Origin of the sequence: Granulicatella sp. 20925_1_28 (assembly GCF_041433575.1) — a bacterium.
Taxonomy (GTDB): domain Bacteria; phylum Bacillota; class Bacilli; order Lactobacillales; family Aerococcaceae; genus Granulicatella.
In genome coordinates this window covers 173,014-217,195 of record NZ_JAPWBS010000002.1, presented here as the reverse complement: position 1 = coordinate 217,195, position 44,182 = coordinate 173,014, and the positions used below count along the sequence as shown (strand labels likewise).

The following is a 44,182-nucleotide window of genomic DNA, read 5'->3' as shown; positions in this document are numbered from 1 at the left end:
ATAAGGCTGCGGTTTTTTTGTTGAAGATGCAAAAAATAAAACTGTAGCATATATGTTACATTTCAAATTTTAAAATTAAAAGTAAAATATAAACGTTGAAATGATGCGGTTTTTAGCGGCTATTCAACATTCCCGTTTTAGGTCGATTGCACAAATTCGGAATAGTACAGTAAAAATTCTGAGAAAAAATCAGAAAAAATTTTTCAGTCACGCCCAACTTCAAATTGCCGAAAAGTCTAAGAAACCCCGGTAGGATGCACTTTCTAACACCTTGCACAGGTTCCGTCAAAATGAGTGGCGCAACACTTTTTTTCATTTTTTTATAAAAGTAGAAAGTAAATACGCACATTTTTTCGAGTTCTATAGTAATAGTAATGGGGAATAGTATTAAATGCGAGGGAGAAAGACAGAAACACCCTAGATACATTATTGTATCTAGGATGTTTCGTTTTCTTTCCCCCACAAAGTTGAATAGGGATGAGCAAGCTGTTTACAGTGCAGCTCATACCATTCAACCACTGTGCTTAGCAGGAGTTGGAAATTTATTTCTTACTCCTGCTTTGAGGCTTTAAAGGAGAGAGCCCAAGGGGCTCGAACCGGTACCCCATTACCGTTACTATGAAGAAACCCGAAAAAGAAAAGTGCGTATTTACTTACAAATACTTCGGCACTTTTTGCTATTTTGTGGTATCCTATGTAAAGAGAAAATGAAAGAAAGTAGTAGCGCCATGAAGAAAATTATCGTCATAAACACCGGTGGTACGATTGCAATGAGTGAAGACCGCTCAACCGGTAACGTAACCCCAACAAGCACCAACCCATTAACAAACTCCGACACAATTTTTGCCCCAATCGCAAGTGTCGTCGTAGAGGATCTATTTAACCTTCCGTCTCCACATATGACGGAGGAAAAAATGTGGGAAGTTCAAAAGCGAATCCTAAAAGCGCAACAAGAAGGTTTTGACGGAGCGGTGGTGACTCACGGTACCGATACATTAGAAGAAACAGCGTATTTCCTAGAGTTAACAACAGATGGAAAATTCCCGATCGTTTTAACGGGAGCGATGCGTTCAAGCAATGAAATCGGAGCGGACGGGTTAGCGAACTTACGCAGTGCCATTATTACGGTAACGAGTCCAGAGAGTGTAGATAAAGGCGTTCTTGTCGTGATGAACGATGAAGTCCATGCGGCAACGTATGTGACAAAGACACATACAACGAACGTAGCGACTTTCCAAACACCAACTTTTGGGCCGCTTGGATTAGTATCAAAGAGTGAAGTGATTTACTTCCAAAAATTCTTACATCATGAATACTATCCGATTCAAGAACTCGTGGACAAGGTATACTTATTAAAAGCATATGCTGGAATGGATTCGATGTTATTTGATGCCATTGCTGATTCGGATGCGAATGGATTAGTCATCGAAGCTCTTGGAGCAGGTAACTTACCGCCAACGACGCTTCCTGGGTTACAACGTTGCTTGGATAAAGGAATTCCAGTCGTGCTTGTATCCCGTGCATTTAACGGTGTTACCTATGATGTATATAATTATCTTGGTGGAGGCAAACAGCTTCATGAAGCAGGAGTGATTTTCACAACAGGGCTTAGCGGACAAAAGGCTCGTGTGAAATTATCGGTGTTATTAAGCGCTCATGCAAACAGAGAAACAATCATTAGAGCATTTCAAGTATAGGAAAGAGGAATAGATATGGTTAGAAAAATTGGACGAGTGGTTCGACAATATGAAGGAAAACCGATTATTTATGGCATGCCACTAGAAGAGCTAACAGCTTGGTTTGAAGCAAAAGGCGAAAAGAAATTCAGAGCAGGACAATTATGGGACTGGCTTTACCGCAAACGTGTGACTAGTTTTGAAGAAATGACAAACTTGCCAAAATCACTGATTGAACAGTTACAAGAAGAGTTCACATTCCCAGTGTTAAATGAACGTATCAAACAACAATCAACAGACGGAACACGTAAATTCCTCTTTGAATTAGCAGACGGCCTCTTAATCGAAACGGTATTAATGCCACAAGAATACGGCTTATCCATCTGTGTAACGACACAAGTGGGATGTAATATTGGATGTACTTTCTGTGCCAGCGGAATTATCGCAAAACAACGTGACCTTGTTGCTGGGGAAATCGTAGCGCAAGTCATGCACGTGCAACGTACTTTAGACGAAGTGTCTCCTGGGGACCGTGTCAGCCATATCGTAGTCATGGGGATTGGGGAACCATTCGATAACTATGATAACGTGATTAAATTCTTGAAAGTGGTCAACTCTGATAAAGGTCTTGGAATCGGGGCTCGTCATATCACTGTATCTACAAGTGGTTTGGCTCCAAAGATTCGCGAGTTCGCAGACGAAGGACTACAAGTCAACCTTGCATTGTCACTCCATGCGCCAGATAACGATACACGTTCTCGTATCATGCGTATCAACCGTAAATATCCAATCGAAGTCGTGATGGATGCAATCAATGAATATATCGCTAAAACCAATCGTCGTGTAACCTTCGAGTACATCATGCTTGATCACGTGAATGACTCTGTGGAACAGGCGCAACAATTGGCCGACCTTCTTGCGGATAAGAAACGTCTTTCATATGTCAACTTAATTCCATATAACAAAGTTCGTGAACATGACCAATACGAACGTAGTGGAAAAGAACGCGTAGTAGCCTTCTACGATGTGTTGAAGAAAAACCACATCAACTGTGTCGTTCGTAAAGAATTCGGACATGATATCGAAGCAGCCTGCGGACAATTACGTTCAAGCCAAATGAAACGTGACCGTGCTGAAAAAACAAAAGCATAATAAAATAGATCTACCACACTTCAGAATAGAGGTGTGGTTTTTTGTGTGCAAAAATCTAACAAAAGTCGATATTTTTATAGGATTTTGAATGAAATCTACAAAAGAACTCTATTTTCTAAAAGAAAATTTGCTATAATATTAATAAAGGAATCGGTAACAAAAACGGTTAAATTAAGATACAACTACGGGAAGGAGTCGAACGAATGTTAGAAGTTCATATTCAGAATTTTTCATATGGAAAAAAAGAGATTCTAAATCAGATTGACTTAGAGCTTCCATCATCTCAAATTATTGGACTAGTAGCACCAAATGGTGTAGGAAAATCTACGCTTATCCAAATACTATCTGGCCACTTAAGAAATAACGGTATTTCGGTGAGTTATCACGGAAAGAATTATACGACTGATACATTATTTATGAGACAGCATATCGTGAAAATGCCTGATCAATCTGAATTATACGATGAATTAAATGGAATCGAGCATTTGAATTTCTATGCTTCGATGTGGAAAGTAGCTTCTGGAACTGTTCAAGCCGTGGTCGAGCAGTTAAAAATGGGAGACTATATTCATCAAAAAGTGGGTGGGTATTCACTAGGGATGCGGCAACGTCTTTGTTTTGCATTAGTGCTGGTTACAAAAGCAGACTATATGCTTGTGGATGAAGTGATGAACGGGTTAGATCCGGATAATGTGGAATTGATTTCTAAAGTGTTGAGACAGTTACGAAATGAAGGAAAAACAATCGTGATGGCCTCTCATTTACTGAACAATCTTGATTCGATTGCCGACAAGATTTATTTTATGAAAGAGAAAAGAATCGCATTGGAATATTCACCGCAAAAAGAAGACGTTGATACACTACAATTGACCTTTATTTCCGAAGAGCATTTCGAAAAGTTTGTAGAGCAATTTTCAAGAGAAGTAGACATGGTGAATCCTGAAGGAAGACAGCTTAGCATTCACCTTACGGATGGTGAGCTTCCAAAAGAAAAATGGAATTGGATACTAGAAAACATCCATCAATGTAGTGAAATTAAGATTGGATCAAAAGGTTGCTACGCACTTTATAAAGAACTGTACGGATAGTACAATCGAAAGTTAAAAAAGAGAGGAGAAGATAGCATGAAAACACAATTACTGTTGATTGTTCGAAATCGATTAATGAAAATTCAGTTCATCGGTTGTATATTGCTAATGGTTGTTTTTCTTGTGATGAATTTTCAACAAAAATCTTCTCTCAATGAACTTTTGAATAGCTCTTTAAATCAAGGAGATAAAATTCATTTGATACTCATCAATGAATATGAAGAGGAAGCGAAGAACAGAAGTTTAACAGAAACAGAGGAAAAATGGTTAGAGGATTCTGTTGCTTATCATCGTTCAGTAACAGCGTTTCAAAACCAAGATTATAAAACTTATATACAAGAACAGATTCATTTTTGGGAGTTGCGACTTGAATTAAGAGATAAAGAACAATCGCCCCTTCCGATTTATAATACAATTGGATTTAATCCTAGTAAGCAGGAACAGTTAGAGTATAAGAATGTTAAACAATATTTAATGGAGTTTCGTTCTTTAGAGGCGCAGGGGAGTTATCAATTAGACGATATTTTACAAATGATCAATCGAATTTTTTGGATGGAATGGACAAAATATAATGAACCGATGGTGTATTGGTTACCAGTTCTATTTTCAATCTTGCTACTATTTATCAGTCCTATACTTTTAGACGATTGGAAGCATCGTAGTATGTTAGCTGTGAAGCCGATTCGTCAGTGGAAATATTTATTACAAAAAATCAGTAGTTACTGGTTGGTAAATATGGCCCTAGTAATTCTTGTGTTGTTTGGTGTTTTTCTAGTACAGAGTTTATCTTTTGGCTGGGACAACCTCACTACGCCGTTTGTTGTATTTCGTGGGGAAGAGGAGGCCCTCATGCTTCCGTTACAATTTATAGGACTCGCGTTACTCTTTGCAGCGTGTGTGCTCCTATTCTTAATCAATCTTGTCGCATGGTGTAATCAGTTGAGTAGAAATAAGATGGTAGGGTTCATCGTAGGGTTGATGGTTATTTGGGCAGAACCTATCCTCCGTTCCATGAAGATTTATCCTTCTTTTGCAGACAAGTTGCCACTGTACTATGTGAACTTTGGCTCTGTAATCCAAGGAATGAAAGATGATTTTTACGCGGCGGGTACGTTTACGATTTCAAACGGATGTGCCAGTTTACTTGTAGGAGCGTTCGTATTCTTCTTATTCACAGTTGGAACTTCATGCTGGCAAGAGCGTCAGAGACGAGGAGGTTCGGTATGAGTAGATGGGTTCAATTAGATAGAATGCATTTAAAGAAAAGAGGATTTTTCTATAAGATACCGCTTATTATTTTAGTAGTTGCGGCGCTTGTCATGGGATATCATCACGTTACAGGAAAACCGGCCTTAAGAGATGTGATTGAACGACAATTTGCTCAGATAGATGATCTGAAAGATTCGTTTGAGAATCAAGTGACGATTGATGAAGATACAAAGAAAGAGATGAATACTACTTTCCAGGCGCTTTACCAAACCTATGCACAAGAAAATGGGATTTATACAGTGAAGGGGAAAACGGAACGCTTGATTCCGATTTATGAAAAGCGGTTGGAATTGGTTGAGTCTCTTCTAGGACGTGGGTCACATGAATGGACGGATTCGTTAGAGAGTCCTATGCAAATTAAAGCTAAACTCCAATTATTCCATTATTTAGTTGGAAAAGAGATATCCTACCAAACCTATTACCAGTATGGTGATTTTATACAGACGATTTTCCAACTTCTTGGTTACGGAATCCTTGTTTTCCTTTTCCTTGTACAAGTTGGGGGATATTTAGAAAGAAAACAACGACACCGAACGCTACTAGAAGTAGTGCCGATTTCTAATAAAGAAGAATTATTGACAGAAACGGTTTATTCTTTGAAATACTTTTATGTTTTTCCTAGTCTGCTGGTGATTCTGCCTGTAGTGGCATATGGAATCCTAATTCAAGAGAATATTTTTCTGTTTCCTGTATCGTATGTGACTAATGGGGAAACAATCTTTATTTCAGCAACTCAAGGAATCCTGATAGCGATTGGATATCCATTGTTAGCAATTATTGGATTGTTCATTGCACAGATGCTACTCTTTTTCTTAATTAAAGATACGATGGTATCGGCAATTGCCCTCTTTATCCTCGGATATTTGAGTATTGGAGGGTATTCGTTAGGGTCTATTTTATCGATTAGTGTGTTACCAGCTCTACAGCAGGGAGTCCCGCTTGTGATAGGAGCTTTTGTAGGAGTGGTCTTCTCCATTGTGTTCATTGGCATAAGACTAAAAATTGTAAGGAAGTGAGAATTTGAAAAATTCTCACTTTTCTTTTGTTTTCCGCCAAAAGTCCTATATACATTGGATTAAGACAGTGTTACACTATGAGCATAGTCAGATTTTGAAGTGGAGCGAGTATATATGAAGGTTGTTTTTCAGAAATTTAAAAAAGAAGTGTTCATCATGATTACGTTGCTCACCCTTATTGCAGGTGCAGAGCTTGTATCCAGTATCGTGAATGCGCAGACTTTAGATACTTTAGTGAACATGGATATTCATAATTTCTTTTATAAGGCTATTTGTTTAGTTGTTATTTTTGCATTTTATTTATTGTTTACCTATATGCTGATTCGCTATCAAGCCTACTTTAATCAAAAGGTAGCGACATGGTTAAGGGACCGTATTAGTCATTCTATTGAAGCGACGTCTTATGGACGCTTTTATGAAAAGAATAGTCAAACGTACATCTCGTGGTTTACAAGTGACTTGGAACAGATTAAAGGGAATGCGATTAATCCAACCTTTGAAGTTATTGGAGGAATTATTTCTGCGGTCATTTCTGCGGTAGCATTGTTTATGTATCATTGGTCTATCGTTTTACTAGCGGCTATCTGTATTGTCATCATGGCCGTGTTGCCGGCTTTATTCTCAGCAGAACTGACAGAAAAAACCATCAAAGTGTCAGAAGCCAATGAAAAATTCTCAAAATCCATTTCGGATTTATTGAGCGGATATGATACCCTATTTGTTTTTCGGAAGCTAGCGTATTTAAAAGAAAAAATTCATGAAAAATCGGTTGAAGTAGGAGATACGCATCGCGATTTTAGTAAGTCGATGGCCAAAGTTGCCGTTAGTGGTGGGATTGGGAATGTCTTTAGCCAAATTTCAGTATTCATCTTAACGGGATACTTAGCTTATATTGGCGAAGTGAGTATCGGGAGTATTCTAGCAGCAATGGCATTAAGTAGTACCATCTTCAACGTGCTTGGAAATATTAGTCAAAAGATTGGATCGATTAAGAGTGCTGACTCATTATTTAACAAATATGAGCAATTAGAACCAGCAACCCTTGTAGAGGAAGCACCAGAAGAGGAACCGCTCACTCTTATTGAAGTGAAGGATGTTTCATTTAACTACGGAGAAAAAGTGATTTTAAATCATGTGTCTCTTGGATTTAATGAAGGACAAAAATACGCGATTACTGGCGAAAGTGGAACAGGGAAATCAACGCTGTTAAATATTATCGCTGCTAAATTAACGGAGTATTTAGGAAAAGTGAAATTCGCTGGAGTCGATGTGAAGAAACAATCCTATAATGAGTTATATCGTCAAATGGTCTATATCGCTCAAAAACCACATATCTTCACGACAACGATTCGCGAAAACGTAACGCTCACTGAAACGTATACGGATGAAGAAGTGTGGGCGTCTCTTGAAAAAGTGGGCCTCGCGACAATTGTACGAAACTTGCCGCAGGGATTAGATACGGTCTTAGGCGATGGTGATTCAAATCTATCTGGCGGGCAGTTGCAACGCATTGCCTTTGCACGTGGATTGATGAAACAACCAAAAGTCTTCTTGCTCGATGAAGTCAGCTCCAATTTAGATGAAAAGACAACCATTGAGGTGTTGAAACCAATCTTAGAAGATAAAAGCGTGACCGTTCTATGGGTAACGCACCATCTTCCCGAAGCATTGAAAGAAAATATCGATCAAACGATTCAAATGAGTGAATTATAAGCATCTACTAAAACTAAAAAGAGACTTTCTACGAACTGTAGAAGTCTCTTTTTTTGCTTGCTTTATGGAAAGTTAATCTCCCCCGCGAACATTGATAATTTCAAATAATTCATATGAGTTCAAAGCGACATTATGCTTTAGGGCATTTGAAGCAATTACTGCCATTATAACCCCAGTAATAATTATAGTTGCGACCAAAAATTTTCGCATCAGAAACTTCCTCCTTTCATATTCCTTATATTGAATTGTAACTTTTTGGAATTTATAATAGATATAAATCACAGTATTGTTGGAATGAGGCAGAATAGAAATGGAAAATAATGGGTATTTCATTAAGAAATTACGATTGTCTAAGAATCTTACACAATCGCAACTTGCAGAAGGTATTCTATCGAAGAATTTTTTATCTCGATATGAAAGAGGGGAAAGTCAAGTTAATGATTCAACATTCCTTCGATTACTAGAACGAATGAATATTTATTTTAGTGAGTTTGAGGAGTTGTTTCAAGGAGAGAATAGTCAGAAAGAATTTTTGAATGAAGTCATCAAAGCAAAAAAAGAAAATGATGCTTATTTATGGGAAGTATTAAAAAAACGCGAAGAAGAGGCGTTCGAAAAAAATAAGAATATAAGGCATTTACATAACAAAATTCTTATGGAAGCATTTCTTGCAGAGATGGACGGACAAATGTTATCGAAAATATCAAAACGTCAGATTTTAAACTACTTATTCGATATTGAGAATTGGGGTTTATATGAAATTGAGCTTTTTGGGAATTTCACAATATTCTTTTCTCCCGAAGAAAACCATCAATTTGTTCATTTGTTGAGAAAGAAAAAGAATCACTTTTCTTCAGAAAGAAGATATATCGAAATTGCATCGAAATTATTATTAAATATTTTATTGAAAGATATTCTTCTAGGCTCTAAATATGGGGATGATATTTTAAAAGAAATTGAGCAATTATTAAATAGAGAAGGGTTTTATTCGGAAAAAATGTCTGCACAATTTTTCAAAGGGATATTAATGATTCAGCGAAATCAAAAAGCGGATGGAGAAAAGTTATGCCTTAAATCTATTCAATTCTTCTATGATTTTGAAGAAAATCATAAAGGAAAGCTATATCGACAATTTTTATCTGAACAGTTAAATCACAAGTAACACGATATGATTACTTTTTATGACAAAAGTGATGAGAGAATTATACTGAATTTGTTCGAACGAATCTATTTGAATGGAGAAGAATAATGGTTGAGATTGCACGAAAATTCAAAAAAGAAATTATAGCTTGTTTATTCTTATATATAATTATAGAAGGATTGAACTTGTCGACCAATTTAATGAATACAAAATTAGTTAATAATTTAGTACAATCTGATTTTGAACATTTTTTTCAAAATGGCCTTATATTAATTACGATATTTGTATTCTTCTTGTTATTTCAATATGGAATGATTCGTTACAAGGCATTTGTTACACAGAGAATTGCCACGTATTTACGAAACCGAATTGCGTTAGCTATTTCTAAAACGAGTTATGAGGATTTTTATAGTAAAAATAGCCAGAAATATATTTCTTGGTTTACCAGTGATATCGATCAAATTGAGAAAAAAGGAATCTCCATTGGGTTAGAATTTATCGCAGGGATGATTTCTGTAGTATTATCGATGATTGCGTTGGCGTGTTTTCATTGGTCACTTATTGTAGCCACATTAGTCTTGATTGTTTGTCTCTCCTACTTACCAAAGTTGTTTATGAAAGAGCTATCTAGCAAAACAGAAGAAGTAGCAATATCGAATGAAGAATTTTCAAAAACAGTTTCAGATTTGCTTAGTGGATATGAAACCTTATTTGTTTTTAGAAAGTTCAATTATTTCTTGGAAAAAATCAATAATCAATCCACTCAGTTAGGAGACACTCATTGCCGCTATAGCCAGACTCTAGCAAAAGTGGCAATTGCTGGTGGAGTAGGAAATGTGATAAGTCAAGTGTCTATTTTTCTGCTAACAGGATATCTAATCTTGCAATCAGAAATGAGTGTAGGTAGCATTGTGACTACAACGGCCTTAGCTTCAACCATTTTCAATATGATAGCCAATATTAGTCAATACGTTGCTATGATTCAAAGTACAGAGCCGTTGTTAAATCGTTTCAAGGAATTAAAGGAAGCAGAAGTAAAAGAGTCTTCTAATTCAAAAGAGAAACAAGGAACAATTATTTCGATTAAAAATCTTTCGTTTTCGTATCAGAGCCAGCCTATCCTACACGATATATCATTAACCGTTACCGAAAATAAAAAATATGTTTTATTAGGTGAAAGTGGTAGTGGTAAATCGACATTAATGAATCTAATCAGTGGCAAATTAAGTGGTTATAATGGTGAAATTATTGTAGATGGAATTAATGTGAGTTCTGCATCGCCTGAAATCTTGTACGAAAAAATTTGTTATATTAGCCAGAAACCTCATCTCTTTAGTGCGACTATTCGTGAGAATTTATGTTTCGATAAGCCCGTTGAGGATGAGAAGCTCTTTACAGTCTTAGAACGAGTTGGATTAAAAGATACGGTTCTGGCATTACCGAATCAGTTGGATACAGTTATCGGAGACAAAAATACAGATCTATCCGGCGGTCAGTTGCAACGCATTGCCTTTGCACGCGGGTTGATGAAACAACCAAAAGTCTTCTTGCTGGATGAAGTTAGCTCCAACTTAGACGAAAAGACAACCATTGAGGTGTTGAGACCAATCTTAGAAGATAAGAGCGTGACAGTGCTATGGGTAACGCACCATCTTCCTGAAGCATTAAAAGAAAATATCAATCAAACGATTCAAATGAGTGAATTAAATCAAACAGCTTAACGAATGTTTAGTGACCTTCCTATGGACGAATAGGGAGGTCTTTTTTGATGTGTCGAATGCATGAAAAAGTGCGATTTGATAGGTTTTTGCCTCAAAAAGGAACGAAAAACAGTGTAATAAATGAAGAAAGTATGACCGAGAATGTAAGAAAATTCTACGAACGTGTTACAGAATGGTGTCAAATGTTACGAAAACATATGTTCTTGTCATCTTTTTGTCATAATAACATCAGAAAAAGTCAAAAAAATTAAGTGACCTTAACAAACCGCATAAAATCAACATTTTGAGTTTTTCCTGTGCTAAAATAATTAGCATCAATTAAGTTCGCAACCCAAAAAATCCAAGCGAACGAGGTTTTTGACTTTAGAAAAAGTCGGAAATCGGAAAGGAAAATATGAAACCAATCAAGAAACAATTCATGATGGTGACAGCATCACTTGCTTTATTTAGTTTTGCAGGATTTTCAGCAACAACAGCAAGTGCAAACGAAGTAGAATGGACAGCACGTACTGTAGAACAAGTAAAACAAGATGTTAAAACAGACGATAAAGGTGTACAAGAGTACACAATTAAATGGGGAGACACATTATCAGTAATTTCTGAAGCAACTGGTGCATCATTAGATACATTAGTTCAAGTGAACGAAATTCAAGATGCAAACCTTATTTACCCAGGTACAGTGTTACGTTTCTCAGCGGACCAAAAAGAAGTAACCGTTGATAACGGAACAGAACAACACTCATACCGTGTTCAAAACAACAACGAAGTGAAAGAAGTAGAAACAACTGAAGCGACAACACAAGCAGCAGAAACTACACAAGCAGCAGAAACTACTCAAGCTGCTCAAGCAACAGAGGCAACTCAAACAACTCAAGCTGCTGCAGCTTCATCAAGCCAAGGTGGTTACTACTTAACAGTTGAAGCAACAGCGTACTCATATAACGAAGCTGGTTTATCAAACTACACAGCTGATGGAACAAACCTTGTTAGTGAACCAAACGTGATTGCGGTTGACCCAAGCGTTATTCCATTAGGATCATATGTTGAAATTCCAGGTTATGGAGTATTCCGTGCTGCAGATACAGGTGGCGCAATCTACGGAAATAGAATTGACGTTCACTTAGTAAACTTATCAGACGTTTATAACTTCGGACGTCGTACAATCACAATTCGTGTATTACAATAATCACACTATTTTTTGAACTAAACTTAACTTAACGAAGAGTCAGGCATTCGTCCTGGCTCTTTTTTGTTTTCAGAAAGTTAAGAAAAGGTAAGAGAATGCTAGAAAAATAGGCAAGTGCTTAAAACTGTGGTATATTAATAACATCGATTAAAAAGAAAACCGATTGGAGAGGGAATTTTATGAAGAAAAAATTCGTAGGAGCATTAGCGCTTGCATCAACTTTAGCATTAGCGGCTTGCTCAAATGGCTCAGCAGAAAACGTTGCAACTACTAAATACGGTAACGTTACAAAAGATGAATTTGTGACAGCAATGAAAGATTCTGTTGGAGAACAAACATTACAACGTTTAGTATTAACGAAAGTATTAGAAGGATCTATTGAGGATGCAAAATCTCTTAAAACAGCTGCAGATGAAGAAGTAGCTAAATTAGTAGCTCAATACGGTGGCGAACCTAAATTATTAGCGGCTTTACAACAAAGCGGAATCACTTCTGTAGACGCATATCGTCAAACACTTTACTTAAACAAATTAATGACAGAAGCGGTTAAAAAAGCTGCGAACTTCTCAGAAGAAGACATCAAAGCATACTATGATGCGTGGGAACCACAAATTACAGTTCAACATATCTTAATTGCTGCTAAATCTGATGCATCTGACGAAGAAAAAGCAGCTGCTAAAACAAAAGCAGAAGAATTAATCCAACAATTAAAAGATGGTGCTGACTTTGCGGAATTAGCTAAAGCAAACTCTGCAGATACTGGTACTGCTGCAAAAGGTGGTCAAATTGGACCATTCAAACGTTCAGACATGGTAACTGAATTCTCAACAGCAGCTTATGACTTGAAGAACGCTGGAGATATCACTGAAACTCCGGTTCAAACTCAATTTGGATACCACATCATTAAGTTAGTATCTAAAGAAGAGAAGAAACCATTTGATGAAATGAAAGAACAAATGGAAAAAGAAATGTTAGATGCGAAATTAAAAGATTCTGCATACTTACACCAAACAATGGTAGATTTAGTGAAAGCTGCTGACGTGAAAATCACAGATGAAAGCTTACAAAACGCTTTGAAGAATTTCTTACAAGCAGCTGATACAGAAACAACAACAACTGCTGCTAAATAAGACTGTTTTAACCTCTGCACAAACTTTCGTGTGGAGGTTTTCTTTATGCTAGAGTCAGTTTGGTGGTTTTGTTTCTATTTCGAAAACAAATGTCTATAAATAGAAGAGTTTTGTTGACATCGAAAAGAATGGGCGTATAATGGAATACATAACGCATAGAGATGGAGAGTACTCATCGGGGCACTGAGTAGAGAGCTTAGGGTTGGTGGAACTAAGTAGTGACGAAATGAGGAAGATGGCCATTGAGCGGACTTTCTGAGCAGTTGTAAGGGAAGTACGGGGCGCCCGTTATAGCGGTACGATTTCAACGCAGAGACGTGGAATCGGGTGAGGTTTATCTAGTGATGGATAAACGAATAAAGGTGGTAACACGGTATTTTTGAAATGATCGTCCTTTGTCCTATTTGGGCAAAGGATTTTTTTATTGTGTTCGACAGTTTAAGGAGGAATGTTTCAAATCAATTTACAACCAACACAACAATTTTTTAAAATCGGAGGAAAAACAAAATGAAAATTAAACACTTATTTTTAACAGCCGTTGCAGCAATCACTTTAGCAGCGTGCGGAAACCAAAGTTCACAACAATCTAGTGAGGCTTCAAAAGCAACTGAAGCGCCAGCGCAAACAGTTAAAGTTGCCGTAGTAGGTAGCGCAGCACACGAAATCTGGGATTACGTAGCTGAAAAAGCGAAAAAAGAAAACATCAACATCGAAGTTGTAGAAATGAACGACTACGTATTACCAAATACAGCGCTTGAAGAAGGTTCTGTTCAAATGAACGCATTCCAACACCGTGCCTACTTAGCACAATGGAATAAAGATAAAGGGACTGATTTAAAAGAAATCGGAACAACATTTATCGTGCCATTATATTATTTCTCAACAAAATATAAATCATTAAAAGATTTACCAGAAAATGCAAAAGTATTAGTACCAAAAGAAGTAGCGATTCAAGGTCGTGCTTTAGTAGCATTAGAAACAGAAGGATTAATTACATTAAAAGAAGGCGTTGGAACAAAAGCTTCATTAGCGGACATCACAAGCAACCCTCGTAACTTAGAAATCATTGAAGCAGAATCAGCACAAGCACCACGCCTATTACAAGACGTTGACGCAGCTTCCATCAATGGTTCTATGGCTCAAGATGCTGGTTTGAAAATCGAAGACAACATCTTCTCAGATGCAAACCACTTAGATACAATTCCTAAAGATCGTTATAACATCATTGTTGTTAAAGCAGCAGATGCTGACAACCCAACATACAAAAAAATCGTTGAATTATATCAATCAGACGATGTAGCGAAAAAAATGGATGAAATCGCACCAGGACAATACTTCCCAGTGTGGAATTCAGATAAATAATCCCTTTAGACGTCAGAGTACAATGGTGCTCTGGCGTTTTTGTTTGGAATAGGAGCAGATTCTGATTGCGTGTAGTATAATGAAAGTGAAAGTTCGAACGTTGGAGGAAGAACAATGAAGACATGGATAAAACTAGCGTTGCTGTCGGTAGTAGCTGTTATGCTTGCAGCATGCGGAGAAAAGGAAAAAATCCCTCTACCATATGCGTTGCAGTCAGATAGGATTTGGATGGATGTGCATCACGGAGAGAAAACAGAGTTAGATCCACATAACACGGTGACGGCGGTCTATCATTTTGATGGAAAAGGAAACGTGCTTGCCTATACAGGATTGGATTTGGACCTCGGGGATTTAGGAGGGAAAAATGAAAAACAAATTTTAGAACTAGCCCAAAAACAATTTGAACGAAATTTCTATCGCCATAAACAACAACTTCGAGAAAAATTGGAAGTCCAATTAGAGGCGCTGAGAAAGGAAGGTAATAAAGTATCGTTGGAGGGAAATTCTAAGGAAGCCCGAGAAAAATTGAAAAAGATAGATGAAAAAATTAAAGATTTACGAGAACAATTCAATGCTGTAGATTTCGCAGAATACGAAAGCCCAAAGCCTTCGCCAGTCAGCTACTCCTTTGGGAAATACGACGAAGACAAGTATAACAAAAATAAAACACAGTTGATTGTAAGTTTTGAGGTGCAAGAACTTGCTAAAGAGTCCATGGAGTATATGAATGTAAGAATTCAAAAAAATTTGAGAGAAGGGTTCTTTGGTTCAAATGCAGGAGAAGTCAAAGGTTCTTATTATGTAGGGCTCTCAGAAGCAGGGCTAGAAGAGGATGAACCTGGGGATTATCATGACTTTATGACACCGGTGGAAAAAGATCGTAAAGGAATCAAAATAATAGAAGAATAACTAAAAGAAAAAGGAGTGGCGAACGTCACTTCTTTTTTGTTGCTATTATTCGTGTTTAGAAACAGAATCGTTCATCTGACAATCTTGAAATAAAATAAAGTTAAATAAAACGAACGAAAATAAATTTAATGAACTAAAATGTACGTGTTTATATTGTAAAATAAAAATAGTTCTAGTATACTTAAGTCGTCAAATAAACCAATAAAAAGGAGTTATCATTCCAATGGATAAGTTTTTTAAACTGAAAGAGAACGGCACGAACGTTTCAACGGAGTTTTTGGCTGGGTTAACGACATTCTTCGCGATGTCATACATCATTTTTGTCAATCCGAACATTCTTAGTAAAACAGGGATGCCATTCCAAGCAGTCTTCTTATCAACGATTATTGCAACAGTTGTCAGCACATTAGTGATGGGTCTTTTCGCAAACGTTCCTTACGCATTAGCACCAGGGATGGGGTTAAACGCGTTCTTTACATTTACAGTTGTATTCGGCCTTGGATTCACTTGGCAAGAAGCATTAGCAATGGTATTCATTTGTGGTTTATTCAATATTTTTATTACTGTAACAAAAGTTCGGAAGATGATTATTAAAGCCATTCCGGTCAGTATGCAACATGCTATCGGGGGCGGGATTGGAATTTTCATCGCATATATCGGTTTAAAAAATGCTAACCTATTAGAATTCCTTTCTGATTCAAAAACGATCACTCAAGTCAATGGTGCTGCGTATAATGTAGCTACAGAAGCGTACAAAGGCGGCGTGTTCAGCGTGAATTCAAATGGTGGAATCGTTCCATCTCTTGTAAACTTCACATCTCCAGGAGCCCTTCTTGCAGTGATTGGTTTAGTCATTACTGTAGTCTTATTATTGAAAAAAGTTCGTGGAGCTATCTTGCTTGGGATTGTTTTAACAACACTTTTAGCGATTCCAATGGGGATTGTCGATTTATCAAAAGTAAGCTTTGAAAGTAACTCTCTTGGAGCAGCGTTCAACGACTTAGGCACAACATTCTTGGCCGCTTTTGGTTCAGAAGGAATCGTGAAACTCTTCTCTGACCCAGCGCGCTTACCATTAGTGTTCATGACGATTTTCGCATTTAGCTTATCGGATACATTTGACACTCTTGGAACATTTATCGGTACAGGTCGTAAAACAGGAATCTTCTCTGAAGAAGATGAACGTCAACTTGAAAACGGATCTGGTTTCTCTTCTAAAATGGACAAAGCCTTATTCGCAGATGCCATCGGGACTTCAATCGGGGCGATTTTCGGTACTTCGAACACTACAACCTATGTTGAAAGTGCAGCCGGAATCGGTGCAGGTGGACGTACTGGTTTAACAGCAGTCGTAACAGCAGGTCTCTTCCTATTATCAACATTATTAGCACCATTCGTCGGAATCGTTCCTGCAGAAGCGACAGCACCAGCGTTAATCATTGTTGGGGTGATGATGCTTTCTTCATTCGCAGATGTGAAATGGGACGAATTGGACGAAGCCATTCCAGCGTTCTTTGCCGGCATCTTCATGGCGCTTTGCTACAGTATCTCTTACGGGATTGCAGCAGGATTCATCTTCTACTGCTTAGTGAAAGTGATTACTGGTAAAGCAAAAGACATTCACCCAATTTTATGGGTCGCTACAGGATTATTCATCCTTAACTTCATTATCTTAGCTCTTCTATAAGAGTAAACATCAGCTGATAGTGAACACACTTATTTAAACTTTAGCCGTAATAGGGCACCTAGGTATTTTTGCTTAGGTGCTTTTCCTTTTATTTCATGATAGGATAGAGGAGACAGAAAGGGAGTTGACTATGACAGAACAAACAACTGAAATCACTGCTTACGAGCGTTCCGTAGCGCTTGTGAAGGCAGAACTTACTCAATATAAACCAAAACAAATCGATACGGTATTAGGTCTCTTACAAGATGGGAATACAGTACCGTTTATTGCACGTTATCGTAAAGACCAAACCGGTTCGTTAGATGAGGTGCAAATCCGTGAAATCGAAGAGCGCCAACGTTATTTGGAAAATTTCGAAAAACGAAAAGAAGAAATTAGCCGTCTCATTTACGAACAAGGCAAACTGACGCCAGAGATTACGGCTGCATTAAGCAAGGCGACAACTTTAACGGCATTAGAAGATATTTATCGTCCGTATAAACAAAAACGTCGCACGAAGGCAACGATTGCTAAAGAAGCAGGACTAGAACCGTTTGCGTTATGGTTACTCATGACGACGAAGGATTCTGTAGAGGAAAAAGCAGCCACATTTATTAATGAAGAAAAAGCGATTCTAACGGTCGAAGATGCGATTAACGGCGCTGTAGAAATTATCGCTGAATGGATTTCTGATGAAGCAAAATACCGTAAACAATTGCGTCAATTTACGCAAAAGAACGGTATCGTGAAGTCTGTTGTGAAGAAAGAAGAGCTCGACGAGAAGAAAGTCTACGAAATGTACTATGACTACGAGGAGCCAGTGAAATCCATCGTTCCTCACCGCGTGCTTGCCTTAAACCGTGCAGAAAAAGAAGACGTTGTACGTGTGACGATTGAAGTCGACGTGACGAACCCTCTTACAAAGATTAAAGAAGAGAAAATCAAAAATCCGTCTTCACCATCTGCACCGATTGTCGAAGGCGCGATTGAAGAAAGCTACAAGCGATTCATCGGACCAGCGATTGAACGCGAAATCCGTAATGAATTAAGTGAAAAGGCGCAAACACAAGCGATTGCGATTTTTGGGGAAAACTTGAAGAACTTATTATTACAAGCGCCAATGAAAGGCCAAGTCATCTTAGGTCTAGACCCTGCGTACCGTACAGGATGTAAATTAGCGGTAATCGATGAAACGGGAAAAGTGCTTGGTAAGTCTGTGATTTACCCTCACGTAGGAGCTTCAGAAGCCAAACGCGCTCAAGCAGGCGGACAATTCCGTCGCATCGTGGAACAATACGGAGTGACACTTGTGGCGATTGGAAACGGAACGGCTAGCCGTGAGTCTGAACAATTCGTGGCGGAACAATTACGACAAATCCCTCGTAAGGTTGTTTATACTATCGTCAGCGAAGCAGGGGCCTCTGTGTATTCTGCCAGCGATATCGCTCGTCAAGAATTTCCAGATTACCAAGTCGAAGAACGTTCTGCAGTCAGCATCGCTCGTCGTTTGCAAGACCCACTTGCAGAACTTGTAAAAATCGATCCAAAAGCAGTTGGGGTTGGACAATATCAACACGATGTGCCAGAAAAACAATTAGATGAGCAGTTAGACTTTGTTGTTGAAACAGCCGTAAACAAGGTTGGGGTAAACGTGAATACGGCGAGTGCCGCTCTCTTAGAGCACATTGCTGGATTAACGAAAACAACAGCAGCCAACGTAGTCACTTTCCGTGACGAAAACGGTAAATTCACAAACCGTACGCAATTGAAGAAAGTACCTCGCTTAGGGCCAAAAGCTTACGAGCAAGCCGTTGGGTTCTTACGAATTATCGATGGAACGAATCCATTTGACGGCACTGACATTCACCCAGAGTCTTATGATGTTGCTAAAGCCATTTTGAAAAAAGCCAATGCTGAAAAATTAGCGCTTGGTTCGCCAGAGTTGGAAGAAGCTCTTAAAGGATTGAATACGAAAGAGTTGAAAGAAGAATTTGGTATCGGACAAGAAACGCTGGAATTAGTGCTGGATGGATTGTTGAAACCAGGACGTGACCCACGTGAAGAAGTCGCAGGACCAATCTTACGTAGCGATGTCTTGAAGATGGAAGATTTACAAGTGGGAATGGAACTAGAAGGAACCGTTCGTAACGTTGTGGACTTCGGCGCATTCGTGGATATCGGTGTGAAACAAGACGGCCTTGTGCATATTTCGAAATTGAAAAAAGGCTTCGTAAAACATCCAAGTGATGTCGTTGCAGTTGGGGATATCGTAACGGTTTGGGTGACGGAGCTTGATCTTAAGAAAGGTCGTGTCGGCCTCTCTATGATTGGACCGGAAAATAAATAAAAATAGTTAGACGCTATTACTGCGTTCTGCAGGAATTCATTATAGTAGCGACAATAGCTGTACCGGTGTGAGCCTTGCGTCTCATCACCTATCGAGCCTCAAAGTGACTCTACGGATGACTCCTAGAGTCCCTTATTCGCATCAGTTACATTCGCTATTATCGCTACTATAAATTCCGTGCAGAACTCCGTAATAGCTTTTTTGTGCGCTGCTTTTGCTAGATGAAATGTAGCATTCTCTTTTAGTTACGTGCACACAAAAAACTACTAACTAAGTGGAAAGTAGAAAATAAGTGGCTGCATAAAGATGATTCCGCAAAGACTAACGGATTCTATAATCACAGTAACGTGATACGCATTAAAACGAATTAGGAGGTGTAGGAATTCATTCCGTACACCTCCTTTGAGGCTTTAAAGGTGAGAGACGGTACGGCTCGAACCGGTGCAACGTTACAGTGATTATGAAGACATCCGTTAGGAAAGGCGGAATCATTTCTTTTATAAAGAGCACCACAGCGAACTCTAAATTTTCAGTAAATTCCACTTGCATTAGTGGTATTTTTTTGTGGATGCAAGTATACTAAAAGAGTATATGCTTTGAGCATGGAATATAGAAAGGGGAGTGTGAGATGACTCAAAATCCTGCTTTAGTTCAGTTGACAGAAAATGCCAACCAAATTTATCAACTCATTTCAAAACAAAAAACACATCTTTGCTTGGCAAAATGCCCAGCATTCGAAGAAATTATCGATACACAATTATTCGGTTTATCGAAACAAGTGGATTTCGCAGTTTCACTTGGATTAATTCACGCGAACGAAGGCCATAAAATTATGGCTGATTTAGAATACGCATTAAACGACATGTATACGCAAGTGTACGAAGAGTCGCGCCAAAATTAGAGGAGGCTTGACGTGTTAAACTTTCATGAAAAAATGAAGCACCTTCTCAATGTGGACCCGCTCATTATGGGGTTGTATTCGGTACTTTCAATTTTCGGACTCGTCATGATTTATAGTGCAAGTAGTTATTACGCTCTTGCCAATCAAGGAAACTCAGAAGCGTTCATGGTGAAGCAGTTTGTCTTTATCGTCATCGGAATTGTGATGGCGCTAGGGATTTCTGTTCTTCCTGAGAAATTCTTGAAGAATCAAAAAGTCATGATGGGAGTCGCAGGAGTTATCTTTATCCTGCTAGTGATTGTATTATTTACAACCGGTGTAAACGGTGCGAAGAGTTGGATTAACTTGAAACTCTTTAGCTTACAACCATCCGAATTAGTAAAACTATTTGTGATTTGGACATCGGCTTATATTTATAGTAAGAACGAACGTAGTAAACGCGATTGGAGATTTTATCTCATTCCTGCTGGAATTACAGCTTTCTTCATCGGAATGGTCATGCTTCAACCGGACTTAGGAACGTCCATTATTATTGCTGGAGTTGCCGTTCTACTCGGCCTTATGACCGGTGTATCGAACCGCGCACTAGCGATTTGGGGCGTAGTCTTTGCTGGACTATATGGCCTCACTTATTTAGACGCTTCGATTTTTGAGAAATTCGGATTAAAGGCGTACCAATTAAGCCGTTTTACATCGTTCCATAATCCATGGAGTGATCCAGCAGGTGCTGGTTATCAATCAATTCAAGGGTATCTTGGTTTATCAAGAGGTAGTTGGATTGGAACAGGATTATCGAATTCTGTTCAAAAAACGGGGTTCCTACCAGAAGCCCATACCGACTTTATTTTAGCGATTGTCGGAGAAGAGTTAGGATTTGTTACAATCTTTATTCTCCTTCTTGCGATTTTTGGCTTAATCATCGCGATTATCCATAAAGGAAATAAATGTCGTAATCTTTTTGGAAAATATTTATGTTATGGTGTGGCGATTTTATTCTTGATTCAATCAGGCATTAATATCGGAGCACTCGTTGGGGTAGCGCCTTTAACAGGGGTGCCATTACCGCTGATCAGTTACGGTGGGTCGAGCTTCTTTGCTTCCAGTGCCGGAATTGGTTTAGTACTATGGGCCATCCGACGTGATAAAGAAAGTCGCGAACAAACGCCGCCACCAACAAGAGAAGGTCTTCCAGAAGAGGAAGAAGAAAAAATTATCGAATTAAAAGCTATGTAGAAGGGAGAAACAATGGAGCAACAAGAAAGACAAGCACTCGTTGTTTGGTTGTATACATTGAAACCAATTAAACAGTTGAAGAAGTTTGGGAATATTCACTATATTTCAAAACGCTTAAAATACATCTATTTATATGTTGCTAAAGATGAAGCCGAAAGCGTAATGGAACGCTTATCGACATTCCACTTCGTTCGTAAAGTGGAGCCATCGTTGCGACAAGAACTTCGTATGGATTTCACGCAGATTCTTCCTGAATTACGTGAGGAAATCGAAAAAGAAAAAGCAGAGAAAAAAGCTGCAGAACTATAATCAAAAAGAAGCCGTGCCCTTCTAGGAGGACACGGCTTTTCATTTTATAATTATAATAGGAAGAATCCAAATATTATAGATAGAATTCCAAGAAGTGCGGCTACCTCTAAAAAGAGGACTGTCGATGATGCGGTAAAGAGGGTGTGCTTCTTGTGCTCCTTATTAGGAGTGAAGCTCTTCAGGAAAAGGGTGAAGAAGTCGGTGCGACTTAAATAGGCAAAAAGGCCCAGCATTAAACAGACAAGTGCGCACATAAAAAGAGCGTTACTGAGGGCTAGAAGACTAAAGCCGCTAGTTAAAGTTACATACAATGCGCATAATAATAGTAGGATTCCTGAGATGAGTCCTATTTTTTTGTAGTCGAATGACATAAGCTTCCTCCTTTTCATGTCGTTCTTTCCACTGTATCAGAACTTTTGGCAATGCGCAATGGCTAGCCTGAAACTAATTAGTTGAAACTTTAATTCTTTAGATAGTATGATGAAACAGAATTAAGATATCGATGGAGGTGCAGAGTTGAAAAACTATTTAAAATATATCGGGAAACGTGTTTTCTACATGTTCCTAACGTTATTCCTGATTGCTACGATTACATTCTTTCTAATGAAACTATTACCTGGGTCTCCATATGCCAATGAAGAACAGTTAACACAGGCACAACTAGAAATTATGAATGCCAAGTACGGCCTCGATAAGCCTGTATTTGTTCAATATTTGATTTACATTACGGGGTTATTCCGTTTAGACTTTGGACAATCGTTCCAATATAACTCAACAGTCGCAAACTTGATTTTCTCGCGTGTAGGGCCAAGTTTCCAATTAGGGTTCCAAGCCTTAATCTTCGGGACCATTGTTGGGTCGCTACTCGGGATGATTGCGGCCATGAAGCAAAATACATGGGTAGATACACTTGCAACATTTTTTGCGATTATTGGGCGTTCGGTTCCAAGTTTCGTGTTTGCCGTAGTGCTTCAATTAGTCTTTGGGGTGATTTTCCCAATTCTACCAATTGCGCTATGGAATCAAGGGTTTGTTTCTTCGATTCTTCCAACAATGGCGCTGGCGATTTCTCCAATTGCTGATTCTGCGCGTTTTGTAAGAACGGAAATGGTAGAAGTATTGCATTCGGACTATATTGAATTGGCGCGTGCAAAGGGCTTAAGCCGCTTCGAAGTCGCGTTCAAGCATGGATTTAGAAATGCGATTATTCCGCTTGTGACCATTCTTGGGCCAATGCTTGTTGGGCTTATGACAGGGTCGATGGTAATCGAAAACATCTTCGCGATTCCTGGGATTGGGGAACAGTTTGTCAAATCGATTTTAACGAATGACTACCCAACGATTATGGGGGTAACAATGCTTTATTCTGCATTGCTCGTATTTGTGATTTTAATTGTAGACTTGCTATACGGATGGATTGATCCTCGTATTCGTATTACTGATGAAGGAGGGGAAGCGTAATGGCAGAATTAACAGAAAAAGAGTTATTCCAACGTGTGGATTTAACGCATAGTGCTGACCGTGAAAAAATCGCTGCACCTTCTCTAAACTTCTTACAAGATTCATGGAGACGATTGACGAAAAATAAAGGAGCTTTAGTATCGCTCTTTATTATTCTAGTGATTGTATTACTAGCGGTCTTAGCACCGGTCATTGCACCATTTGATCCACTAGAACAAAACACTGAATTTGCGAACTTACCAGCGCGTATTCCAGGTCTCTTCAACGGATACCGTAACGGCGTCGATGTGTATGCGCAACAAGGAGTTCCAGAAGGCGTAAACTTCTTCTTTGGAACGGATAACCTTGGCCGTGACTTATTCTCACGTGTGCTTTACGGAACACAAACATCGCTCATTATCGCTTTTGTGGCAGCGTTGTTTGATATTACGATTGGTGTGACTTACGGAATTATTTCTGGATGGTTCGGGGGACGTGTGGATACCGTGATGCAACGTTTCTTAGAAATCATCTCAGCGATTCCAAACTTAATCATTCTTGTATTGATGTTACTTGTGTTAAAACCAGGTCTCGTGTCGATTATTATCGCGATTGGATTTACTAGCTGGGTAACAATGGCGCGTGTCGTTCGTGCGCAAACCTTGAAACAAAAGAATTTAGAATACATCTTAGCATCTCGTGCGCTAGGGCAGAATTTCTGGAAGATTGCTTTTAAACACTTATTGCCAAATATGGCAGGTTTAATCATCATTCAGACAATGTTCTCTATCCCATCAGCGATTTTCTTTGAAGCCTTCTTAAGCTTCCTTGGAATCGGTATTCCAAGTCCGGATGCGTCTCTTGGAGCCCTTATTAATGGGGGGTATAAAACTTTCCGTTTATATCCTCACTTGATGTGGTTCCCTTCAGGAGTGCTCTGTGTTCTAATGATTAGCTTTAACTTATTGGCAGACGGTTTACGAGATGCCTTTGACCCGAAAATGAAAGACTAGGAGGATTCGAATGAGCGAAACTATTTTATCGATTGAAAACTTACGAATCCACTTCGAAACATTTGCGGGAGAAGTACAGGCGATTCGTGGAGTGAATCTGAAGTTAGAAAAAGGCGAAACACTTGCTCTTGTCGGTGAGTCCGGTTCAGGAAAAAGTGTGACTGCCAAAAGTGTCATGAAACTATTATCGAATAATGCGGTCGTTAAAGAGGGGGCTATCATTTTTAAAGGTGAAAATATCCTCGAAAAGAGCGAACGTGATATGCAATCGATTCGTGGGAAGAAAATCGCCATGATTTTCCAAGACCCAATGACGTCACTCGACCCTACGATGAAGATTGGAAAACAAATTACAGAAGTAATTATAAAGCACGAGAAAGCCTCAAAAGAAGAAGCCGATAAACGTGCTGAAGAATTACTAGAGCTTGTAGGTATTCCAAATGCCAAAGAGCGTATGAAACAATATCCTCACCAATTCTCTGGTGGGCAACGTCAACGGATTGTCATCGCTATTGCCTTAGCATGTAATCCAGATTTGCTGATTGCTGATGAACCGACAACAGCGCTTGACGTAACGATTCAAGCACAAATTTTAGAGCTTTTAAAAGAACTGCAACAACAATTCCAAATGGCGATTATCTTTATCACGCATGACCTTGGTGTGGTGGCCAATGTCGCAGACCGTGTAGCCGTCATGTATGCCGGAAAAGTCGTTGAAGTAGGAACAGCGGATGAAGTATTTTACAATCCGCAACATCCATATACTTGGGGATTGCTTCGTTCAATGCCAACATTGCATACAGGAGATACGCTCTATGCGATTCCTGGAAGTCCCCCAGACTTACTCGACCCACCAGTCGGAGATGCCTTTGCGCTTCGTAGTGATGTGGCGCTCGAGATTGACCGTGTGAAGGAACCGCCGATGTTTGAAGTGAGTCCGACACACTTTGCAGCAACATGGCTCTTGGATCCGCGTGCTCCAAAAGTACCTGTTCCAGAAGAAATCGTAAGAAGACGAAACCTCTTCTTTACAGAAGGAGGACAGGCGCATGACTAATACAGAAGACAGAAAAAAACTAGTTGAAGTAAAACACTTAAAACAGTATTTTGGTTCGAAGAAAAACGTGGTAAAAGCCATCGATGATATTTCCTTTGAGATTTATGAAGGCGAAACATTCGGTCTCGTTGGAGAATCTGGTTCTGGAAAATCAACGACTGGACGTGCCTTGCTTCGTTTATATAAACCAACTGAAGGCGAAATTCTCTTCGAAGGAAAAGATATTGCGAATTTGAAAAAAGGGAAAGAATTGCTCGAGTTTCGTAAAGAAGCGCAAATGATTTTCCAAGATCCGTATGCATCACTTGATGGTCGTATGAAAGTACGTGATATTATCGCAGAAGGCATTGATATTCATGACCTTGCGAAAACAGCAGAAGAACGCGATGCCATGGTGGATGAACTACTTGAAACAGTAGGATTGAATAAAGAACATGCCAACCGTTATCCGCATGAATTCTCAGGCGGTCAACGTCAACGGATTGGGATTGCGCGTGCTTTAGCCGTGAATCCAAAATTCATCGTCTGTGATGAAGCTATTTCAGCGCTAGACGTATCGATTCAAGCGCAAATCGTGAACTTACTCAAGAGATTACAAAAAGAAATCGGGCTAACGTATTTATTTATCGCCCATGACTTATCTATGGTGAAATACATTAGCGACCGTATCGCAGTGATGTATCGTGGTCGTATTGTGGAGTTAGGTTCTGCGGACTGCGTGTATAATAACCCGCAGCATCTGTATACGAAGAGCCTGCTGTCGGCTATTCCGCTTCCAGATCCGCGCGAAGAAAAGAATCGCAAACGTTTGGTGTATAAAGGGGAAGAGTTTAGCGAAGAAGCAAGTCTACAAGAGGTGGAACCTGGGCATTTTGTTCTTCGTTAAGTAATAAGAAATCGCTAAGAAAATCGTACTTTTTATTGAAGGTATAGACATTTTCACAAGAATTCTGTAAAATAACAGTACTATCCATTTAGAGGATAGCCCGCACATGGTTGCGGAGAAGAGGATCTGCCCGAAATGGTGCAGTACCGAATATAGAACCTTAATGAGAAGGGAGAGAGAGTTATGTCAAATCAAGAAGTTTTTGATAAAGTAGCTCAACTAATTGCGAACCGCTTTAGCGTTGACGTAGAAACAGTAACGGAAGGCATGACATTCCAACAAGACTTAGGTGCAGATTCACTAGATGTTGTGGAATTAGTTATGGAATTAGAAGACGAATTTGGTGTTCAAATTTCTGACGAAGATGCAGAAAACATTACAACAATTGGAGACGCAGTTAATTATATTGCAGCTCATCAATAAGAAAATGGGAAAGCCGGAAGTAAAAACTTCCGGCTTTTTTTGTGTTTCTGCTAGAAATGTTGATAGTATGGAGATGTTAAGAAATAAGAAGAATCAATTGTCCTTTGATTATAGACAGATGTCGTGTAATGTGCTCGGAACGCGATGATGAAGCGAATTTCATGATTAAGAATAAATGATATTTTGGTAAAAATATGGTGAGAAAACGAAATAAAGGTTGCAGTAAGATGGGAATGGGAGTATTATTTAAGTTATTCTAATATCATTCCAATTTGGAGGGAAACACATGAACAAAAAAGTAATTGCTGGTTTATTAGGTGCTGCTTCTTTAGTAACATTAGCTGCATGTAATAACAACAAAGCGAATAACGCAGGTGGGGAATCTGCTGCGAAAACATCAGAACGTAAATTCCCAACTGAAGTAACAAATGAAGGGACAGTCGTAAAAGGCGGTACAATTAACTACGCGATTGTATCAGATTCACCATTTAAAGGGTTAATCAACCCAATACTATCAGTAGACAATTCCGATGGTCAATTAGAAGACTTTGCATATGCATCCTTATTCGAATACGATGAAAACCAACGCATCAAAAAAGATGGCGGTATGATGGAATTCACTTTAGATAGAGAAAAGAAAACTGTAACATTAAAATTACGTTCTAAAGACTACAAATGGTCAGATGGACAACCTTTAACAATTGATGACTATATTTTCACTTATGAATTCATCGGTAATAAGGACTATAACGGTGTTCGTTACGATGAAAATGCTGCAAACATCGTTGGTATGGAAGAATTCCATGAAGGAAAAGCAGATAAAATCTCAGGTCTAGAAAAAGTAGATGATCAAACAGTTGTCATTCACTTGAAAGAAGTATATCCAGCTTTAGAATTAGGTGGAAATGCGATTATGGCTAATATCATGCCAAAACATGTTTTCAAAGGTATGACTTATGATCAGGCTGTAGCTTCAGATGCGGCTCGTACTAAAGTGGTTGGTAACGGACCATTCATCGTGGACAAAGTTGTTCCAGGAGAATCTGTAACATTTAAGAAAAACCCTTACTACTATAAAGGCGAACCAAAAGTCGATGGCTTAAAAGCGGATATTGTATCTCAAGATTCAATCGTTCAAGAAATAAAAGCCGGTAAATATGACTTTGCTTCAATGCCTGCAGATCAATATGATACTTATAAAAATTTATCAAATATCACATTACTCGGTAACATCACAAACAATATTTCTTACATTGGTTTTAACATGGGTCACTTTGACAAAGAAAAAGGTGAACACGTATTCGAACCTGGTAAGAAGATGAGTGATCCTGCTTTACGTAAAGCAATTGCGTATGCATTAGATAATGAACAAGTAGCTAACGAAACTTACCAAGGGTTACGTATCGCTGCTAATACATTATTAACGCCATTCTTTGGTCAAATCTATGCGGATAAATCAGAAGTCCCAGGATTCACATACAACCCAGAAGAATCTAAGAAAATCTTAGCAGACGCTGGTTATAAAGATACTGATGGCGATGGTTATGTAGAAGACAAAGAAGGTAAACCATTAACAATCACATTATTAGCTCCAGTTGGTAGCCAAACAGATGAAGCTGTTTATCAACAATACATCGAATGGTGGAAAAATGTTGGTCTACGCGTAGAGTTATTAAACGGTCGTTCATTAGAATTTAACTCATATGCTGAAAAATTAACAACATATTCGAATGACTTCGATATGTGGTTAGGTGGATTCGTAATTGGTTACAACCCTGACCCAGATGGATTATACGGACCAATCGCTCGTTTCAACTTCTCACACTATGTGAATGATGAACACACTAAATTAATTAGTGAAATTGCTTCAGAAGCTTCATTCGACCCAGCTAAACGTGTTGAATTATTCAAACAATGGCAAAAATTCGTATTCGAAAATCCATTCCAAGTTCCACGTTTCAACACTTACTCATTAACAGCAGTAAACAAACGTGTGAAACACGTAAATATTGCTCAAGGTAAAGATACTGGATGGGAACAAGTAGAATTACTATCTGAAACTGGTGAAGCTGCTAAATAATTGAATTTCATTCAATCTAAGGTCTCGCAAATGCGAGGCCTTTTTTGTGTTATCTATAATTTTATTTCTATAAATATTATCGTAAGTAATTATTACAAAATAAAATCAGTCGAAAATTTATTCTGGACTTTTATTATAAACGTAGTAAAATATACTTGTTAAAGTAGTAACAAATTTATTTATTTATTATATTTTCTTCAGGTGTGATTAGTGTGGATAGGGGTTGGTTTGTATCGAGAGATGAAAGCGCTTTAATAATTTTGATTAAAAGAATAATAAATGACAATTCAAATGTTAGTTAATTGATTTAGTATTATTTCAATCCCTTCAGAGCAAGAAGTTTATAGTTGCACAAAAAAATTCTTAGAAGAAAGGTGATGGAGCAAGATGGACAAAATGAAATCTCTAAAAATTAATATTGAACAATTTTCATATACTCCATCTAATCCTATATTTTTAAAAAATAAGATTGAGATTGGGTTAGGTGAGATTGTTGGAATAGTAGCACCTAATGGGTATGGAAAAAGTACCCTAATGGATATCATAGCTGGAAATATTGTTTCTCCAAATTGTGAGATTCAGTATAGTGGGTTAAATGCGGGAATGAATATCAAGTATAAGGCTATTGTAACCAAAATGTTAGAGCCGATGGATTTATATGAACAATTAACTGGTCGTGATCATATGGAGCTATTTGCATCCAGTTGGGGGAAGAAGGAAAAAGATATCATTCGAATTGAAGAACTACTCGGAATGAGTAGTTATATCAAGAAGAAGGTAAGTGTATATTCCTTGGGAATGAGACAAAAGTTATGTTTAGCTTTATGTTTGATTAGTGGTGCGGAAGTGTACTTGTTTGATGAAGTTCTCAACGGTTTAGATCAAGAAAATGTAAAAAAGGTTGAATCTGTTATTTTTGATTTAAAGAATAACGGGAATATTGTGCTTTTAGCTTCCCATTTATTAGAAAATCTCGATGAATGCTATGACCGCGTACTTTTCTTGAAAGATGGTAAATTAATCGATGTAAGAGCAGTTGATCTCAACCGTAATAAGAAATTGGTAGTAAAATTTATTGATGAGTTACATTTGAAACGTTATAAGAATCCGTATCCAGTAGAGTTGTTAGCAGACAATAAAATTGTTTTTTCTCCTCAAAATAATAGTGAAATAAAGATAATTTTGGATGGATTATTGGAAGAAAACTCTGGAGTCACTTCAATATCGTTGGGAAGAGAAAAAATCAGTATGATTTATAGAAGCCTGTACGGTTAGGGGTGGTTTTTATGCTTAGTTTCATATGGAAAATCATGTTTGATTGGAAAACCATTTTAAAGAGAACGATGATTTTTTTGATTTTGTCGATTGCCATAATTCTTCCTAAAATTAAAACGGATGATGAAATTATGGAAGAAAGTCGAAATGGTGCATTGATGACTTTGCAAGTAAATAAACGGTTTGAAAACTTGAAAAGCTCAGGTGGAGAGAAGGGAAAGGATTATCAACAATATTATGAGTTTATTCATAATGTTAATCTATTTAGTCAAAGTTTACTAGACAATAATTTAAGTGATTATTTACTATATTTTAGTAATGCTGCTAAATATGGAGAAACAGTATATGAAAATTTTCCAGAATTTTTTGGGTACGGAAGTATTGCAATGGAAGTAGATAATGTTCCTTTTAAGACGGCTAAAGAGAATGTGAGGAGAATTTTCATTAGAGATTATCATAAATTGGATTTTTATAATTCCAAACTCAAAGAGTTGTCTTTTTCTGATGTGCTAAGAAGTGATTTTTATGAAATAATTGGCGAAAATAAATTGTTTTCTAATTTCTTTCTGATTTTATTTCTAATAGTAGTACTAATGATGGACCTTATTTTAAGTTTTGAGGTAAAAGATTCTGTTTGGAGAACTATACCTAAATCCTTTGTTTCGTATCAAATTAAGAAGAAATTGATTTCTACGTGTTTAGTATTTGGGGTGCAAGTTTTCGTATCGATACTTGTGTTTGTTATGTTACTTCTTACTAAGACTATCAATCCACACATAGTTCCATCAATTGTAATTTTTAGTATGAATAATGAAGCAACAAGTGTTTCAGTGTTCTACTTCATGATTCCTATTTTATTTATTGTATTCTTGCTAGATTTATTGTTTATAATGATGGCCACCATCCTATTTCAAATCACAAGATCTAAAATTTTTTCGTCATCTCTAATACTATTTGTACTTTTTTTAGAAAGAATGATGATTCACTCTTCAATATACAAACATTTTCCAGCGTTGAGTCCAATCTATTATATTGATACGGTGTCTGCTCTAAATGGAAATAAATCACTAATCTACAATTATCCTTTTAGTTATATGGATGCGTGCAAGAGCATATTTATGTATATTTGTTTGCTATTTATTTTGCTAATCTTAATCATTAAGCAACAAGATAGGAGATGTAAATATGGGAATAAGTAGATGGGTACATAAACTAATATACAAACCGACACTAATATTTTGTGGATTTGTCTTACTTTTGTTAAGTGGGTTGTTTCTATTTGAATCAAGTGTCGGAACTGATGCTATATTTCTGAAAGAAGATTATCAAATTAAGGAAATAGTATTGCAAAATCTAACGGATATTGAAAATAGTGGAGAGACGATTAGCGATGAACTTAATGAACAAGTGCAACATTTCAACTTCGTAAGCAGTAATTTGTATATTGCGTACCGTAATGATAATTATTCTAAATTAAGAGAATTTAATAATCAGAGGGTTGAAAGTGTTGATAGCTTATTAAGTGTATTGCCTGAAACAATGAGGGAAAGAATTGCAGCTCTAAAAGCAGGGGTAGAAAAATCTGCAAAAATAACGGATTATCTAATCGAACACAACATCAACCTTAAAAAGTATAACAAAGTAGCCCCGTTTTTGGAGGTGGCTATAAAGTTATTGCTTATTAGTGTTCTATTGTTGATAAGTGTAGTACTAATTAATAGAGAAATGGAGATAAATGACAAAAAAGCGAAACTGTATAGAGTAATCCCAATATCTTCTAATAAAATTAATGAGAGTAGACTGTGGAATTATCTCTCACATTTATTCTTAATTCCATCTGTTTTCTATATTTTATTACTTGAATTGTTTTGCAGAGTGTTATTGCAAGAATCCATATTTGTAATTCCTATTACTGTTTTTAGCAATATTCAAGGAATTTGGAATATTTTTTCTCTAAAGGAAATTGTTGTTCCTATGATTCTATATCAATCTATTGTAATAGTTGTTATTTTTTATGCTTTAACCAAGATAAAGATTGTAAAGAAATCGTTAATAACCAATACTATAGAGTTGGGGTATTTTCTTTCAATTATTAATACAAGCGAGTGGGTAAACTTTTTGCCAACTAGTTGGATTTCGTTTTACCATCTTTTGACTAACCTTTAGATGGTGTGCGGTTCTTTCATTTTCAAAAGATGTTGTTGACTTACCTTATCTTGCTATTAAAAATAGAGAGCTCAGGGTGCTGAGCTCTTTATTTGTGTTAGGGTTAATTTTTATGAGTGTGTTATTTAAACGTAATTGAATTGTATGATAATCGATTGAAAAATTTTAAATCACAAAATTATTTTAGAGATTTTGCTTGCAAAAAATTAAAATTATGTTAAAATTAACATCAAGTATTAATTTGTCAGACAATTCAACATACAAAGGAAGTTGAATCGGGTGTCTGAGAGCGGAGGAAACATGAAAAAGAAGAGTTTAGTATTCTTATCAGCTGCAGCAGCGCTAACATTAGCAGCATGTGGCACAGCAGACAAAAGCAACACTTCATCTGAAGCATCAAAAGCTTCTTCAAAATCAAAATTCAATTCAGAAGTGACACATGAAGGAACAGCCATCAAAGGCGGAACATTAAAATACGCACTTGTAGTGGCTTCACCATTCAGTGGAATCTTCATCGATGAATTAGCATCAAACTCAGTTGACTCAACAATTGCGAGTCAAGTTGACCAATCAATGTTTGAATACGATGAAAACCGTAAATTAACAAACACTGGTTTAGCATCTATCGAATTAGACGTTGAAGGAAAAACTGCAACAATTACTTTAAACGCTAAAGACTACAAATGGTCAGATGGACAACCATTTACAATCGATGACTATATCTTCGCTATCGAAGCGATCGGTAACAAAGACTACACTGGTTCACGTTACAACGACCGTTATACAAACATCGTAGGGATGAAAGATTTCCACGAAGGCAAATCAGATAAAATTTCTGGTGTTGAAAAAGTGGATGATTACACAGTAAAACTTCACTTTGAAAAAATGTTACCATCAATGCAATTAGCAGGTGGTGCAATTCCAGCATACACAATGCCAAAACACATCTTTAAAGATATCCCTGTAAAAGAATGGGAACAAAGCGAATACGTTCGTGGTTCTAAAGTAGTTGGTCTTGGTGCCTTCACAATCGAATCAGTAGTTGCAGGGGAATCTGTAACATTGAAAGCGAACGAATACTACTACAAAGGTCGTCCAAAATTAGATAAAGTAGTAATGCAAGTTGTATCACCAGATGCAATCGTTTCTGAATTGAAAGCTGGTAACTACGATATCGCTACAATGCCAAGTGCTCAATACGAAGCGTTCAAAGATTTAACAAACGTAACTTACGTAAGTTCATTCGCGCCTTCTTATGAATATATCGCGTTCCACTTAGGTAAATACGACAAGGCTCAAGGTAAAAACGTTACAGATCCAAATGCGAAAATGGCTGATGTAAACTTACGTCAAGCGATGGGTTATGCATTAGATATCGACGCAGCCGGTGAAAACTTATATAACGGATTAAACTATGGTACAAACTCAATCATCTTACCATTCTTCAAAGACGTATATAACAAAGAACAAGAAGGGTTCACTTATAATCCAGAAAAAGCGAAACAATTATTAGACGAAGCTGGATATAAAGACGTAGACGGCGACGGACTTCGTGAAAACAAAGATGGTTCTAAATTACAAATCAACTTTGCTGCACGTACTCGTGACGCTGCCAACGAATCATTAGTTCAACAATACTTATTATGGTGGAAAGAAATTGGATTAGACGTACAACTTTACACAGGTCGTACAATCGAATCAAATAACTTCTACGAAAAAGTTCAATCGGATGATCCAGAAATCGATGTATTCTCAGCTGGATGGGGTGTTGGTTATGATCCAAACCCAGCAAACTTATTCGGTGAAACTGCTAAATTCAACTTCTCTCGTTATGTAAACGAAAAAGGTACTGAAATCATCAAGAAAATTGCTTCTACAGAGGCATTTGATGAAGCTAAGAACGTAGAATTCTACAAAGAATGGCAAGCATACGCTAAAGACCAAGCGTTCTTAATCCCAACATTAGTAGGGGATAGCGTAACAGCGGTTAACAAACGTGTGAAATACTATGACACTTCAATTGCAACTAAAGATTCAAAAGCACAATTATACCAATTAGAAGTAACTTCTGATACAGCAGCTAAATAATGCAATTAAACAAGTCTAGGAATTTTCCTAGGCTTGTTTTCATTATGAAAAAAGTTTTCAAAAATGAGAAAAAACTGATGAAAATTAAAAAAAGATTAGAAATACTATTGCAATTATTAAAAAGTTGGAGTATGATAAGTCCAACATAAATTTATGGATACACTCAAAAGCCTTAAAATAAAAGAATGGAGACTGATTATGATGAAAAAGAGAAATGTGATGATTCTATTCTCTGCAACGGCTGCCTTGACGTTAGCTGCATGTGGTAATAAAGAACAATCATCTTCAACAAGTAGCACTAGTGGAACGACGAAATACGCTTCTGAAGTCACTCACGACGGAACTCCAATCAAGGGAGGAACATTAAAATACGCAATCGTATCTTCTTCACCTTTCTCTGGAATTTTTGCGGATGAGTTATCTTCGGATACAAATGACTCAAGTATCGGTGGTCTAATTGATGAGAGTATGTTTGATTACGATGAAAACCGTAAGTTAACAAATACAGGTCTTGCAAGTATTGAATTTGACGTTGAAAATAAAACAGCAACCGTTACATTAAACTCAAAAGACTATAAATGGTCTGACGGCCAACCTGTAACCATCGACGACTACATCTTTGCTTACCAAGCCATCGGTAATAAAGACTATACAGGTGTTCGTTACGATGATGATTATAAAAATGTAGTTGGTATGGAAGAATATCATGATGGAAAAGCGGATAGCGTTTCTGGTCTTGAAAAAGTGGATGATTACACTGTGAAAATTCACTTCAAAGAAATGAGCCCTTCAATGCAATTAGCAGGTGGTTCTGTGTGTGCATACATCATGCCAAAACACATCTTTAAAGATATTCCAGAAGCTGAATGGGAAAAAAGTGATTATGTTCGTGGAACAAAATTCGTTGGTTTAGGTCAATTCAAGATTGAATCGATTGTTGCAGGAGAATCTGTGACATTAGTTCCTAACGAGCACTACTTCAGAGGAGTAGCGAAAGTTGATAAAGTCGTAATGGAAGTTGTATCTCCAGATAACATCGTTTCAGAAATGAAAGCTGGTAACTACGATATCGCTACTATGCCAAACTCACAATACGAAGCTTATAAAGATTTAACAAACGTGACTTTTCTAGGTTCACAAGCATCTGCTTATGAATATATCGGTTTCCACTTAGGAAAATATGATAAAGAAACTGGTAAAAACGTGACAGATCCAAATGCGAAAATGTCAGATGTAAACTTACGTCAAGCAATGGCATACGCACTCGATATCGATGCGGCAGGTCAAAACTTGTACAATGGATTACAACATTCTTCTAACTCAATCATCATTCCATTCTTCAAAGATGTATATAACAAAGATCAAGAAGGATTCTCATATAACCCAGAAAAAGCAAAACAATTGCTTGATGAAGCAGGTTATAAAGACGTTGATGGAGACGGAATTCGTGAAAATAAAGACGGTTCTAAATTGACAATCAACTTTGCTGCACGTACTCGTGACGAAGCGAATGAGTCACTTGTGCAACAATACTTGAACTGGTGGAAAGAAATCGGATTGAATGTTCAATTGTATACTGGACGTACAATCGAATTGAACTCATTCTATGATAAAGTTCAAGCGGATGACCCAGAAATCGATGTGTTTTCAGCTGGTTGGTCTACTGGTTACGATCCAAATCCATCAGGATTATTTGGTGAAACAGCACAATTCAACTTCGAACGTTATGTAGATGCTGAAGGAACTGCCATCATGAATAAAATTAGTTCAACAGAATCATTTGATTCAGCTAAAAACGTTGAGTTCTATAAAGAATGGCAAAAATATGTTCACGATAAAGCATTCATCTTCCCAACATTAGTCGGAGAAGAACTTACAGCAGTGAATAAACGTGTGAAATACTTCGATGTAAACTTAGGCAGCAAGAAATCTGCTTTATATCAAGTAGAATTAACAAGTGATACTGGTGCTAAATAAGAATTGGAAGGAGACGAGCTTCGGTTCGTCTCTTTTTGTTTGCACAAAATCCATAAAATCAATGAAAACGCATTAATGACGGGATTTTAGTGAAATTTGAATTTAAAATTAAAATAACATGAGAAAAGTTAATTTTTTGCTCATAAATAATGGTAATCACGCAGGATTCATGGTAAACTAAAAATACGCTGTATCTGCGCTCGAATTGTCATACAATTTGCAAAAAGAGAGCATGCAACGTATAATAGAAACGTTGTTTTATTATTTTAAATATTGAAATAGTTAACCAAAGAAAATAAGGAGGAATCGGATTTGACAATTGATAAGCCACTATTAGAAATCAATAACTTACACGTTGGTTTCCGTATCAAAGATGATTTTTATGATGCAGTAGATAATGTGTCATTAACATTAGAAAAGAATGAAATTTTGGCCATCGTTGGGGAATCAGGATGTGGGAAATCTACATTAGCGACAACCATCATGGGCTTACACAACAAAAATAACACAAAGATTACAGGGGACATCATTTATAACGATGTGAACTTAGTAAACTTAAACGAAGCGTTATATAACAAAATTCGCGGAAATGATATTGGTATGATTTTCCAAGATCCATTGGCTTCGTTAAACCCATTAATGACAATTGGTGCTCAAATCGATGAAGCTCTTTATTATCATACAGATTTAAATGAAAAAGAACGTACTGAACGCGTACTTGAATTGTTAGGACAAGTAGGGATTCCAAACCCACAACGTACTTACAAACAATACCCACACGAATTATCAGGTGGGATGCGTCAACGTGTGGTTATCGCGATTGCTTTATCATGTAAACCACCAATCATCATTGCCGATGAACCAACAACTGCCTTAGACGTAACAATCCAAGCGCAAATCTTAGACTTATTAAATGATATCCAGAAAGAAACAGAATCAGGTATCATCTTAATCACGCACGACCTTGGGGTAGTAGCAGAAACTGCGGACCGTGTAGCCGTGATGTATGCTGGACAATTTGTGGAAGTAGCACCTGTTGAAGAGCTATTCACAAATCCTAAACATCCTTATACACGTTCATTACTACAATCAATCCCACAAGCGGGTTCAGAAGGCGAAGAATTACACGTGATCCAAGGAACAGTGCCACCATTACCAAAATTACCACGTAAGGGTTGCCGTTTCGCACCACGTATTCCATGGATTTCAGCGGACGCTCACGAAGAGGATCCAACACTACATGAAGTTGGACCAAACCACTTCGTTCGTTGTACATGTTATAAACATTTCCATTTTGAAGGGGAGGAAGCATAATGAGCGGTTTTGTAACCATTGAAGATTTAAAAGTTCACTATCCGATTCGTAGTGGCTTCTTTAACCGAGTAACGGATCATGTTTATGCGGTAGACGGAGTATCACTTGAAATCGAAGAAGGAAAAACTTACGGTCTTGTTGGAGAATCAGGTTCTGGTAAATCAACTATTGGTAAAGCAATCATTGGTCTAGAACACGTAACAAGCGGTAAAGTCATTTACGAAGGAGAAGACGTAACAAACAAAGCACGTCGTCGTACTTCAGACTACAACCGTAACGTACAAATGATCTTCCAAGATTCACTATCAAGTTTTAACCCTAAAAAACGTATTTTAGATATCGTAGCTGAGCCATTAAGAAACTTCGAACGTTTATCTCCAGATGAAGAGAGAAAACGCGTGATTGAATTAATGGAAATCATCGGATTATCTGAAGAAGCATTATTAAAATATCCACACCAGTTCTCAGGTGGTCAAAGACAACGTATCGGTGTTGCTCGTGCCTTAGCAAGTAACCCTCGTTTAATCATCGCCGACGAACCAGTATCAGCGTTAGACTTATCTGTACAAGCGCAAGTGTTAAACTACATGAAACGCATCCAAGATGAGTTCAACTTAAGTTACTTATTTATTTCCCATGACCTTGGGGTTGTAAAACATATGTGTGATGAGTTATTCATCATGTACCGTGGACGTTTCGTTGAAACAGGGAAATCGGAAGATATTTACGCGAACCCTCAACACATCTATACAAAACGTCTATTGTCTGCGATTCCGGTAATCGATCCAGAAAACCGTGAAGCAAACAAACTTCGTCGTAAAGAAGCTGAGAAATTCTACCAAGAAAATCAAAACTTATACTACGATGAAAACGGTCGTGTGTTTGATTTACAAAAAATCTCAGACTCACACTTTGTTGCATTAAATCCAAAAGGAGGGAAATAGTTATGTGGAAAACCATTTTACGTCGTGTGTTATTAATGTTGCCACAAATCTTCATCCTTAGTGTGCTAGCATTCTTAATCGCGAAAATGATGCCAGGGGATCCATTTACAGGTTTAATTACTCCAGAAACGGACCCAAATACAATTGAAGCTTTACGTGTGAAATCTGGATTCTATGATCCACTTCCTGTTCAATATTGGAACTGGATTTCAAAAGCATTCCGCGGAGACTTCGGTCAAAGTTATACTTACAAATATGAAGTAACAAAATTAATCGGACAGCGTATCGGTAACACAGTGTGGTTATCATTACTAACATTGATTTTAACTTATTTAATTGCATTACCATTAGGGATGATTGCAGGTCGTTTCCAAAACTCTTGGGCTGACAAAGCAATCGTAGTATATACATTCATTACTTACTCAATCCCAGTATTCGTATTCGCCTTAATTCTATTATGGTTATTTGGTTATACATTAGGTTGGTTCCCAACTCGTGGTTCTGTCGATTCAGATGTAGTTGCTGGAACAATGGGCTATTATGTAAACAAATTCCATCACATGATTTTACCAGCGTTTACGATGGCGATTCTTTCAACAACTGGTACGATTCAATACTTACGTACAGGAGTTATCGATGCGAAGAGCCAAGACTACGTTCGTACAGCACGTGCAAAAGGGGTTCCTGAAAATGTCGTGTTCAACCGCCACATCTTCCGCAACTCAATCTTGCCAATCGCAGCCTTCTTAGGGTATGAATTCACTGGTTTAATCGGTGGGTCAGTGTTTATTGAAAACATCTTCTCATATCCTGGAATGGGGAACTTATTCGTAACATCAATTCAAGGACGTGACTACTCAGTAATCTTAGCATTACTATTACTCTTTGGTACAGCGACTCTTCTAGGTACGCTTTTATCAGATATTATCATGAGTATTGTAGACCCACGTGTTCGTGTACAATAATAAAAGGAGGAGTAGCAAATGGAGCAAAATAATGTAAATACAGTTGAAGAAACTGTCGTTGAAGAAAGCACCGTATCTACACCACCTGCTGGTTTTCAGGTTATTGTACGGGAGTTTTTAAAAGATAAATTAGCGCTTTTCGCGTTAATTTTACTAACGTTGATTTTCTTAATCATCTTTGTCGGACCATTCTTTATCGACCAAGAGGCTGCTTTAAAAGTAAATATCTTAGGTCGTTATAAAGCCCCAACAAATGCACACTTGTTAGGGACTGACGAAAGTGGTCGTGACGTTTTAGCCCTCTTAATTATCGGGGCTCGTAACTCAGTATTAATCGGTTTCTCAATTACAATCTTGACATGTATCGTTGGTATCTTTGTCGGATTGATTTCTGGTTACTACGGTAAATGGGTGGACACAACTTTAATGCGTATCGTTGACTTTATCATGATCTTACCAACATTGATGATTATCATCGTGTTTGTTACAGTGATTCCGAACTACACAATGTTCCACTTCGTATTAATCATGACAGCCTTCTATTGGGTAGGTTCTGCTCGTTTATTCAGAACACGTACTCTTCAAGAAGCAAGCTTAGACTATGTAAATGCATCTAAGACATTAGGTTCAAGTGACTTTAGAATCATGTTCCGTGAAATCTTGCCAAACTTAAGTTCATTAATTATCGTTAACTTAATCTTACGTTTAGCAGGGAACATCGGTATTGAAACAGGGTTAACTTACTTAGGTTTCGGTTTACCATTTACAACACCATCACTTGGTTCATTAATTTCTGCAGCGAAAAATGCGGACATCATCGAGAACAAATTATGGGTTTGGTTACCAGCCACAATCTTAATTTTTATCATGATGTTATGTATCAACTATGTTGGTCAAGCCCTACAACGTGCAGCGGACTCTCGCCAACGTTTAGGTTAATCATAAATTTGCAAAAGAGATTGAAGGAAACTTCAGTCTCTTTTTTTGTGCAGAAAAAGCCGAATAGAAAATTTTTTCGTATCTAATAGAGAAGAAAAGTGCAGGGTCTCGGTGTTTGGTTGTGAAATAGGAGGGAATCTAGTAAAATAGAATATACAAATGGCGAAAGGAGTGGCCACGATGAAGGTTAGTGAATCGTTTGAGACTGTTTTAAAGAATCGTGATTTGAAGCTGGATAAGAAAGATTTAGGCGATGGTGGCATCGCGTTTCTTGGTCTGTATTCAGAAGGAGAAGCCGAGTTTCCATTTAGCGTCGTGTTCGATGATAGCCAGGATCGTACCGATTACCAGATTACTTATGAAGGAATCGGGAATGGAAGAGACTTTGGCTTAGATTTATTCGAGGTGCTCTACACCATTAATCGCTTGAACCAAGAACTAGTGGCATACTATACGCTACTAATGGATACAGACGGCGAGCTCTTTATTCGCTATGTGGGGAGAGTAACTCCATTTGAGACCTTTACGCTGTATGAATTACTCGTGATTGGCTCAAAAATTGCCTCAGAAGTACGTAGAACATTATTAGAGTTAAAGGATGAGAACGATAGTTAAGAAGTATTCCCATTTGATAAAGCCATTCGACGTTATTATTGTGCTCGTCTTATTGGCACTATCATTTTTACCAAATGCAATCTTTGCTTATCAACAAGCAACGAGAAAAGAAGAAGCGAAAATCTACGCGATTCTCACAATTGATGGAGAAGAAATCGAGCGCTTTGAACTCAGTGAAAATACGCCGCATGAAGAGTTCATCTACTTCCCGCATGACGATCAATATAATATTATTGAAATCGATGGAACGCGTATCCGTGACAAGGAGGATAATAGTCCAGACCAAATCGCGGTGCAAACAGGTTGGATATCCCAACCAGGTCAGACAAGTATTTGCTTGCCACATGGGCTGATGATTGAGATTGTCTCAACCGAGCCTGCTACTAGTGATAATGACACCATTATCCCGTTATAGAAATATGTAAAGTTCGCTACAGTCGTGGCGAACTTTTTTCTTTCTCGACTGTTTCCCTTCCAAGGAGGAGAGCATTTTGCTCGTTACCTTTGCGGTGCGCCAAATTAACTAAAATCACACAGCGCATTTATTATTCCATATTTTTTCGTGCATTTATAAAAATAAGAGCACTACTGCATAAGAATTTCTCTTTGAACTAGACGATGAGGAGAATTTAGCGGATTTTATAATAGCAGTAATGGGGGATAGCATTCAAAGTGAATTACGTACTCTTGAAAATTTATTTTCTAGAGTACGTTTGAATCTTGAAAGAGCTTGAGACCATGGCTCAAGCCGGTGCCCCATTACAGCTATTATAAAAAAATCCGCAAGGATTCGATTCATCGTCTTAGGCTAACGCTCAAGAAGTACCAAAAGAAATCCTTTGCTCAGTCGATGCACTACTTATTTTATAAAAAACTCACGAAAGAGCGCTGGAATATGGTATTATAGTGGAATAAGGAGGAATGCACTGTGCGAATTATTTCAGGAGAATTTGGCGGAAGACGCTTAAAGGCAGTACCGGGCCAAAATACTCGTCCGACGACTGACAAGATAAAAGAATCGCTCTTCAATATTCTTGGCGGTTATTTTGACGGAGGAGTCATGCTCGACATGTATAGCGGAAGCGGAGCCGTTGCCATCGAGGCTGTCTCTCGTGGGATGGACCGTGCGTTTCTATTCGAGAACAATCGCCTGGCACAAAAGACGATTGAGCAAAATATTGAGATTACAAAATCACCCGAGCAATTTCATTTAAAACGACAAAATGTGAAACAAGGACTCAAAACCATTGCAAGCGACCCAGCGTTTGAACCGTTCGAGTTTGTGTTTATGGATCCGCCATATCGCCTGCAAGAAATTGTAAAGGACATTGAGCAGTTACAAGAGTTGAATCTAGTTTCTCCAGATTGCGTGATTGTCTGCGAGGTGGATAAGGAAGTGCAACTTCCAGAGCTAATTTTAGACTTTGAGCAATATAAGCGTGTGGAGTACGGCATTACAGCCCTAGTGTTTTTCGACCGTGCGACTAGCGAAGAGGAGGCTTAATATGAGAAAAGCGGTAGTAGCTGGAAGCTTCGACCCGATTACAAATGGGCATTTAGATATCATCGAGCGAAGCAGTGAGCTCTTCGATGAAGTGATTGTCGTTTTATCGCATAATGTTCAGAAAAATTATTTATTTTCTTTAGATGAGCGAAAATCACTGGTTGAAGAGGTGATTGCGCATGTACCTAATGCAAGAGTGGTAGCCGTAAGCGGAGGATTAACTGTAGAGGCTGCAGCACAATTAGGAGCTAGCGTTCTTGTCCGTGGCGTACGAAACGCAACCGACTTTGAATATGAAGCGACTCTTGCATCCCATAACCGTGTTCAAAATGGTGATGTGGAGACAGTATTATTACTCAGCAAAGAAGAGTACCGATTTGTAAGTTCGTCAATGATGAAGGAGTTGGCTCGCTTTGGAGGGGACGTAACGCCATTTGTTCCAACTGTAGTAGCAGATGCCTTACAAGAAAAATACAAAGATGCGCCTGAACGCACAATAAAAATGGATGAGGAGATAACAGATGTCAAAGGTTAAGAAGATTATTATTGCGGCCTTAATTTTCGTTGTATTAGCGATTGTGGCGATGATTCCAATCCCGTATGTGATTGAATCGCCAGGGACTGCAGAAGAAGTATCCCAATTTTTAACGATTAGTGGAGCAAAAGATGAGGATCCAGGTTCTCTCAGGGTGCTGACGGTGTATGTCGAGCAGGCGACCGTTTTAACGTACTTTAAGAAGTTCTTGAAGCATCACGAAATGGTTCCGTCTGAAGAGGTATTCGGGGATTATACGCCAGAAGAATTCGATACCCTGCAAGATTTCAGTATGCGTAATGCACGATCAAAAGCGGTTCGAGTTGCTTTTGAAGCTGCTGGAAAAACGGTCGAACGACATGTAAATGGTATTTTCGTCACACGTGTGGATCCAAACTCTAATTTCCGTGATAAGTTAAAAGTCGGAGATATTATCGAAACGATTGACGGAAAGAGTCCAGGGAATACGGATGAGAGCTTCGAAGAATTAAGAGACTATTTAGCAAGCCTTGAACCAGGACATACGCTCGTCCTTCAAGTGAAACGTGATGATGCGACAATGTCGATCAGAGGTCAGTTGAAAATGGATAGCCGTACTGGTGGTATCCGTCTTGGATTTGGCGGGGAAGTGGATGAAGATGTGACTTCTGACCCATCCGTTGAATTTGACCCTCATGGTGTGAGTGGCCCTTCAGGTGGTTTGATGTTCACGCTTGAAATTTATAACCAAATTACGAATAGTCATTTAAAAAACGGACATAATATTGCCGGAACAGGAACGATTGAATTAGATGGAACGGTTGGACGTATCGGTGGAATTGATAAGAAATTAGTAGCTGCGATTGAAGCAGGTGCGACGGTTTTTTTAGCCCCAGATGATGAAATCACGGACGAAATGCGTGCTCGTTATCCAGATATTAAATCGAACTACGAAGAAGTCAAAGAAGCGGCTGCGAAGTTAGGGACAGATATTAAAATTTATCCTGTGAAGACTTTGGATGAAGCCATTGAAATTCTAAAAAATCTATAACCAATGAGTCATTTTTCTCATATCTTTAATTGGAGAAATCTTTTTAAGGAGTGAGAGAAATGGCTTTTTTTGATGAGTGGAAAGAAAAATGGGAGTCGTGGAGTTTGTCGGC

39 protein-coding genes and 1 other annotated feature (1 of these 40 cut by a window edge) are annotated in these 44,182 nt (G+C 37.9%); of the genes, 38 read left to right on the top strand and 1 reads right to left on the bottom strand.

Annotation, left to right across the window (positions count from 1 at the left end):
- The first annotated feature begins 728 nt into the window (after positions 1–728).
- The 6 genes from O3793_RS02570 (at position 729) to O3793_RS02545 (ending at position 7,914) form a co-directional block, all read left to right on the top strand.
- A complete protein-coding gene (locus tag O3793_RS02570; RefSeq protein ID WP_048709921.1) occupies positions 729–1,697 on the top strand; it encodes an asparaginase in 969 nt (322 codons plus the stop codon).
- A 15-nt stretch (positions 1,698–1,712) separates the two neighbouring features.
- Positions 1,713–2,828, top strand: a complete 1,116-nt coding sequence (gene rlmN, locus O3793_RS02565; protein ID WP_371445386.1) for a 23S rRNA (adenine(2503)-C(2))-methyltransferase RlmN — start codon at positions 1,713–1,715, stop codon at positions 2,826–2,828.
- A gap of 203 nt (positions 2,829–3,031) precedes the next feature.
- Positions 3,032–3,916: an ABC transporter ATP-binding protein gene (locus tag O3793_RS02560; protein WP_371445385.1), complete on the top strand. Its 885-nt coding sequence runs from the start codon at positions 3,032–3,034 to the stop codon at positions 3,914–3,916.
- Positions 3,917–3,952: 36 nt separating this feature from the next.
- A complete protein-coding gene (locus O3793_RS02555) occupies positions 3,953–5,143 on the top strand; it encodes a hypothetical protein (protein WP_371445383.1) in 1,191 nt (396 codons plus the stop codon).
- Positions 5,140–6,201, top strand: coding sequence for a hypothetical protein (locus O3793_RS02550; RefSeq protein ID WP_371445382.1), 1,062 nt, complete (start codon positions 5,140–5,142; stop codon positions 6,199–6,201). The genes O3793_RS02555 and O3793_RS02550 overlap by 4 nt, the downstream gene beginning before the upstream one ends.
- Positions 6,202–6,315: 114 nt before the next feature.
- Complete coding sequence (locus tag O3793_RS02545; protein WP_371445380.1) at positions 6,316–7,914, top strand: ABC transporter ATP-binding protein; 1,599 nt, start codon at positions 6,316–6,318, stop codon at positions 7,912–7,914.
- 72 nt (positions 7,915–7,986) lie between these two features.
- On the opposite strand, the gene O3793_RS02540 is transcribed toward O3793_RS02545, so the two are convergent.
- On the bottom strand, positions 7,987–8,124 hold the full coding sequence (locus O3793_RS02540; protein WP_371445378.1) for a hypothetical protein: 138 nt from the start codon (positions 8,122–8,124) through the stop codon (positions 7,987–7,989).
- Between the two features lie 100 nt (positions 8,125–8,224).
- Here O3793_RS02540 and O3793_RS02535 point away from each other — a divergent pair, with 100 nt between their 5' ends.
- The 32 genes from O3793_RS02535 to O3793_RS02380 form a co-directional block, all read left to right on the top strand.
- Positions 8,225–9,076 (top strand): helix-turn-helix domain-containing protein, encoded by an 852-nt coding sequence (locus tag O3793_RS02535; protein ID WP_371445376.1) that lies wholly within the window; start codon positions 8,225–8,227, stop codon positions 9,074–9,076.
- A gap of 86 nt (positions 9,077–9,162) precedes the next feature.
- On the top strand, positions 9,163–10,776 hold the full coding sequence (locus O3793_RS02530; protein WP_371445374.1) for an ABC transporter ATP-binding protein: 1,614 nt from the start codon (positions 9,163–9,165) through the stop codon (positions 10,774–10,776).
- 394 nt (positions 10,777–11,170) lie between these two features.
- Entirely contained in the window at positions 11,171–11,962 is a 792-nt protein-coding gene (locus tag O3793_RS02525; protein ID WP_371445372.1) for a 3D domain-containing protein, read from the top strand.
- A 179-nt stretch (positions 11,963–12,141) separates the two neighbouring features.
- Positions 12,142–13,092, top strand: coding sequence for a peptidylprolyl isomerase (locus O3793_RS02520; RefSeq protein ID WP_371445370.1), 951 nt, complete (start codon positions 12,142–12,144; stop codon positions 13,090–13,092).
- Positions 13,093–13,239: 147 nt separating this feature from the next.
- Positions 13,240–13,491 (top strand) — a binding site (T-box leader).
- Between the two features lie 108 nt (positions 13,492–13,599).
- Positions 13,600–14,454, top strand: a complete 855-nt coding sequence (locus tag O3793_RS02515) for a MetQ/NlpA family ABC transporter substrate-binding protein (protein ID WP_371445368.1) — start codon at positions 13,600–13,602, stop codon at positions 14,452–14,454.
- A gap of 114 nt (positions 14,455–14,568) precedes the next feature.
- Positions 14,569–15,363 carry a lipoprotein gene (locus O3793_RS02510; RefSeq protein WP_371445366.1) on the top strand — a complete coding sequence of 265 codons (795 nt, stop codon included), beginning with the start codon at positions 14,569–14,571 and terminating at the stop codon, positions 15,361–15,363.
- Between the two features lie 223 nt (positions 15,364–15,586).
- Positions 15,587–17,050 carry an NCS2 family permease gene (locus tag O3793_RS02505; protein WP_371445364.1) on the top strand — a complete coding sequence of 488 codons (1,464 nt, stop codon included), beginning with the start codon at positions 15,587–15,589 and terminating at the stop codon, positions 17,048–17,050.
- 130 nt (positions 17,051–17,180) lie between these two features.
- Positions 17,181–19,376: a Tex family protein gene (locus O3793_RS02500; RefSeq protein WP_371445362.1), complete on the top strand. Its 2,196-nt coding sequence runs from the start codon at positions 17,181–17,183 to the stop codon at positions 19,374–19,376.
- A 628-nt stretch (positions 19,377–20,004) separates the two neighbouring features.
- Positions 20,005–20,277 carry a DUF1507 family protein gene (locus O3793_RS02495; RefSeq protein WP_048784348.1) on the top strand — a complete coding sequence of 91 codons (273 nt, stop codon included), beginning with the start codon at positions 20,005–20,007 and terminating at the stop codon, positions 20,275–20,277.
- A gap of 12 nt (positions 20,278–20,289) precedes the next feature.
- A complete protein-coding gene (locus O3793_RS02490; protein WP_371445360.1) occupies positions 20,290–21,510 on the top strand; it encodes an FtsW/RodA/SpoVE family cell cycle protein in 1,221 nt (406 codons plus the stop codon).
- 12 nt (positions 21,511–21,522) lie between these two features.
- Complete coding sequence (locus O3793_RS02485; protein ID WP_048712297.1) at positions 21,523–21,819, top strand: YlbG family protein; 297 nt, start codon at positions 21,523–21,525, stop codon at positions 21,817–21,819.
- Between the two features lie 516 nt (positions 21,820–22,335).
- A complete protein-coding gene (opp3b, locus tag O3793_RS02480; protein ID WP_371445358.1) occupies positions 22,336–23,280 on the top strand; it encodes an oligopeptide ABC transporter permease in 945 nt (314 codons plus the stop codon).
- Positions 23,280–24,272, top strand: coding sequence for an oligopeptide ABC transporter permease (opp3C, locus tag O3793_RS02475; RefSeq protein WP_371445356.1), 993 nt, complete (start codon positions 23,280–23,282; stop codon positions 24,270–24,272). Before opp3b ends, opp3C begins: the two co-directional genes overlap by 1 nt.
- A gap of 10 nt (positions 24,273–24,282) precedes the next feature.
- Complete coding sequence (locus tag O3793_RS02470) at positions 24,283–25,329, top strand: ABC transporter ATP-binding protein (RefSeq protein WP_371445354.1); 1,047 nt, start codon at positions 24,283–24,285, stop codon at positions 25,327–25,329.
- Positions 25,322–26,215: an ABC transporter ATP-binding protein gene (locus O3793_RS02465; RefSeq protein WP_371445352.1), complete on the top strand. Its 894-nt coding sequence runs from the start codon at positions 25,322–25,324 to the stop codon at positions 26,213–26,215. Before O3793_RS02470 ends, O3793_RS02465 begins: the two co-directional genes overlap by 8 nt.
- 183 nt (positions 26,216–26,398) lie before the next feature.
- On the top strand, positions 26,399–26,638 hold the full coding sequence (gene acpP, locus O3793_RS02460; protein ID WP_048712281.1) for an acyl carrier protein: 240 nt from the start codon (positions 26,399–26,401) through the stop codon (positions 26,636–26,638).
- A 286-nt stretch (positions 26,639–26,924) separates the two neighbouring features.
- Positions 26,925–28,718, top strand: coding sequence for an oligopeptide ABC transporter substrate-binding protein (locus O3793_RS02455; RefSeq protein WP_371445350.1), 1,794 nt, complete (start codon positions 26,925–26,927; stop codon positions 28,716–28,718).
- A 387-nt stretch (positions 28,719–29,105) separates the two neighbouring features.
- Positions 29,106–29,993: an ATP-binding cassette domain-containing protein gene (locus tag O3793_RS02450; protein WP_371445348.1), complete on the top strand. Its 888-nt coding sequence runs from the start codon at positions 29,106–29,108 to the stop codon at positions 29,991–29,993.
- An 11-nt stretch (positions 29,994–30,004) separates the two neighbouring features.
- Positions 30,005–31,192, top strand: coding sequence for a hypothetical protein (locus O3793_RS02445; RefSeq protein WP_371445346.1), 1,188 nt, complete (start codon positions 30,005–30,007; stop codon positions 31,190–31,192).
- A complete protein-coding gene (locus O3793_RS02440; protein ID WP_371445344.1) occupies positions 31,179–32,159 on the top strand; it encodes a hypothetical protein in 981 nt (326 codons plus the stop codon). The genes O3793_RS02445 and O3793_RS02440 overlap by 14 nt, the downstream gene beginning before the upstream one ends.
- Positions 32,160–32,459: 300 nt before the next feature.
- Positions 32,460–34,247 carry an oligopeptide ABC transporter substrate-binding protein gene (locus O3793_RS02435; RefSeq protein ID WP_371445342.1) on the top strand — a complete coding sequence of 596 codons (1,788 nt, stop codon included), beginning with the start codon at positions 32,460–32,462 and terminating at the stop codon, positions 34,245–34,247.
- A 201-nt stretch (positions 34,248–34,448) separates the two neighbouring features.
- Entirely contained in the window at positions 34,449–36,224 is a 1,776-nt protein-coding gene (locus O3793_RS02430) for an oligopeptide ABC transporter substrate-binding protein (RefSeq protein ID WP_371445400.1), read from the top strand.
- A gap of 312 nt (positions 36,225–36,536) precedes the next feature.
- Entirely contained in the window at positions 36,537–37,538 is a 1,002-nt protein-coding gene (locus tag O3793_RS02425; RefSeq protein WP_371445340.1) for an ABC transporter ATP-binding protein, read from the top strand.
- Positions 37,538–38,482: an ABC transporter ATP-binding protein gene (locus tag O3793_RS02420; protein ID WP_371445339.1), complete on the top strand. Its 945-nt coding sequence runs from the start codon at positions 37,538–37,540 to the stop codon at positions 38,480–38,482. The genes O3793_RS02425 and O3793_RS02420 overlap by 1 nt, the downstream gene beginning before the upstream one ends.
- Before the next feature lie 2 nt (positions 38,483–38,484).
- Positions 38,485–39,447 (top strand): oligopeptide ABC transporter permease, encoded by a 963-nt coding sequence (opp4B, locus tag O3793_RS02415; protein WP_371445337.1) that lies wholly within the window; start codon positions 38,485–38,487, stop codon positions 39,445–39,447.
- A gap of 18 nt (positions 39,448–39,465) precedes the next feature.
- A complete protein-coding gene (locus O3793_RS02410; protein ID WP_371445335.1) occupies positions 39,466–40,386 on the top strand; it encodes an ABC transporter permease in 921 nt (306 codons plus the stop codon).
- A 180-nt stretch (positions 40,387–40,566) separates the two neighbouring features.
- Positions 40,567–41,001 (top strand): hypothetical protein, encoded by a 435-nt coding sequence (locus O3793_RS02405; RefSeq protein WP_371445333.1) that lies wholly within the window; start codon positions 40,567–40,569, stop codon positions 40,999–41,001.
- Positions 40,985–41,416: a NusG domain II-containing protein gene (locus O3793_RS02400; protein WP_371445332.1), complete on the top strand. Its 432-nt coding sequence runs from the start codon at positions 40,985–40,987 to the stop codon at positions 41,414–41,416. Before O3793_RS02405 ends, O3793_RS02400 begins: the two co-directional genes overlap by 17 nt.
- Before the next feature lie 513 nt (positions 41,417–41,929).
- On the top strand, positions 41,930–42,505 hold the full coding sequence (gene rsmD / locus O3793_RS02395; protein ID WP_371445331.1) for a 16S rRNA (guanine(966)-N(2))-methyltransferase RsmD: 576 nt from the start codon (positions 41,930–41,932) through the stop codon (positions 42,503–42,505).
- Between the two features lies 1 nt (position 42,506).
- The gene (gene coaD, locus O3793_RS02390) at positions 42,507–43,040 is read left to right on the top strand and encodes a pantetheine-phosphate adenylyltransferase (protein WP_371445329.1); all 534 of its coding nucleotides are present in this window, start codon (positions 42,507–42,509) and stop codon (positions 43,038–43,040) included.
- Positions 43,027–44,070: a SepM family pheromone-processing serine protease gene (locus O3793_RS02385; RefSeq protein WP_371445327.1), complete on the top strand. Its 1,044-nt coding sequence runs from the start codon at positions 43,027–43,029 to the stop codon at positions 44,068–44,070. The genes coaD and O3793_RS02385 overlap by 14 nt, the downstream gene beginning before the upstream one ends.
- Before the next feature lie 59 nt (positions 44,071–44,129).
- Positions 44,130–44,182, top strand: partial view of a helix-hairpin-helix domain-containing protein gene (locus tag O3793_RS02380; RefSeq protein WP_371445325.1) — the start only. Its footprint extends 583 nt past the window's final position; the window shows 53 of its 636 coding nt (coding positions 1–53); it begins with the start codon at positions 44,130–44,132; its stop codon lies beyond the right edge, outside the window.

Excerpts from the sequence above, each read along its gene's own strand:
- O3793_RS02570 (WP_048709921.1), top strand. The coding sequence starts at position 729 with ATGAAGAAAATTATCGTCATAAACACCGGTGGTACGATTGCAATGAGT.
- rlmN (WP_371445386.1), top strand. The coding sequence starts at position 1,713 with ATGGTTAGAAAAATTGGACGAGTGGTTCGACAATATGAAGGAAAACCG.
- O3793_RS02560 (WP_371445385.1), top strand. The coding sequence starts at position 3,032 with ATGTTAGAAGTTCATATTCAGAATTTTTCATATGGAAAAAAAGAGATT.
- O3793_RS02555 (WP_371445383.1), top strand. The coding sequence starts at position 3,953 with ATGAAAACACAATTACTGTTGATTGTTCGAAATCGATTAATGAAAATT.
- O3793_RS02550 (WP_371445382.1), top strand. The coding sequence starts at position 5,140 with ATGAGTAGATGGGTTCAATTAGATAGAATGCATTTAAAGAAAAGAGGA.
- O3793_RS02545 (WP_371445380.1), top strand. The coding sequence starts at position 6,316 with ATGAAGGTTGTTTTTCAGAAATTTAAAAAAGAAGTGTTCATCATGATT.
- O3793_RS02540 (WP_371445378.1), bottom strand. The coding sequence starts at position 8,124 with ATGCGAAAATTTTTGGTCGCAACTATAATTATTACTGGGGTTATAATG.
- O3793_RS02535 (WP_371445376.1), top strand. The coding sequence starts at position 8,225 with ATGGAAAATAATGGGTATTTCATTAAGAAATTACGATTGTCTAAGAAT.
- O3793_RS02530 (WP_371445374.1), top strand. The coding sequence starts at position 9,163 with ATGGTTGAGATTGCACGAAAATTCAAAAAAGAAATTATAGCTTGTTTA.
- O3793_RS02525 (WP_371445372.1), top strand. The coding sequence starts at position 11,171 with ATGAAACCAATCAAGAAACAATTCATGATGGTGACAGCATCACTTGCT.
- O3793_RS02520 (WP_371445370.1), top strand. The coding sequence starts at position 12,142 with ATGAAGAAAAAATTCGTAGGAGCATTAGCGCTTGCATCAACTTTAGCA.
- O3793_RS02515 (WP_371445368.1), top strand. The coding sequence starts at position 13,600 with ATGAAAATTAAACACTTATTTTTAACAGCCGTTGCAGCAATCACTTTA.
- O3793_RS02510 (WP_371445366.1), top strand. The coding sequence starts at position 14,569 with ATGAAGACATGGATAAAACTAGCGTTGCTGTCGGTAGTAGCTGTTATG.
- O3793_RS02505 (WP_371445364.1), top strand. The coding sequence starts at position 15,587 with ATGGATAAGTTTTTTAAACTGAAAGAGAACGGCACGAACGTTTCAACG.
- O3793_RS02500 (WP_371445362.1), top strand. The coding sequence starts at position 17,181 with ATGACAGAACAAACAACTGAAATCACTGCTTACGAGCGTTCCGTAGCG.
- O3793_RS02495 (WP_048784348.1), top strand. The coding sequence starts at position 20,005 with ATGACTCAAAATCCTGCTTTAGTTCAGTTGACAGAAAATGCCAACCAA.
- O3793_RS02485 (WP_048712297.1), top strand. The coding sequence starts at position 21,523 with ATGGAGCAACAAGAAAGACAAGCACTCGTTGTTTGGTTGTATACATTG.
- opp3C (WP_371445356.1), top strand. The coding sequence starts at position 23,280 with ATGGCAGAATTAACAGAAAAAGAGTTATTCCAACGTGTGGATTTAACG.
- O3793_RS02470 (WP_371445354.1), top strand. The coding sequence starts at position 24,283 with ATGAGCGAAACTATTTTATCGATTGAAAACTTACGAATCCACTTCGAA.
- O3793_RS02465 (WP_371445352.1), top strand. The coding sequence starts at position 25,322 with ATGACTAATACAGAAGACAGAAAAAAACTAGTTGAAGTAAAACACTTA.
- acpP (WP_048712281.1), top strand. The coding sequence starts at position 26,399 with ATGTCAAATCAAGAAGTTTTTGATAAAGTAGCTCAACTAATTGCGAAC.
- O3793_RS02455 (WP_371445350.1), top strand. The coding sequence starts at position 26,925 with ATGAACAAAAAAGTAATTGCTGGTTTATTAGGTGCTGCTTCTTTAGTA.
- O3793_RS02450 (WP_371445348.1), top strand. The coding sequence starts at position 29,106 with ATGGACAAAATGAAATCTCTAAAAATTAATATTGAACAATTTTCATAT.
- O3793_RS02445 (WP_371445346.1), top strand. The coding sequence starts at position 30,005 with ATGCTTAGTTTCATATGGAAAATCATGTTTGATTGGAAAACCATTTTA.
- O3793_RS02440 (WP_371445344.1), top strand. The coding sequence starts at position 31,179 with ATGGGAATAAGTAGATGGGTACATAAACTAATATACAAACCGACACTA.
- O3793_RS02435 (WP_371445342.1), top strand. The coding sequence starts at position 32,460 with ATGAAAAAGAAGAGTTTAGTATTCTTATCAGCTGCAGCAGCGCTAACA.
- O3793_RS02430 (WP_371445400.1), top strand. The coding sequence starts at position 34,449 with ATGAAAAAGAGAAATGTGATGATTCTATTCTCTGCAACGGCTGCCTTG.
- O3793_RS02420 (WP_371445339.1), top strand. The coding sequence starts at position 37,538 with ATGAGCGGTTTTGTAACCATTGAAGATTTAAAAGTTCACTATCCGATT.
- opp4B (WP_371445337.1), top strand. The coding sequence starts at position 38,485 with ATGTGGAAAACCATTTTACGTCGTGTGTTATTAATGTTGCCACAAATC.
- O3793_RS02410 (WP_371445335.1), top strand. The coding sequence starts at position 39,466 with ATGGAGCAAAATAATGTAAATACAGTTGAAGAAACTGTCGTTGAAGAA.
- O3793_RS02405 (WP_371445333.1), top strand. The coding sequence starts at position 40,567 with ATGAAGGTTAGTGAATCGTTTGAGACTGTTTTAAAGAATCGTGATTTG.
- O3793_RS02400 (WP_371445332.1), top strand. The coding sequence starts at position 40,985 with ATGAGAACGATAGTTAAGAAGTATTCCCATTTGATAAAGCCATTCGAC.
- coaD (WP_371445329.1), top strand. The coding sequence starts at position 42,507 with ATGAGAAAAGCGGTAGTAGCTGGAAGCTTCGACCCGATTACAAATGGG.
- O3793_RS02385 (WP_371445327.1), top strand. The coding sequence starts at position 43,027 with ATGTCAAAGGTTAAGAAGATTATTATTGCGGCCTTAATTTTCGTTGTA.